The 57,671-nt window shown below is 35.7% G+C and carries 61 protein-coding genes (2 of these 61 running past the window's edge); 19 read left to right on the top strand and 42 right to left on the bottom strand.

Going from position 1 to position 57,671, the window contains the following annotated elements; translation table 11 throughout:
• From hutU to hutP, 3 genes are all read right to left on the bottom strand, one after another.
• Nucleotides 1-777, bottom strand: partial view of a urocanate hydratase gene (gene hutU / locus AB1279_RS09380; RefSeq protein ID WP_429758512.1) — the 5' portion only. The gene continues 882 nt to the left of window position 1, outside the view; 777 of the gene's 1,659 nt are visible here — the first part of the coding sequence; the start codon lies at nucleotides 775-777; its stop codon lies off the left edge, out of view.
• A 16-nt stretch (nucleotides 778-793) separates the two neighbouring features.
• Entirely contained in the window at nucleotides 794-2,311 is a 1,518-nt protein-coding gene (gene hutH / locus AB1279_RS09375) for a histidine ammonia-lyase (protein ID WP_429748693.1), read from the bottom strand.
• 107 nt (nucleotides 2,312-2,418) lie between these two features.
• Nucleotides 2,419-2,859, bottom strand: a complete 441-nt coding sequence (hutP, locus tag AB1279_RS09370; RefSeq protein WP_429748692.1) for a hut operon transcriptional regulator HutP — start codon at nucleotides 2,857-2,859, stop codon at nucleotides 2,419-2,421.
• A gap of 215 nt (nucleotides 2,860-3,074) precedes the next feature.
• On the opposite strand from hutP, the gene AB1279_RS09365 reads away from it, so the two are divergent.
• Complete coding sequence (locus tag AB1279_RS09365) at nucleotides 3,075-4,022, top strand: class I SAM-dependent methyltransferase (RefSeq protein WP_429758511.1); 948 nt, start codon at nucleotides 3,075-3,077, stop codon at nucleotides 4,020-4,022.
• Between the two features lie 77 nt (nucleotides 4,023-4,099).
• Here AB1279_RS09365 and AB1279_RS09360 read toward each other — a convergent pair whose 3' ends face one another.
• The 3 genes from AB1279_RS09360 to AB1279_RS09350 form a co-directional block, all read right to left on the bottom strand.
• Nucleotides 4,100-4,669, bottom strand: coding sequence for a DJ-1/PfpI family protein (locus AB1279_RS09360; RefSeq protein WP_429758510.1), 570 nt, complete (start codon nucleotides 4,667-4,669; stop codon nucleotides 4,100-4,102).
• Complete coding sequence (locus AB1279_RS09355) at nucleotides 4,666-5,253, bottom strand: AAA family ATPase (RefSeq protein WP_429758509.1); 588 nt, start codon at nucleotides 5,251-5,253, stop codon at nucleotides 4,666-4,668. The genes AB1279_RS09360 and AB1279_RS09355 overlap by 4 nt, the downstream gene beginning before the upstream one ends.
• A 76-nt stretch (nucleotides 5,254-5,329) precedes the next feature.
• Nucleotides 5,330-6,022, bottom strand: a complete 693-nt coding sequence (locus AB1279_RS09350) for an aspartate/glutamate racemase family protein (RefSeq protein WP_429758508.1) — start codon at nucleotides 6,020-6,022, stop codon at nucleotides 5,330-5,332.
• 256 nt (nucleotides 6,023-6,278) lie between these two features.
• Here AB1279_RS09350 and AB1279_RS09345 point away from each other — a divergent pair, with 256 nt between their 5' ends.
• Both AB1279_RS09345 and AB1279_RS09340 read left to right on the top strand, forming a co-directional pair.
• Entirely contained in the window at nucleotides 6,279-6,578 is a 300-nt protein-coding gene (locus tag AB1279_RS09345) for a hypothetical protein (protein WP_429748688.1), read from the top strand.
• 101 nt (nucleotides 6,579-6,679) lie between these two features.
• Nucleotides 6,680-7,111 (top strand): DUF2621 domain-containing protein, encoded by a 432-nt coding sequence (locus tag AB1279_RS09340; RefSeq protein WP_429748687.1) that lies wholly within the window; start codon nucleotides 6,680-6,682, stop codon nucleotides 7,109-7,111.
• An 84-nt stretch (nucleotides 7,112-7,195) separates the two neighbouring features.
• Here AB1279_RS09340 and AB1279_RS09335 read toward each other — a convergent pair whose 3' ends face one another.
• A complete protein-coding gene (locus AB1279_RS09335; RefSeq protein ID WP_429748685.1) occupies nucleotides 7,196-7,702 on the bottom strand; it encodes a CcdC family protein in 507 nt (168 codons plus the stop codon).
• A 79-nt stretch (nucleotides 7,703-7,781) separates the two neighbouring features.
• Complete coding sequence (locus AB1279_RS09330) at nucleotides 7,782-8,489, bottom strand: cytochrome c biogenesis CcdA family protein (RefSeq protein ID WP_429758507.1); 708 nt, start codon at nucleotides 8,487-8,489, stop codon at nucleotides 7,782-7,784.
• A gap of 543 nt (nucleotides 8,490-9,032) precedes the next feature.
• Between AB1279_RS09330 and AB1279_RS09325 the strand changes: the two genes are divergently transcribed.
• Nucleotides 9,033-9,941, top strand: coding sequence for an EamA family transporter (locus AB1279_RS09325; protein WP_429748682.1), 909 nt, complete (start codon nucleotides 9,033-9,035; stop codon nucleotides 9,939-9,941).
• 70 nt (nucleotides 9,942-10,011) lie between these two features.
• Here AB1279_RS09325 and AB1279_RS09320 read toward each other — a convergent pair whose 3' ends face one another.
• The 4 genes from AB1279_RS09320 to AB1279_RS09305 form a co-directional block, all read right to left on the bottom strand.
• Nucleotides 10,012-10,587 (bottom strand): FtsX-like permease family protein, encoded by a 576-nt coding sequence (locus AB1279_RS09320; protein ID WP_429758506.1) that lies wholly within the window; start codon nucleotides 10,585-10,587, stop codon nucleotides 10,012-10,014.
• A gap of 168 nt (nucleotides 10,588-10,755) precedes the next feature.
• A complete protein-coding gene (locus tag AB1279_RS09315) occupies nucleotides 10,756-12,654 on the bottom strand; it encodes an FtsX-like permease family protein (RefSeq protein WP_429758505.1) in 1,899 nt (632 codons plus the stop codon).
• A gap of 276 nt (nucleotides 12,655-12,930) precedes the next feature.
• Nucleotides 12,931-13,836 carry an acetoin biosynthesis transcriptional regulator AlsR gene (gene alsR / locus AB1279_RS09310; RefSeq protein ID WP_429758504.1) on the bottom strand — a complete coding sequence of 302 codons (906 nt, stop codon included), beginning with the start codon at nucleotides 13,834-13,836 and terminating at the stop codon, nucleotides 12,931-12,933.
• Nucleotides 13,837-14,077: 241 nt separating this feature from the next.
• Entirely contained in the window at nucleotides 14,078-14,479 is a 402-nt protein-coding gene (locus AB1279_RS09305; RefSeq protein ID WP_429758503.1) for an NUDIX hydrolase, read from the bottom strand.
• A 139-nt stretch (nucleotides 14,480-14,618) separates the two neighbouring features.
• Between AB1279_RS09305 and AB1279_RS09300 the strand changes: the two genes are divergently transcribed.
• On the top strand, nucleotides 14,619-14,825 hold the full coding sequence (locus AB1279_RS09300; protein WP_098309639.1) for a DUF3903 domain-containing protein: 207 nt from the start codon (nucleotides 14,619-14,621) through the stop codon (nucleotides 14,823-14,825).
• 322 nt (nucleotides 14,826-15,147) lie between these two features.
• Here the strand turns inward: AB1279_RS09300 and AB1279_RS09295 are convergent, their stop codons facing one another.
• From AB1279_RS09295 to AB1279_RS09245, 11 genes are all read right to left on the bottom strand, one after another.
• Nucleotides 15,148-15,726: a DUF2238 domain-containing protein gene (locus AB1279_RS09295; protein WP_429761331.1), complete on the bottom strand. Its 579-nt coding sequence runs from the start codon at nucleotides 15,724-15,726 to the stop codon at nucleotides 15,148-15,150.
• A 254-nt stretch (nucleotides 15,727-15,980) separates the two neighbouring features.
• Nucleotides 15,981-17,744: an ABC transporter ATP-binding protein gene (locus AB1279_RS09290; RefSeq protein ID WP_429758502.1), complete on the bottom strand. Its 1,764-nt coding sequence runs from the start codon at nucleotides 17,742-17,744 to the stop codon at nucleotides 15,981-15,983.
• A complete protein-coding gene (locus AB1279_RS09285) occupies nucleotides 17,744-19,495 on the bottom strand; it encodes an ABC transporter transmembrane domain-containing protein (protein ID WP_429758501.1) in 1,752 nt (583 codons plus the stop codon). The genes AB1279_RS09290 and AB1279_RS09285 overlap by 1 nt, the downstream gene beginning before the upstream one ends.
• 126 nt (nucleotides 19,496-19,621) lie before the next feature.
• Complete coding sequence (locus tag AB1279_RS09280; RefSeq protein WP_098309636.1) at nucleotides 19,622-19,843, bottom strand: YneF family protein; 222 nt, start codon at nucleotides 19,841-19,843, stop codon at nucleotides 19,622-19,624.
• Nucleotides 19,844-19,921: 78 nt separating this feature from the next.
• Complete coding sequence (sirA, locus tag AB1279_RS09275) at nucleotides 19,922-20,362, bottom strand: sporulation inhibitor of replication protein SirA (RefSeq protein WP_429748673.1); 441 nt, start codon at nucleotides 20,360-20,362, stop codon at nucleotides 19,922-19,924.
• Nucleotides 20,363-20,610: 248 nt separating this feature from the next.
• Nucleotides 20,611-22,611 carry a transketolase gene (gene tkt / locus AB1279_RS09270; RefSeq protein ID WP_429758500.1) on the bottom strand — a complete coding sequence of 667 codons (2,001 nt, stop codon included), beginning with the start codon at nucleotides 22,609-22,611 and terminating at the stop codon, nucleotides 20,611-20,613.
• Between the two features lie 435 nt (nucleotides 22,612-23,046).
• On the bottom strand, nucleotides 23,047-23,781 hold the full coding sequence (locus AB1279_RS09265) for a MerR family transcriptional regulator (RefSeq protein WP_429758499.1): 735 nt from the start codon (nucleotides 23,779-23,781) through the stop codon (nucleotides 23,047-23,049).
• 160 nt (nucleotides 23,782-23,941) lie between these two features.
• A complete protein-coding gene (gene phnE, locus AB1279_RS09260; protein WP_429758498.1) occupies nucleotides 23,942-24,745 on the bottom strand; it encodes a phosphonate ABC transporter, permease protein PhnE in 804 nt (267 codons plus the stop codon).
• Entirely contained in the window at nucleotides 24,742-25,539 is a 798-nt protein-coding gene (gene phnE, locus AB1279_RS09255) for a phosphonate ABC transporter, permease protein PhnE (RefSeq protein WP_429758497.1), read from the bottom strand. Before phnE (AB1279_RS09255) ends, phnE (AB1279_RS09260) begins: the two co-directional genes overlap by 4 nt.
• Entirely contained in the window at nucleotides 25,536-26,309 is a 774-nt protein-coding gene (gene phnC / locus AB1279_RS09250; RefSeq protein ID WP_429758496.1) for a phosphonate ABC transporter ATP-binding protein, read from the bottom strand. The genes phnE (AB1279_RS09255) and phnC overlap by 4 nt, the downstream gene beginning before the upstream one ends.
• Nucleotides 26,310-26,431: 122 nt before the next feature.
• Nucleotides 26,432-27,370, bottom strand: a complete 939-nt coding sequence (locus AB1279_RS09245; RefSeq protein WP_429758495.1) for a phosphate/phosphite/phosphonate ABC transporter substrate-binding protein — start codon at nucleotides 27,368-27,370, stop codon at nucleotides 26,432-26,434.
• 183 nt (nucleotides 27,371-27,553) lie between these two features.
• Here AB1279_RS09245 and AB1279_RS09240 point away from each other — a divergent pair, with 183 nt between their 5' ends.
• Entirely contained in the window at nucleotides 27,554-29,137 is a 1,584-nt protein-coding gene (locus tag AB1279_RS09240; protein ID WP_429758494.1) for a bifunctional metallophosphatase/5'-nucleotidase, read from the top strand.
• A 44-nt stretch (nucleotides 29,138-29,181) separates the two neighbouring features.
• Here AB1279_RS09240 and AB1279_RS09235 read toward each other — a convergent pair whose 3' ends face one another.
• Together AB1279_RS09235 and AB1279_RS09230 are read right to left on the bottom strand one after the other, a co-directional pair.
• Nucleotides 29,182-29,421 carry a DUF896 domain-containing protein gene (locus AB1279_RS09235; RefSeq protein ID WP_377884109.1) on the bottom strand — a complete coding sequence of 80 codons (240 nt, stop codon included), beginning with the start codon at nucleotides 29,419-29,421 and terminating at the stop codon, nucleotides 29,182-29,184.
• A 45-nt stretch (nucleotides 29,422-29,466) separates the two neighbouring features.
• Complete coding sequence (locus tag AB1279_RS09230; protein ID WP_429748657.1) at nucleotides 29,467-30,123, bottom strand: YneB family resolvase-like protein; 657 nt, start codon at nucleotides 30,121-30,123, stop codon at nucleotides 29,467-29,469.
• 141 nt (nucleotides 30,124-30,264) lie between these two features.
• Between AB1279_RS09230 and lexA the strand changes: the two genes are divergently transcribed.
• Together lexA and AB1279_RS09220 are read left to right on the top strand one after the other, a co-directional pair.
• Entirely contained in the window at nucleotides 30,265-30,885 is a 621-nt protein-coding gene (gene lexA, locus AB1279_RS09225) for a transcriptional repressor LexA (RefSeq protein ID WP_429758493.1), read from the top strand.
• 70 nt (nucleotides 30,886-30,955) lie between these two features.
• Nucleotides 30,956-32,304, top strand: a protein-coding gene (locus tag AB1279_RS09220; RefSeq protein ID WP_429758492.1) for an IS3 family transposase whose coding sequence is annotated in 2 segments (ribosomal slippage) — nucleotides 30,956-31,412 and nucleotides 31,412-32,304 — 1,350 coding nt in all. Because the reading frame shifts where the segments join, the coding sequence is not laid out codon by codon here.
• 47 nt (nucleotides 32,305-32,351) lie between these two features.
• Here AB1279_RS09220 and AB1279_RS09215 read toward each other — a convergent pair.
• From AB1279_RS09215 to AB1279_RS09205, 3 genes are read right to left on the bottom strand one after another with little or no spacing between them, the layout of a single operon-like run.
• On the bottom strand, nucleotides 32,352-33,170 hold the full coding sequence (locus tag AB1279_RS09215; protein ID WP_429758491.1) for a DUF4097 family beta strand repeat-containing protein: 819 nt from the start codon (nucleotides 33,168-33,170) through the stop codon (nucleotides 32,352-32,354).
• A gap of 5 nt (nucleotides 33,171-33,175) precedes the next feature.
• Nucleotides 33,176-33,721 carry an HAAS signaling domain-containing protein gene (locus tag AB1279_RS09210; protein WP_429758490.1) on the bottom strand — a complete coding sequence of 182 codons (546 nt, stop codon included), beginning with the start codon at nucleotides 33,719-33,721 and terminating at the stop codon, nucleotides 33,176-33,178.
• A 3-nt stretch (nucleotides 33,722-33,724) separates the two neighbouring features.
• Nucleotides 33,725-34,036, bottom strand: a complete 312-nt coding sequence (locus tag AB1279_RS09205; RefSeq protein ID WP_429748651.1) for a PadR family transcriptional regulator — start codon at nucleotides 34,034-34,036, stop codon at nucleotides 33,725-33,727.
• Nucleotides 34,037-34,321: 285 nt separating this feature from the next.
• Between AB1279_RS09205 and AB1279_RS09200 the strand changes: the two genes are divergently transcribed.
• Both AB1279_RS09200 and AB1279_RS09195 read left to right on the top strand, forming a co-directional pair.
• Nucleotides 34,322-35,167: a peptidoglycan-N-acetylglucosamine deacetylase gene (locus AB1279_RS09200; RefSeq protein ID WP_429758489.1), complete on the top strand. Its 846-nt coding sequence runs from the start codon at nucleotides 34,322-34,324 to the stop codon at nucleotides 35,165-35,167.
• A gap of 160 nt (nucleotides 35,168-35,327) precedes the next feature.
• Nucleotides 35,328-35,465 (top strand): YjcZ family sporulation protein, encoded by a 138-nt coding sequence (locus tag AB1279_RS09195; RefSeq protein WP_429748647.1) that lies wholly within the window; start codon nucleotides 35,328-35,330, stop codon nucleotides 35,463-35,465.
• Between the two features lie 150 nt (nucleotides 35,466-35,615).
• On the opposite strand, the gene AB1279_RS09190 is transcribed toward AB1279_RS09195, so the two are convergent.
• Nucleotides 35,616-35,864: a hypothetical protein gene (locus AB1279_RS09190; RefSeq protein ID WP_429758488.1), complete on the bottom strand. Its 249-nt coding sequence runs from the start codon at nucleotides 35,862-35,864 to the stop codon at nucleotides 35,616-35,618.
• A 569-nt stretch (nucleotides 35,865-36,433) separates the two neighbouring features.
• Between AB1279_RS09190 and AB1279_RS09185 the strand changes: the two genes are divergently transcribed.
• Nucleotides 36,434-36,628 carry a hypothetical protein gene (locus AB1279_RS09185; protein WP_429758487.1) on the top strand — a complete coding sequence of 65 codons (195 nt, stop codon included), beginning with the start codon at nucleotides 36,434-36,436 and terminating at the stop codon, nucleotides 36,626-36,628.
• Between the two features lie 349 nt (nucleotides 36,629-36,977).
• Here AB1279_RS09185 and glnA read toward each other — a convergent pair whose 3' ends face one another.
• The 4 genes from glnA to hflX form a co-directional block, all read right to left on the bottom strand.
• Entirely contained in the window at nucleotides 36,978-38,312 is a 1,335-nt protein-coding gene (gene glnA / locus AB1279_RS09180; protein WP_429758486.1) for a type I glutamate--ammonia ligase, read from the bottom strand.
• Between the two features lie 48 nt (nucleotides 38,313-38,360).
• Complete coding sequence (locus AB1279_RS09175) at nucleotides 38,361-38,702, bottom strand: MerR family transcriptional regulator (RefSeq protein ID WP_098311113.1); 342 nt, start codon at nucleotides 38,700-38,702, stop codon at nucleotides 38,361-38,363.
• Nucleotides 38,703-38,926: 224 nt separating this feature from the next.
• Nucleotides 38,927-40,198, bottom strand: coding sequence for an aminotransferase class I/II-fold pyridoxal phosphate-dependent enzyme (locus AB1279_RS09170; protein WP_429748641.1), 1,272 nt, complete (start codon nucleotides 40,196-40,198; stop codon nucleotides 38,927-38,929).
• A complete protein-coding gene (hflX, locus tag AB1279_RS09165; RefSeq protein WP_429761329.1) occupies nucleotides 40,191-41,468 on the bottom strand; it encodes a GTPase HflX in 1,278 nt (425 codons plus the stop codon). The genes AB1279_RS09170 and hflX overlap by 8 nt, the downstream gene beginning before the upstream one ends.
• A 91-nt stretch (nucleotides 41,469-41,559) precedes the next feature.
• Between hflX and AB1279_RS09160 the strand changes: the two genes are divergently transcribed.
• From AB1279_RS09160 to AB1279_RS09150, 3 genes are all read left to right on the top strand, one after another.
• Complete coding sequence (locus AB1279_RS09160; RefSeq protein ID WP_377884058.1) at nucleotides 41,560-42,192, top strand: trimeric intracellular cation channel family protein; 633 nt, start codon at nucleotides 41,560-41,562, stop codon at nucleotides 42,190-42,192.
• A 228-nt stretch (nucleotides 42,193-42,420) separates the two neighbouring features.
• Complete coding sequence (locus AB1279_RS09155) at nucleotides 42,421-42,558, top strand: hypothetical protein (RefSeq protein ID WP_429758485.1); 138 nt, start codon at nucleotides 42,421-42,423, stop codon at nucleotides 42,556-42,558.
• A 12-nt stretch (nucleotides 42,559-42,570) separates the two neighbouring features.
• Nucleotides 42,571-42,705 carry a hypothetical protein gene (locus AB1279_RS09150; protein ID WP_255258187.1) on the top strand — a complete coding sequence of 45 codons (135 nt, stop codon included), beginning with the start codon at nucleotides 42,571-42,573 and terminating at the stop codon, nucleotides 42,703-42,705.
• A 126-nt stretch (nucleotides 42,706-42,831) separates the two neighbouring features.
• Here the strand turns inward: AB1279_RS09150 and spoVK are convergent, their stop codons facing one another.
• Nucleotides 42,832-43,788: a stage V sporulation protein K gene (gene spoVK / locus AB1279_RS09145; protein ID WP_429758484.1), complete on the bottom strand. Its 957-nt coding sequence runs from the start codon at nucleotides 43,786-43,788 to the stop codon at nucleotides 42,832-42,834.
• Between the two features lie 119 nt (nucleotides 43,789-43,907).
• Between spoVK and AB1279_RS09140 the strand changes: the two genes are divergently transcribed.
• Together AB1279_RS09140 and AB1279_RS09135 are read left to right on the top strand one after the other, a co-directional pair.
• Entirely contained in the window at nucleotides 43,908-44,870 is a 963-nt protein-coding gene (locus AB1279_RS09140) for a tyrosine-type recombinase/integrase (protein WP_429758483.1), read from the top strand.
• A 114-nt stretch (nucleotides 44,871-44,984) separates the two neighbouring features.
• A complete protein-coding gene (locus tag AB1279_RS09135; RefSeq protein ID WP_429758482.1) occupies nucleotides 44,985-46,754 on the top strand; it encodes a collagen-like repeat preface domain-containing protein in 1,770 nt (589 codons plus the stop codon).
• A gap of 286 nt (nucleotides 46,755-47,040) precedes the next feature.
• Here the strand turns inward: AB1279_RS09135 and hfq are convergent, their stop codons facing one another.
• Both hfq and miaA read right to left on the bottom strand, forming a co-directional pair.
• Nucleotides 47,041-47,265, bottom strand: coding sequence for an RNA chaperone Hfq (hfq, locus tag AB1279_RS09130; protein WP_000813896.1), 225 nt, complete (start codon nucleotides 47,263-47,265; stop codon nucleotides 47,041-47,043).
• A 25-nt stretch (nucleotides 47,266-47,290) separates the two neighbouring features.
• Entirely contained in the window at nucleotides 47,291-48,241 is a 951-nt protein-coding gene (miaA, locus tag AB1279_RS09125; protein WP_429758481.1) for a tRNA (adenosine(37)-N6)-dimethylallyltransferase MiaA, read from the bottom strand.
• A gap of 193 nt (nucleotides 48,242-48,434) precedes the next feature.
• Here miaA and AB1279_RS09120 point away from each other — a divergent pair, with 193 nt between their 5' ends.
• Nucleotides 48,435-48,677: a hypothetical protein gene (locus AB1279_RS09120; RefSeq protein WP_336481266.1), complete on the top strand. Its 243-nt coding sequence runs from the start codon at nucleotides 48,435-48,437 to the stop codon at nucleotides 48,675-48,677.
• Nucleotides 48,678-48,983: 306 nt separating this feature from the next.
• Here the strand turns inward: AB1279_RS09120 and AB1279_RS09115 are convergent, their stop codons facing one another.
• From AB1279_RS09115 to AB1279_RS09105, 3 genes are all read right to left on the bottom strand, one after another.
• Nucleotides 48,984-50,147 (bottom strand): iron-containing alcohol dehydrogenase, encoded by a 1,164-nt coding sequence (locus AB1279_RS09115; RefSeq protein ID WP_429758480.1) that lies wholly within the window; start codon nucleotides 50,145-50,147, stop codon nucleotides 48,984-48,986.
• A gap of 115 nt (nucleotides 50,148-50,262) precedes the next feature.
• On the bottom strand, nucleotides 50,263-50,802 hold the full coding sequence (locus AB1279_RS09110) for a DUF420 domain-containing protein (RefSeq protein ID WP_429754264.1): 540 nt from the start codon (nucleotides 50,800-50,802) through the stop codon (nucleotides 50,263-50,265).
• 375 nt (nucleotides 50,803-51,177) lie between these two features.
• Nucleotides 51,178-51,483, bottom strand: a complete 306-nt coding sequence (locus AB1279_RS09105; RefSeq protein ID WP_429748364.1) for a hypothetical protein — start codon at nucleotides 51,481-51,483, stop codon at nucleotides 51,178-51,180.
• Nucleotides 51,484-51,932: 449 nt separating this feature from the next.
• Here AB1279_RS09105 and AB1279_RS09100 point away from each other — a divergent pair, with 449 nt between their 5' ends.
• Nucleotides 51,933-52,322: a hypothetical protein gene (locus tag AB1279_RS09100; protein WP_429758479.1), complete on the top strand. Its 390-nt coding sequence runs from the start codon at nucleotides 51,933-51,935 to the stop codon at nucleotides 52,320-52,322.
• Nucleotides 52,323-54,031: 1,709 nt separating this feature from the next.
• Here AB1279_RS09100 and AB1279_RS09095 read toward each other — a convergent pair.
• From AB1279_RS09095 to AB1279_RS09085, 3 genes are all read right to left on the bottom strand, one after another.
• Nucleotides 54,032-54,409 (bottom strand): MmcQ/YjbR family DNA-binding protein, encoded by a 378-nt coding sequence (locus tag AB1279_RS09095; protein WP_429758478.1) that lies wholly within the window; start codon nucleotides 54,407-54,409, stop codon nucleotides 54,032-54,034.
• Between the two features lie 428 nt (nucleotides 54,410-54,837).
• Nucleotides 54,838-56,034, bottom strand: a complete 1,197-nt coding sequence (locus tag AB1279_RS09090) for an MFS transporter (RefSeq protein ID WP_429758477.1) — start codon at nucleotides 56,032-56,034, stop codon at nucleotides 54,838-54,840.
• A gap of 114 nt (nucleotides 56,035-56,148) precedes the next feature.
• The gene (locus AB1279_RS09085) at nucleotides 56,149-56,436 is read right to left on the bottom strand and encodes an ArsR/SmtB family transcription factor (protein WP_098720189.1); all 288 of its coding nucleotides are present in this window, start codon (nucleotides 56,434-56,436) and stop codon (nucleotides 56,149-56,151) included.
• 187 nt (nucleotides 56,437-56,623) lie between these two features.
• Between AB1279_RS09085 and AB1279_RS09080 the strand changes: the two genes are divergently transcribed.
• Nucleotides 56,624-57,671, top strand: partial view of an IS4 family transposase gene (locus AB1279_RS09080; RefSeq protein ID WP_429758476.1) — the 5' portion only. The gene runs 383 nt beyond the window's last position; the window shows 1,048 of its 1,431 coding nt (coding positions 1-1,048); the start codon lies at nucleotides 56,624-56,626; the stop codon falls past the right edge of the window.

Below are 57,671 nucleotides of genomic sequence, written 5' to 3'. Positions count from 1 at the left end.
GTCTGTTACTAAGTCTGGTGTAATGCCGCGTTTTACAAGCTCTGGTAAAATTTCAGCTGCATTACCTAATAATCCAATCGAAATAGGCTCTTTCTTTTCTTTATATTCCTTCGCAACAGCTAATGCTTCTTCAAGAGATTCTGTATACATATCACAGTATCTCTTTTCAATACGGCGATCGATGCTGCGTTTATCAACGTCAATTGCAATCACAACACCGCCGTTCATCGTAACAGCAAGCGGCTGTGCACCACCCATACCGCCAAGACCAGCAGTAATTGTTAATGTCCCTTTTAATGAACCGCCAAAATGTTGACGTGCTGCTTCACCAAATGTTTCATACGTTCCTTGTAAAATCCCTTGTGTACCAATGTAAATCCAGCTACCAGCTGTCATTTGGCCATACATCATTAAGCCTTTTTTCTCAAGGTCACGGAAATGCTCCCATGTTGCCCATTTTGGTACTAAATTTGAGTTTGCTAGAAGAACGCGCGGTGCATCTTCATGAGATTTGAAAATTGCAACCGGTTTCCCAGATTGAACTAATAATGTTTCATCACTCTCTAAATTTTTAAGAGATTCTACAATTGCATGATAGCTATCCCAGTTACGAGCAGCACGGCCGATACCACCGTATACAACAAGCTCTTCCGGCTTTTCTGCTACTTCAGGATCAAGATTATTCATAAGCATACGAAGTGCTGCTTCTTGTACCCAACCTTTTGCATTTAACTCAGTACCTCTTGGTGCGCGAATTGTTTGTTTTACATTTTCCATTGTAATCTCTCCCTTATTATAGTGTTGTATTTGCATTAATGCGGTCCATTGTCCAATTTGTTGTTCTTAACCAATGAGCCGTGTTTTCAATATCTGTTGAAAAAATACGATCATTTTTAATAGATGGAACGATTTGGCGAACTTGGTGATAAAACGCTTTCGTTTGCGTGCTCATTTGTTCAATACCGCGGTACTCAGCTGCTTGCATCGCACAAATTGTTTCAATTGCTAGTACGCGGCGTACATTTTGAATAATTTGATGTGCATGACGCGACGCAATTGTTCCCATACTTACGTGATCTTCTTGATTTGCTGATGATGGAATAGAATCTACACTCGCTGGATGAGCTAACGTTTTATTTTCTGAAACAAGTGCTGCTGCAGCATATTGCATAATCATCGCACCGGATTGAAGACCTGGTTCTGGACTTAAGAACGGTGGTAAATCGTTTAACTGCGGATTGACAAGTCTCTCAATACGACGTTCAGAAATATTTGCAAGCTCTGCCATTCCTACCTTTAAGAAATCCATTGCAAACGCAATTGGCTGTCCGTGGAAGTTTCCACCAGAAATTACTTTTTGACCGCCGTCAAAAATAAGCGGATTGTCAGTTGCGGCATTCATTTCAATTTCTAACTTTTCTTTCACATAATTCAACACTTGCCAAGATGCTCCGTGCACTTGTGGAATGCAGCGAAGTGAGTACGCATCTTGTACACGAAGTTCCCCTTGTTTCGTAACAAGTTTGCTATCATGAAGCACATTACGAATACGATTTGCAACTTCTACTTGCTCTTTATATCCACGTGCAAGATGAACATCTTCATCAAATGCATCGATAATGCCTTGTAATCCTTCAATCGTCATTGAAGCAATTAATTCTGCTTGATAAGCGATTGCTTCTGCTTCTAAATACGCTACAATCCCTTGTGCAGTCATTGCTTGTGTTCCGTTAATAAGCGCTAATCCTTCTTTTGCTTCTAATGTGATTGGTTCTAAACCTTCTTTTGTCAAAGCGATCATCGTGTGAACACGCTCGCCTTTATAAAACACTTCCCCTTCTCCTAGTAAAGCAAGAGCAAGATGAGAAAGCGGTGCTAGATCTCCGCTCGCTCCAAGTGAACCTTGCTGCGGAACAACGGGATGAATTTGACGATTCACAAGTTCAAGAAGCATATTTACAACAAGTGGTCTAACACCAGAAATACCCTTCAACATTGTATTTGCACGTAACACAAGCATAGCGCGTGATACTTCTTCAGAGAAAGGTTCCCCAACACCACATGCATGAGATTGGATTAAATTATGTTGAAGCGCTTTCACATCTTCTTTTTGAATTAGTACATCACTAAATTTTCCAAATCCTGTTGTAATGCCGTAAACTACTTTACCTTCTTCAACAATTTGTTCTACAGCTTGCCTACATTCTGTAACTTTTTGCATGCTATTTGGACAAGCAGTTACCTGCTCTCTTTCAAACAGTATTCGTTTCATTTCTTGTAATGTTAATGAATGTCCAGTTAACGTAATCATAATTTTCCTCCTTTTAAAAAAAGCAAAAGGGGACCTTATCTTTTTAAGACAGACTAATGTCCTAAAAAGTAAGGCCCCCTCTTAACTAATTAACTATGGGCAGTTTTTTATATGTGATTAATACCTAATCCAATCGCCTCATGCTCAGATCCTTTCACAGGCGCACCTATCGTACCATATAACGCCACAGCAACCCATTCGCCTTCTTTTTCACCGTCGTATGGTGTGCCGCGCACAATCGCAAATCGAAGCCCTACTGTACGAAGAACGTCTGCTAACTGAATCTGTCCTCTCGTTACTCCGTACAACGCTTCCATAATTGCATGGTAAAGCGCGTGTGTTTCTCTGTAAACGTCTGTTTGAATAACATGGTTACTACGTGCAGCTGTTTCCATTGCAGCAACAACTTTTTGCGAATTCATTGAACCAACTTTGCCCGTACAATATGTCCATCCTTTTGGAAGGGATAAAATCGGACTCTCGTGTTCCTCCGCAAGTGCAAGAAGCATCGCCATGCGACCAATTCGTTGTGTTCCATGAAGAAGCATGTGACTCTCTCTTTTCTTTTGAATTGTTTAAATATTTCTTAATTTAAGAATAAATGAAAACGTTTAAATCGTCAATGGTTTACTATAAAAATTTTAATAAAAAATATTTATCACACATTTTTTTACAAAAGTAACCTGCAATTGTGTACACAATTTGTTTACAGCAAAATTTGACGCATGCTATATTCTCTCTAACGGCTTAGAGGAGGAAGAAAATGGTCAAAAGAAAAGATATTCATTTTAGAATATGTAACGACTTGCTAGAAAGATTTGATTCAGCTTTGGCATATGAAGGGCTTAACAAAACAGAAGTGTTAACGCATGCCATTCGAAATTTTTGTGCGCAAGTGGAATCTCAAAAGATGAATGATGTAAAACGGCAATATACAGTGAATGACCATCTGCAAGTACGAATCGATACACATCTAAAATATGAAGAAAAACCAGTAGATTTAGATAAAATAGTAATTTCTCAATTGCAATTAACAGCACAAGAAAAAATATTAGATATTGGCTGTGCATCTGGAAAATTTCTTATAACATTACAAAAACTTGGTCACCAAGGTCAGCTTACAGGGTTAGATCAATCCCCCACTATGATTCAAGAAGCAAAAAATAACAGTAGCAATAAAAGAACTATTGAATGGGTAATTGGAAATGCGACGAAACTCCCTTTTCCCTATAATTTTTACGATTGGGTTATTGCACGTCACATGTTGTATCATGTAACCGATGTCGAAAAGACTATTCGAGGGTTTAAAAATATTATCGGTCCAGATGGTGGTTTTCTAGCTACAACAAATTCCTATGCGTCATTACCACGTATAGAAGAAATGTGTAATCGAATGTTACTCGCATTTGGGTTACCTGAAAAGTCACCTACGGCTAGTCCATTTTGTTTAGAAAACGGTAAAGAACTATTGAGCGCAGTTTTTCCTATTGTTGAGGAAACTGTTATTCACAACTCTCTTCTTTTCCATGAATCTGCACCTATTGTAAATTATATAGCAAGTATGTTTCCATCGCTAAATATTCCAGATGATTTTCACTTACATACAGAGATGAAAAAATGGTTACAAGTTGAAATAGAACGGATTTTATCTCACCACAACGGCATATGGCGCGATCCGAAGGCTGTTGCGGTTTATCGCTGTAGAAAATAACAAAAATTGTACATACACAAGGCTGTCTTTTTTGAAGACAGCTTTCTTTATGAAAAGATCCTTCTCTTATCAAACTATTATTCTTTCAACATGTTTTCCATCATTACGTTTCTTTGTCCATGATAAAAGTTACATTTATGTTCTGTATATACACCGCAATATTTAGCAATGGCAAGTCCGAAATCGACAAATGCATGTCCTTGTGCTGTAATAATATTTTGATGACATACTACCTCTTTATAGATAAAATGTTCCTTAGAAAAACAATCTAATTTTCTATAATCTAATGTAACAGTATATGAAATATGTTGTAGAATACCAGCAGTTGCTAATACAAACGGTCCTCCGCATATCGCAGCAACTAGCTTCTCTTTTTTATACATTTGACGTACAAGTTCAAATAATAGTTCCGAATCTTTTACGTGTACTAAATCACCACCAGGAATAATAATTCCTTCATAATCATCTATATATACCTCACTTAGTTCATAATGTGGTTTCACTTGTAATCCTGTTTCACTTACAACAATCTCTTTTGTTAATCCAACTGTTTCAACTACATAAGAATCTTTTAAAGCAGCAGTAGCAACTGTAATTTCAAATTCTGCAAAAGTAGGATAAATCAAAACTAATATTTTTTTCCTCATATACCAGTCTCCTCTAACCATTTTGTAAAACAGTATTCCACTTCCTCTACTGACTTTGCATCTACATTCAAATACGTGACTGGAAATTGTTCATACCATCTTTTCTCTATTTCTATTAATTTTATTTGTTCTTCAAATGTACTTCGTTGTCTTACATCATCAAATTCTTTTCTTTTTTGTAGTACTTCTTTTGAAGCAGCCAAATAAAAAATAGCCTGTGAACGACATTTCCGTAGTTCCCTTAATTCATTTGACATTTCTCTTTCAATGTCCCAATTTTCCCCTATTAGTTTTGGATAATGTAATGTAAAAAATTCAATATCTTCAGGTCCGCGATCAAAAATGGTAATATCATTAGGTAACTGCTGAAATTCTTCTATTTTCGCTTCAATAAAAAGTTTCTGATTTGCAATAAATCCTTCTTTTGTACCAATATCTAACTGCATTTCTTTCCTCTTTTGGACAATTGGATACGGATTTTCGTACACAATCCGTATTCCCTTTTGTTCTAATCTTTTTGCTAACGTTGTTTTTCCACTTGCCATAGACCCTTGTAATGATATAATATTTCTCATTTTCTTCATCCTTTTTATCCAAAAGTTGTTTATCATTCCTTAAACCTTTTATTCCAATGCCTTCTTTCATTAAAATCAGATTCCCTCAATCTTCTAAAGATTTATTAACAGCTTCAACAGCATGTATGAAAGCCGTATCAAATAATGGAACGCTAGAATCCTCTGGTTTTACTAATAACCCAATTTCTGTACAGCCCAATATAATTCCTTCAGCTCCGTTATAAACTAAACGTTTAATTACTTCTTTGTAGTAATCTCTTGATTTTTGATACACTTTTCCTAAGCATAATTCTTCATAAATCACTTTATTTACAATTTCTCTATCATTTTCATTTGGAACTATCACCTTTATACCGTTTGATTCTAATCTAGATTTATAAAATTCTTGCTCCATCGTATATTTTGTTCCAAGTAAACCTACCGTGCTAATTCCTTTCTTTTTCACTTGATTGGCTGTAGCATCGGCAATATGTAAAATAGGAATATTGATTTTTTCTTTTACGTCATCTACAATTTTGTGCATCGTATTTGTGCATATAATAATAAAACCAGCGCCACCTTTTTCTAATGAAAATGCAGCTTCCCCCAACACTTCACCTGCTTGTTTCCAGTTATCCTCTGATTGATAACGTTCAATTTCTTCAAAATCAACGCTATATAAAAGACACTTTGCTGAATGCAATCCTCCTAATTTGTTTTTTATTTCTTCGTTAATAATCCGATAATACTCTACAGTTGATTCCCAGCTCATTCCACCAATAAGCCCAATCGTTTTCATAATTTTCCTCCCTGCAAAAATCTTCTCTATTAATTATATGGAATTTTCAAAATTATAAGCAAGATACTTCTTACCTTGTTTCCTTTTTCCATCTGTCTTATAATAAAAAACAGAGATTAAATTGAACGTATTTTTCCGTTATGTAAGCTTGAAAAACCAAGCTTACATTATTTTTTGCTTTTCCTTTTCTTTTAAAAGGAGTATACTATATAGGAACATATGTTCTTTTTACTACATACAGTAAGGAGCTTGAACAATGGTATACGACACAAAGGTACGATCATGGAACGAAACATTGAAACAATTACAAAAGCGTTATACTGGAGAAGCAGTTGAAAATCGCAAGCAGTTTGAAGACATTGAACTTATGACTTTCTTTCAAAACAACGAATATATTGCCCTTCCTACACATATTAGCGGCTTATCAATAGCACGCTTTACTTCTTATTCTATTTTCACTACCGAGGATAAAAATCGCAAAGTTGGCACGCTAATCATCGAATATTTCGAAGATGATACAGAAACATTCCGAATTGAACAATTATACTTTGTATAAGAAAGCTTGGCCAATAGGTCAAGCTTTCTTGCTTTCTATGAATCTCACTGCTTATAATAAAAAAAAGAATCGGTTTCTAATAACATAAAGGGGGAATTATGTTGCTTGAAGGATGGTTCAGTTGGTTTATTGTCATATGGACAGTTATTTTACTAGGACTCATGTCCATTGGTGGATACTTTATGTTCCGAAAATTCTTAAAACGATTACCAAAAGAAGATGGTATGTCCATTTTAGATTGGGAACAACATTATATCGATGAAACGAGGCATTTATGGAAAGCTGAGCAAAAGGCTTTATTAGAAGAACTTGTCAGCCCTGTTCCAGAGCTATTTCGCGACGTCGCTCGGTCTAAAATTGCTGGTAAAATTGGAGAACTCGCCTTAGAAGAACAAGCATCACAAATAACGGAAGATTTAATCATTAAAGGATATATTCTAGCAACTCCAAAACGGGATCATAAATTTTTAATTAAAAAATTAAAAGAAAAGCAAATTGACTACTCACGTTATCAATCGTTGCTAGCCAATTGAGCTTCCCCGCACCTTATGCTTCGCGCTTGAGGTGCGGGGATGAATCACCATGTATGATAAAAACCTCAAGAATTCTTGAGGTTTTTACGTTAATTTCATATCGTTTTTATTATAAAAATCATCTTGTTTTTTCATTTCTTTTTGCAACTTCGTAAACGAACGATACATTGCAACGCGCCAAGATATAATCATAGCAAATGCAAGTAAGAAAAACATTCCACTTAATTGTCCTACATCAAGTGACTGACTTAAATATGATTTAAACGCAATGCGAACAACAAGTAGACCGATTAAAATAAAGACAAACGCTTTAGAACGTTTTAAATAAATCTCTTGTCCACGTATTTCAAATTTTGATGTTTTAATAAGAAAAATAGAAAAGATTAACCCTACAATAATTGCTTCTAATATTTCTTGTCCTGTTAGACGAAATTCAGGGAGAAGATACATAATTGCACCCGTACTCATAAAGATTGGTGGAAGTACAATTTTCTTCAAAGTAGCTGGTTTCTTTGCTGCTTTCAAACGAATAAACATGACTCCGACAGCCATACAAACCGCCATAATACTTGATAAAAGAGCTAAATTCATTCGTACTCACCCTTTATTTTGGAAATATAGTCTCATTATATGCTTTTCTTTTAGTATTGCCAGTTTTCTATAAAAAAAACTAAAATCCTTTAAATCCACCAAATAAATTCGAAAAGAATATAGTGATTTTTGTAAGACCATTAAAATAAAGTAATACACCCATTGCAATCATAATATAACCGCCAATTTTAACGAACGATGCACTATGCTTTTTAATCCAAGTCATTTTTGTAATAAAGAACGACAAAATAAAGAATGGAATTGCAAAACCAAGTATGTAAGCAATCATATATAACATCGCTGATTGTGGATTTGTCGCAGCAAGTGCAATAACTGACACTAAAATCGGTCCTGTACAAGGTGTCCATCCCGCAGCAAATGCGATTCCAATTAAAGTAGAACCAAAGTAACCACTCGGTCTACTTTTAAATGTAATTTTTTTATCTTGCATTAAGAATGTTGGTTTAAACACTCCTACTATAATGAGACCGAAAGCAACAATAAAAATAGCTCCTAATTGGCGAATTAGATTTTGATAATCTACAAAAAATGTCCCTACAAAGCTTGTTCCAAAACCGATTGCAATAAAAATAATCGAAAACCCAATTAAGAAAAATGCTGTATGCAACATACTCCGTTTACGAAGCATGGCATTCTCCTCTTTTAAATCAGAAATAGACATCCCTGTTATGTACGATAAAAATGCTGGGTAGAGCGGTAAACAACATGGAGAAATAAATGATAAAAAACCTGCCCCAAACGCTAAAAAGATATTAATGTCTTGCATATTCCGCCTCCTCTCTTCTCATTTATTGTAGCAAAATTCACAGCGAATACCATGAAAAATTCATGAACTTACTATTATCACTATGAATATCGTAAAATTCTATTCGTAATATTGATATTTACTTTTTTATATAAAGTGAAACTTCCATCAGTCGGGAGTCTTTGTGCCCGCGAATAGCGGGATAAATCCATTTTGATTTTTCAACATATAAGTCGCTGCTATGCATTAGATGCTCTTGCCCACCTAAAAAGAAAAAAGGTTTTATATTGTTTTTTAATTTGGACTTATATATTTCACTTTATTTATTATTATAAAATATTTTTTTGTAATGAAAGTTATATTCATATTCCTGTTATATTCTTCAGCAATATATCCCTCTTTTTTCATCATTATGCATAAATATCATACTTTTATTATTATTCTATAAAATGTCACACTTTTCTTTCAGTTGACCCTACATTTTTAATTTTGTATACTTCCATCTAGCTATATTTGTTCGTTTTGGAACATAGTTACTAATAAAATAGATTGGAGGAATATAGGGTGCTTCGTTATTCATTACTCGTTTTATTAGGAGCATGCAGTTACGGTATTTTAGCAATCTTTGTTAAATTTGCGTACAGTGAAGGATTTACACTAGGAGAAGTAATCGGAAGTCAATATTTGTTCGGATGGCTCATTTTACTTGCGATTACATTAGTAATCTCTAGGCATCGTGTACCATTAAAGCAAATGATTATTTTATTTATCGCAGGCACATCAGCCAGCTTAACAGGTATTTTTTATTACGGTTCCTTACAGACTGTACCAGCTTCTATCGCTATTGTTTTATTATTCCAATTTGTTTGGATCGGGATTATTATTGAAGCAGTTGCAACAAAGACATTTCCTTCTAGAGAGAAAATGATTTCTGTACTTTTCTTACTAGCTGGAACGTTTCTTTCAAGCGGATTACTCGAACAATCGGCAGGAAGTTTTGATATGAAAGGTATCTTCTTCGGATTATTATCAGCAATTGCATTTGCTTTTTATATTTTCGTGAGCGGAAGAGTGGCAGTAGAAGTCCCATCATTACCTCGCGGCGTATTGCTTATGGCAGGCGCGTTAACATTAGTAATGATTACTTTCCCACCAACGTTTATATACAATGGTGCACTTACAAATGGATTATGGAAATATGGGCTAGCATTAGGAACATTTAGTATTGTGATTCCCACCATTACATTTACAATCGGAATTCCCAAAATCGGTTCTGGTTTAGCAACAATTTTAGGTGCTGCTGAATTACCTGTTACAACAATCATGTCGGTAGTTCTTTTAAAAGAAGCTGTACTTACTTCACAATGGCTTGGTGTTGCGCTTATCCTTGTCGGCATTACAATTCCTCAAATTGCATATAAAATGCGCGGCCGATACACAAGACAGCATACACATAAAAAAGTGGCAGCATAAAATGAAAACCGGACTTCTCTAAGAAGCCCGGTTTTCATTTTATATTATGTTTAACATATACATCAAACATTCATAATTTGCCAGTCACTTCATTTGAATCTACACTACTCAATTGATACACACATCGATAACATTGTCCCGCCGTCAATAAAATAATCATAATAAATGAAATAACTGTATACAAAAGGCCATATATCGTAATCGGTGCACTGCTTATTCCGTGACAACCCGTTACTCTCAAAATAACAATAGTAAATAACTTTAAAAATAACATACCATGAAGAAGCCCTACTATAAGCCCTCCTCCCCCTATCATAAGTTGCTCATAGCATAAAATAAGCCCTATTTGCTTTCTTTTCAGGCCAGTTAATCGATACGATTGTAATTCTTTTTGTCGCTTTTTCATAAAACAAGCATGTACATACAGTATGAAAAGACATGAAAAACCAAGGGCTATTGTTGATCCATAATATAAAGAATTCATTAGTAACGATCTATGATTTATTGCCCCTACAACAGCTTTATTATATTGAATGGATACGAAAAGAAAATATACAATCACACTACAAGAAATAACAACAAAATGTTGTATACGTTCTACTGCATGCTCTTGTATATTTTTTCGTGCTAATTGAAATAACGACATAACAACTCCTCCGTACAACTTCCTATACTACAAATTAGTATATAAAATGATATGTGCCTTCGCATCGAACTCCAATAGGAATTATATCTAAGTCTTTAGACTTAGATTGAAAAATACATATTGTATTGACGATAAAAACAGCGACGTTACAAAGTAACATCGCTGTTTTTATCGCATAATTTGCTTTTTCAGTTGTAAAAAGTATCGTTTTTTTAATAGTAAAAAGTAACATGTATGAACGAATAAAAATACCCCCATAACAATAAGTGATGAACGAAGAATCTCTGTTATGAATAATTTTTGCAACGTCATTAAAGCTACACTCGTATGTAAAACAGCTATGAGAATCGGAACAAAGAATAATGCTCCCATTTGTACAGTCATAATTCGTTTCATTTCGTCTTCGCCCATACCTAGTTTCATAAGCGATTGATAGTATTGTTTATCCGTTTCTAAATCAGTAAATAAACGAAAATATAAAAAGCTGACAGCAGATAAATAAAATATCACTCCAACAAACAAACCGATAAATAAAATAATGCTTGTCATTTGTTTAATCTCATTATAAGTTGTAATGCGTGATGAAAATTCATATTGCCCTTTTTGGTTTATTTGTTTCTCTAATTGCTCTGCTACTTGCGTCGTTTCTTCCCAGTTCTTCACTTCATACGCTGTATAACTTACTGTTTTTTGTCCCTCTGTAATCAATTGTTTCATTTCATTAGAAACAACGAAAATTTGCCCCGGAAATACAGCGCCGGAAAAAATATTATGTTGCAACACACGAGAAACATGAAATTGTGTTTCGCTTTCTTGTAACGTTACATCTGTTTCTTTAGAAGTATCAATAACATTACTTTGTCCAAAAGAAGGGACACGAGCTATTTCTTTCCCTGTTAATGCCACCGTTTCATAACCAAGCTGCTTTGCAAATATATTATAATCAGCCTGACTCATAATAACCGCTGGTTGCGTCTGATTAGAAATTGCTTGAAAACTCAACTTTGCACTGACCTTTTTATAGATAATTTTTTCCTTTTGAAAAGTAGCTTCAATTTCTTTTTCGTATTGTTCTTTCTGTGCTTGATGTTCATTATAAGTCATCAAACTAAAAGCAAATGGTATGTTATTCATCGTTTCATTCTTTTGTGCTTCTAAAAAAGCAGCAAACGTTCCAATGGCACAAAAAGAAACAGTCGACACAATCGTTACCATAAAGAACATACGTGCATTATCTTTCATGCGGTAGGCTAACATAGAAAAGGATAATAAATTTGTTTTCTTCCAATATATATGTTTCCATTGTTTTAAAAACCTTATGATAAATACACTAAGTTGTGAATATAAAAAGTAAGTACCAATAATTACAATTGTTGTAACAGGTAACAATAAAAACATGATAGTACCAGGTGTTGCTGCCATAGATAAAATATATCCAATTGCAATCAGACCTGCTGCAACTATAGATAATAAAATAGAAGCTTTCGGTTCAGGCTTGGGCTTCTTATTCCCTTTTAATAGCGCAATCACTTTTTTGCTTTGCACAAATAAACTTGTCATAAAAGCAACAATGAAAAACAATACCAAAAACACAACCGCTGTTAATTTCATAGCTTGCCATGGCATATAAAACGGCAAACTTTTTAAGTTCATCACTGTACTTGCTAACATGAAAAATAACTTTCCAAATAAACAACCGAAAGCAATACCGCTTATAAGAGCACTTATACCGACAATCATATTTTCAAAGAATATCATCCGAATCGATTGCCGCTTTGTAATACCATGAATAACAAAAATACCAAACTCTTTATTCCTAACCTTTAAAAATGAACTAACAGAGTAAAAAATAAAGAAAAAAGAAAAGAAATAAATAATGTATTCTGCAACAAGCATTCCTTGCCGCACAGCACCTGGAAATTCCTTACTTCCATAAATATCAGGATGAAAAATAAATAAAGCATATAAAAAGAAAATCATAACTGAAAATGCACTGCTTAAAAAATACGCGGCATATGCACGTATATTTCGACTAACATTTTTAAACGCAAGTTGAGAAAACGTCATCTCTTTTCCCCTCCCACGCTTTTTTTATTTTTATCAAAATATGTATCTTCATGAGCATGACATCTCCTTATTCTTTCTTCTCTTTCACTATAATAAAAAAAGAATGAGGAAAACATCGAACTTCCTTACATGCTTCAGTACAGTCTTACAGTTTTGTCATTTTTCTCGTCATTTTATAATATAAAGTGAAGCTTCCATCAGAGTGCCTTTTCTCCGATGGTTAGTTAAACCAATCGGGCTCTTACGGGCAGTTTTCCTTCCCGTTCTTCTCCAGCCTTACTGCCCGTTAGTGCGGGATAGATTCATTCTCCTTGCTTTCGCTATTTTCAAAAACTCTTGTAATTCTGGATTTATATTTACTTTTCGATACGCAACCGCTAGTTCCGCCACAAAATTAGAATCACATATTTCTTTATATACAACTTCTGATTGATATAATTTATTTGCAGACACTGGTATTACCGTTATCCCAATTCCAGCGGCAACAAGTCCTACTACTGTTTGATACTCTGTTGCCTCTTGTACAATTTGCGGACTAAATCCTGCATCTCGGCATAAAGAGAGAATATTATCATATAATGTTGGCCAAACATTTCGAGAAATAAAAACAAAGGATTCTTTTTGCAAGTCTTCAATATATATTGCTTGTTTACTCGCGAGAGGATGCGCCTTTGGTAAACAAAGTGTACAAGGAAGATGTTGAACTGTTTCCAATTGTAATAACTGACTTGTAATAGGCGGACGCAGCATCCCGACATCAATTCGATTATCATGAAGTGCATCTACTTGTTCTGGTGTAGATAATTCATGCAGTACAACGGATACATTCGGAAATTTATTTCGATATTCTCGAACGATTGGCGGCAAAATATCATACATTGCTGAACCAACAAAACCAATAGACAGCGATCCTATCTCTCCTCTTTGTGCTCTCTGAGCAACTTCGACCGCTTTCTCAATTTGCGTAAAAGCTTTTTTCACTTCCTTTAAAAACAATTCTCCTGCTTCTGTTAACTCTACTCTTCGTTTCGTTCTTGAAAATAGTGTAACTCCCATTTCTTGTTCTAATTGTTGAATTTGTTGACTAAGCGGTGGCTGCGTCATCTGTAAGCGAGCTGCCGCTCTTCCAAAGTGAAGCTCTTCTGCTACAACAATAAAGTATTGTAAATGCCGTAATTCCATATAGAACACCCTTTTTCATTGATATATATAATATATTAATAACATAAGAATTATATATTAGACAAATATTTTTAAAAAACCCTCACTGTTGGAAAGCTCTCACCAATCGGGCTTTTGCGGGATTAAAAAAAAAAAAAAAAAAAACGTATACAAGGGAGTCCTAATATACGTTTTCTTTTTCCCCTTCAATATTTAATTATCTTTCCATATCCATTTTCGTATTTCTCGCCTCAATCATTTCCTAGTATATACACAACTGACACAATAACTCATAATCTTCTGGAAATGAAAGATGTATATTTTTAAGTTCTTGAAGCGGCTTCCACTCAATCCTATAAATCAATCCATCCGGATCTTGAATTTTTCTTTCTCCCCCTACTATTTTCACAACATAATAGTGAACTTGTACAGGAATATTGAATGTAACACCTATTTTTTCGTGCACTTTTTCAATAACTTCAACACGATACCCTGTTTCTTCCCATACTTCACGTATGCAACACTCTTCTAACGTTTCTCCTTTTTCTAGGCCACCTGAAGGTACAGACCAACGTTTTTCTTCTTCTGGCTTTCCTTGTAAGACCATTAATACTTCATTATTATCATTCATACAAATTGCTGCTGCTCCAATCCAACGCTTCATCCTCTATCCCTCCCATACATATTATTCTGTCTTTCACCTAATTTTTCCTCGAAAAAAGAGGAAGAAGCTTGTAATTTATCGAATACTTTTAGCAACTTCAAAGACAGCGCATTCCTAAAAAACAGAAAGGAAGGATTCTGTGAAAGTTTCTAAGTATGTTGTGGATTGTGTGTTTTGTGAGGAAAATCGAGGAACACGACAAACATTAGTAACTGTTGCTGCTTCTTCTAACACATTGGCAGTTCAAAAAATAACTGAAGAATGTCAGCGCCGTTTTGGAAAAGCATTATTATTGAAAACAGAGATTATAAAAGAGGACATCATTGCAGGAAAAAAAGAAAGCTGACCAAAATGGCCAGCTTTCTTTTTTCCGATTGTAAACGGAAGAAACATTTATGTTTTCTCCGTACACATTATCACATGAAGATTAGGGGCATCCTCTAGGAAATCGGGATTTTTTCCATTATGTACGTTCCATAATGGATATCGAACAATATTTTCCGTACAGGAAAAGAAATCAATCGAGTTCGCATTTTTAAAAAAGGGATAGGGATATTACCGGTAATACATCAAACATTCAAATGTTACATTTATTATAGTATAGTAATATTCTTTATATGTGAAATATGTATTACATATATAATTAATATGTAATACATATTAATCTCTTATTTCATCTTTCTATCTTGTACATTTCTAAACAATAATAGAGCTAAAATTGCACCTATTAGCGCTAAAGTCATATCCCACTGTGTATCCCACGGATCTCCTTGCATACCTAAAAAGGCACTTGCTGCCGTTCCTGTCAATTTGGCAACTAAAAATTCAAGCAATTCATATAGTGCACTAAATGCTAGACACACAGCAATTACAAGGATTGATAACCATCCTCTTTTTTGAATTTCTACCACTCTAATGAGAACCTCACGTGTTAAAAGAGCAGGAACGAAGCCTTGCGCAAAATGACCTACGCGGTCATAATAATTTCTTTCTAAATGAAACGTATCGCGTAACCAGTTAAAGAGAGGTACTTCTGCATATGTATAATGTCCGCCAATAAGTAATATAAGCATATGAAGCCAAATCCAAACATACGTAAACGTCGTAAATCGAAAACGATGATATGTCGCCGCTAAAATCAATACAAGAATAATAGCCGGTAATACTTCTAGCCACCATGTAAACAAATCTTTCGGCTGTATTCCTAAAATAAATAAAGCGATCCAAAAACTAATAAATAATAACATATGTGAACGATGTATCGTCAAGTTCTCCTCCTCCTATAATTAAGCTATTTATACCATATTTCAACCCATCCAAAGAATATTCGTTCGATTAAAATATAAATTACACCATTTCATACAATCCTTATTGTTAAGTAATGAATGAACAAAAAACAAATATTTAAATCTTATTAAACATAATATAAAAACTTTCTAGAAATCCAGCATTAAATTTAATATGCTCATTTTAAAAAAATAAAGCCCTCAAAACCTTGTTCTTACAAGGCTTTCTGAAGGCTTCCTTTATTCTGCAACAAATACATATTGTAATATAACCCCTGTTGCGTCAACAACTCTTGATGTGTTCCTCTCTCAACAATTTGACCATCATGCATCACGAAGATTTGGTCAGCATCTTGAATTGTCGATAAACGATGCGCAATTGCAATAGTTGTTCTCCCTTTTCGCATACGCTGCAATGCCGTTTGAATTGCTTCTTCTGTTTCTGTATCGATGTTCGCTGTTGCCTCATCCAGCACTAATACTTTCGGATTTGTAGCAACAGTTCTCGCAAATGCTACAAGCTGTCTTTGACCACTCGAAAACGCCGCTCCTCTTTCAACTACCTCTGTATCATATTGATCTGATAACTGTTCGATAAATGTATTAGCTTGCACAAATTTTGCAGCTTCTTCCACTTCTTCATCCGTAATACTTTCATCATACATGCGAATGTTTTGTTTAACTGTTCCAGCAAATAAGAAAGCATCTTGTAATACAAGACCGATACGTTTTCGTATTTCCATCTCTTGAAAGTTCTCTAATCGAACTCCATCAATTACAATTTCTCCTTGATTAACATGATAAAAACGCATCAATAAGTTCATAATTGTACTTTTCCCACTACCTGTATGCCCGACAAAAGCAACAGTTTGCCCCGGTTTTACATGAAAAGATACATTTTTTAGTACGTCACGTTTTCCATCATAAGAGAACGTAACATTTTTAAACTCAATTTCTCCTTCCGTCATGAAAGGAGTTCCATTCCCTTGTTGTACTGGTGCTAAATCTTTTTCATCCATTAAATGAAACACACGAGATGATGACACAACTGCTTGCTGGAAGAAAGATAATTTCATCATCATTTCGTTTACTGGATCAAAGAAACGATGAATGTAGTTAACAAAAGCATATAATACACCAACTTCAACAGGACTATGCATTGCATCAATTCCAAACAGCGTCAACACCAATACAATTGCCAAAATATGAACAAGATCAGTCGCCGGACGTAAAAGAAGTGCATCTAATTTCAAATTGCGACGTCCTGCTCCGTAGTGTTTTTCATTTACTTCTTCAAATTCTTTACGCATCCGTTTTTCTTGGCGGAATACTTGAATAATGTTCATACCTTGAATAGATTCATTCAATTTTGCATTTAATATGCTTAATTGATTGCGAAGTTCTAAATAAAAGACTGAACTCTTGCGACGATAAAAAGCCATAATCGTAATCATAGTTGGAATAAGAAGTAATGAAAACAAGGCAAGCTTCACATCTAGTAGAAACATAGATATTAAAATACCGATTAAAAACACAATATTTTTTACAAAAGTAGATAATACACTTACAAAAAAATCTTTAATCGCCTCCGTATCGTTCGTTATCCGAGAAACGAGCGTTCCAATTGGTGTACGATCAAAGAAGCTAAGCGATAAACTTTGTACATGTTCATATACCTCTACACGCATATCTTGCACAATTTTGAAGGCAATGTTTTGGAAATATAATAAATTCAAATACGTAAAGAACACTTTTAATAAATGAAAGACTATATACACAACAAATAACGTCACTAATACATTTTGTTCAAAACTCTTCGGAACTAAATGCTCATCAATAAATTTCTTAATTAAAAAAGGGCCCATCATTTCCGCTATAGTTGCACCAACTAAAAATAAAAACGCTAGCGTCAGCAGTTTCTTATATGGCTTCATATAGGATAATAGACGCCATAGGTCACTTCGCTTTTTCTCGTTCATTATACCCCTCCTTTCTCAACTAGTGATTCTAATTGTTGACTTTCATACATGTCTTTATACCAGCCGTCTTGTTGCATCAAACTGTCATGCGTTCCACGCTGTACAATCTTTCCATCGTCAATAACGAGAATTAAATTTGCATGCTGAATAGCACTTAACCGATGTGCTGTAATAATAGTTGTTTTATTTTCACGTTCACGCTTTAATGCCGCTAAAATCGTTTCTTCTGTTTTTGCATCTACTGCTGATAAACAGTCATCTAAAATTAAAATTTCAGCATTTGTTAATAATGCACGCGCAATCGAAATACGCTGTTTTTGGCCACCTGATAAAGAAACGCCGCGTTCACCAACCACTGTTTCATACCCTTCTGGGAATTTCGTAATGTCCTCATGAATACATGCAATCGTAGCTGCGTGTACAATATCTTTATATGTAGCATCTGGTTTTCCAAATGCGATATTTTCTCCTATATTTGCAGAAAATAAGAAATGATCTTGTGGTACATACGAAATAGCGGAACGAATGGCATGTAACGTCATATCTCGAATATCGGTTTCTCCAACACGTACCGCTCCATCAAAATGATCATATTCTCGAATTAAACACTTTAATAATGTTGTTTTTCCTGCACCGGTACGCCCTACAATTCCTAAAGTTTCCCCTTTTTGTAAAGAAAAATGAATATCTTGTAGATTTATCACTTCATTTTTCTTGTACGAGAATGTATCAATATCAAACTTGATATTACCACTTGCTACTTCTTTACTTGCCCCTTCTCTATCCACAACATCCGATACTTGCATGAATAATTTTTGAATACGATCATAAGAAGCACGCCCACGCTCCATAATATTAAATAGCCAACCAAACGCTAACATCGGCCATACGAGCGTCCCTAAATAAGAAGTAAACGTAATAAGTTCTCCTATCGTAAGCTCACCACGAACAACCAATACAGAACCATAACACACTGCAATTAGGAAAGAAAAACCTACAATTAAAGAAATTGTTGGGTCAAATAATGAATCAATGCGAGCAACAAGAATATTTTTCTGTACTACATCTTCCGATTTATCACGAAATGCTTGTGAATCTTCTTTTTCTTGACCAAGTGAACGAATTACCTTCATTCCACTCATACTTTCCTGAACTTTATCATTGATTTCTGAAAAAGCCTGCTGCGCTTTATGAAAACGACGATGTAACAACGTTCCATAATAGTTTGTCGCAACCGCTACGATTGGCATTGGAATTAAACTGATTAATGTTAACTTCCAACTAATCGTAAACCCCATCGCAACAAGAACACATCCGCCCACCGCTAATGAGTCTACAAGCGTTAACACCCCAGAACCAGCTGTTTGCTGAACTGCTTGAATATCATTTGTCGCGTGTGCCATTAAATCACCAGTACGATGCTGTTGGTAGAATGATGGACTCATATTTGTAAAGTGCTTATACAATTTTTGACGTAATTGACGGGCTAACTTTAAAGAAGAGCCGAAAATCATTATGCGCCACACATAACGCAAAATATACATCGTCACCCCAGAACCAACTAAAATCCCTGCCCATTGTAATAGCTTCTCAGCTGTTAATGAATGATTGCTAATTTCATCAACAACAATGCCGATCACTTTTGGTGGCACAAGTTCAAGAAGAGCAACGCCAAACAATAAAAAAATACCAGCTATGTACGCTCGTTTCTCTTGTTTAAAAAACCATGCCAAATCTAAAAAAACTTTCATTTTATACCTCCTATCCCAAATGAGCGATGTTTTCAGTTTATCAAAATTACTGAATTTTTTAAAGTTTAAAACATTTTTAGAAAACAAAATAAAAAGGCACTCGAATAGGAGTGCCTTTTATAGCGCTTATTTCAGTTGTTGTTTATTCATTGCGCTCATCATTTGATTGATTTTCTTTTGGGATGGTTTTTGTCCCATTTGCATCATCATCATTTTTAACATTTGTTCATTAATTGGTGGATTTTTTTGTAAATAGTTCATCATATATTTGCGTGCGATGAAAAACCCTAACGCAACGCCTGCTACTAGTGCTAATACGCCCACTAGAACAACTACCCAAATTGACATATATTTTCCTCCTTCATGTTGTCTACCTTACAGTGTACTAAAACCTTTTCAATAAGACAAGATTGTATTCGACATTTTTTATATATAAGTACGCACTTGTTTGAGAGGATTTAACCATCCGTATTGTTTACTCTCATAATCCATCGCAAGAAATGTTAATTCACATTTTCTAAGTACTTCAAAAATGGCTGTTTCCATTTCAACATTTTTAGAAGTACGCATTCGAATATATTGTGGTTTAATACTCACTTCTCCATACACATTTTCATTGGATACAATATGCATATGCTCATTTCTTTCATGTTTCCCGTAAGTTCGTAGTACCTGTTCTATTTTATGATGTAATTTCATTACTTGTAAGGGCAACGTAATATACTTCATTTGTTTATACAACACTTTCTTTTCTGAAAGGGAACGAGACTGTGCAAAACTAGCAAACAAATCAAACAATAAAAACTCACGACCGAAATATAACTTCGTAACATCTTCTTGAATTAAGTACAGTTCATACGTTCTCATACTTTCCCTCCCGCATTGGACAACTTCATTTCTTTTCATTATATAGAAACAAATATGCAATGATTGTCTGACTGCGGAGAAAGAAAAAACTTTTTCTGTCGAATAAAGTGACACTTTCATCAATGGAGATTTCCCCCCTCCATTGATAGAAAATTCTCACCGATTAGATTCTTACTGCTCCTGAGCAACGGAATAAACTCTTTTATATAGAAAAATCTCTCCATGCCGGAGAGATTTTTCCAAAATCATTAAAGCATTTCTTTTACTTGGCGAACAACGTTTTCTACAGTGAATCCGTATTCTTCCATAATCTTTTCACCAGGAGCAGAAGCACCGAATGTATCGATACCTAGTACATCTCCTTCAAGACCAACGTAACGATGCCATCCGAAAGTAGCACCCATTTCAATTGCGAAACGTTTTGTTACTGCTTTTGGTAATACAGATTCTTTATATTCAGCAGATTGTGCTTCAAAGCGGTCCATAGACGGCATGCTGACAACAGCTGCGTCAACACCGTCTTGCGCTAATGCTGTTTGCGCTTCAATTGCTAAGCTTACTTCAGATCCAGTTGCAAGTAAGATTACATCAGCAGTTTCTTTTTTGCTTGCAGAAATTACGTATGCACCTTTTGCTACTTTTTCATACGTATCGTCTTTAGCACCTTCTAATGTTGGAAGATCTTGACGAGTTAAGATTAATGCTGTCGGTGTTTTTGTAGATTCTAACGCTAGCTTCCAAGCTGCAACAGATTCGTTACCATCAGCAGGACGAAGAACAGATACGTTTGGCATTGCACGAAGAGCTGCAAGCTGTTCGACTGGCTCATGCGTTGGTCCATCTTCTCCAACTGCGATACTATCATGTGTGAACACATATGTTACTGGCAGTTGCATTAACGCAGCAAGACGGATTGCTGGACGTAAATAGTCAGAGAATACGAAGAACGTACCACCGTAAGTTTTTAAACCGCCATGAAGTGCGATACCGTTCATTGCTGCACCCATTGCGAACTCACGTACACCGTACCAAATATTTTTACCGCTGTAGTCTTCTCTTGTGAAGTCTTTTTCTTTGTTCATGTATGTTTTGTTAGAACCAGCAAGGTCTGCAGATCCACCAAAGAATGATGGTACAGATTCAGCAATTGCATTAATAATTTGTCCTGAAGATGAACGAGTTGCTGTTTTTGAACCCATTTCGTATGTTGGTAAGTTCTTATCCCAACCTTCTGGAAGAAGACCTTTCATTGCTGTTTGTAGTTCAGCTGCTAATTCTGGATATGCTTTTGCGTATCCATCAAGCATTGCATTCCACTCAGTTTCTGCTGTTTGTCCAGCATCTTGTACTGTTTTACGGAAGTTTTCATACACTTCTTCTGGTACATAGAAATCTTGTTCAAATGCCCAAGTATATGCTTCTTTTGTTAATTTCGTTTCTTCTACACCTAGTGGAGAACCGTGTGAAGCTGATTTTCCAGATTTGTTTGGTGAACCGAATCCGATTGTTGTTCTTACTTCGATTAATGTTGGACGTTTTTCGTCAGCTTTTGCTTCTTCAAGCGCTTTCGCAATCGCTCCGATATCGTTCCCATCTTCAACACGAATTACTTGCCAGCCGTATGCTTTATAGCGATCCTCTACGCTTTCAGAGAAAGAACGATTTAAATCGCCATCTAATGAAATATCGTTAGAATCATATAATACAACAAGACGGCCTAATCCTAAATGAGCCGCTAATGAAGATGCTTCAGCAGAAACGCCTTCCATTAAGTCTCCATCACCGCAAATTGCGTATGTATTATGGTCAACAACGTTATACTCATCACGATTGTACTTCGCTGCTAAATGTCTTTCAGCCATTGCCATACCAACAGCTGTTGCGATACCTTGTCCAAGTGGACCTGTTGTTGCATCTACACCTGGTGTGTGCCCGAACTCAGGGTGACCTGGTGTTTTACTTCCCCATTGGCGGAAACTCTTTAAATCATCCATTGTTACGTCATAACCAGATAGATGAAGTAAGCTGTATAGTAACATTGAGCCATGCCCTGCAGATAATACGAAACGATCACGGTTAAACCATGTTGGATTATTTGGATTATGTTTCATAAATTGCGTCCATACTGTATATGCCATTGGCGCTGCACCCATCGGCATTCCTGGGTGACCAGAGTTTGCTTTTTCAATCGCATCAATGGATAATGTGCGAATCGTGTTGATAGAAAGTTGTTCGATTGAATGTGACATGCTATTCTTCCCTTCGTTTATAGTAGTAAACGTTTTCGTTTTACACATCTATATGATATCTTTCCTTGCAAGATTATACAACATGTACGGACAAATATGTTGATGTTTTTTCGGATTTGTTCAAAAAACGTACTAAAATTGATGATGTATATCAGCTATACTCTTATGTCCAAACCTTTCCTATACCCCTGAATTCTTTATTTCTTACACTAATCAATAATTACATATAATTCCTCATTATCTTTAAACATTGCATCCGAAATGATACACATATTTTTTTCGTATTTTTTTATGATTTAAACGATCGTATTTTAATTATAATTCATAACCACACTACATCTTCTAATGGAAAATCCAATTTTTTCTTATTTCACAAACAAAGGGTCCTATTCTCCCAGATGGAGAATAGGACCCTTAAAATTGTAAATATACATTTTACTTCTTATTACGATCTGCATACACTGCCATCGCATCACGCATAAACTCCGCCAAGCCTTCACCGAATTGATCAATATTTTTTGTAAAACGTTCATCATCGACATACATTTGCCCTAGACCTTTAAATGCATCCAATGAATAATGACCAAAGTTCTGCAAATAATCATACCATTCTTTAATTGCTTTTTGAGCCTGCTCTGATTCAGGTGAGTCGTTACGAAGTGCCGCAAGTTTCCTATAGATTGCATTATATTCTTCTTGTTTTTCTCTCGTCATGTTTGCTGCTGTTTCATTTGCTTTGTCAACAGCTTCATTTCCCCATCTTTCACGTGCCTCTTGCTCATATGGGTTTTGACTAAAATCAAACCCTTCAAATTTTTCTTTGTTCGTCATTTGAATTTCTCCTTTCGAATGTTGAATTGTCTTATCAATCGTCGCAATCACTTTATCTAGTCTAGAGCGCTTCTCAAGCAGCATTTTACGGTGCAAAACAAGTGCCTCTTCTCGATTAAATGAAGGATCATTGATAATTTCTTTAATTTCCTTTAAAGGAAAGCCTAGTTCTTTGAAAAACAGGATTTGTTGCAATGTCTCCAAATTATCGTTGGAATAAAGGCGATAACCAGATTCTGTAGTCTCCTCCGGGGTTAATAACCCAATTTCATCATAATGATGCAGTGTGCGCACACTAATACCAACTAAATCTGCTACTTCTTTCACTTTCATTGTCATCACTTTGCCCTCCCTCATTCCCTACAATAAAGTATAACGTAGCGTTAGGGTCAATAGAAAAATATAAAAAACACCTTCTATTCATTCACATGAAATAGAAGGTGTTTTCAATGGACTACCAATCTCCCACCATTTATGATCCTACTGATGAAGCTGAACTTTATACAATCCGCTTTCGAATTGAGCTAGAAATAAAATCAATGACAATTACCATTATAATAATTCCTAGCAAAATAATTCCTACACGAGACCAATTTCTAGAGCTCAATGCAAAAATTAATGGTGTCCCAATTCCGCCTGCACCAACCATACCTAAAATAGAGGCAGAGCGGACGTTAATTTCAAAGCGATATAGCGTATACGAGAAAAAGTCGGGTAATACTTGTGGTAATACAGCATACCAAAGCACCTGAAAACGATTTGCTCCAGTAGCAACTAATGCTTCTGTAGGCCCTTTATCGATATTCTCAATGCCTTCCGAATATAATTTCCCCAGCATTCCAATTGAATGTAATCCTAACGCTAACACTCCCGCAAAAGAACCTGGGCCAACCGCTTTTATAAAAAGAAGCGCCATGACCAATTCAGGGAATGTTCGAATAAAACTTAATACAAATTTTCCTGAGCCAGAAGTTACTTTTCCTGTACTCATATTCGTTGCTGCCCAAAAGGCAAACGGCACACAAAGGAAAGCAGATATGAATGTTCCTAACACAGCGATTGCTAACGTATCAACAAGCCCGTGCAGCAAATCCTCTCCGTCTGGCAAAGAGACATAATCCCAATCAGGATTGATTATCCCCGTCATGATTGCTTTTGTAATTTGACCAGCAGTTTCTTTTATCCCCTCCATTGGAACACCTGAAAATGCCCATATGTATATCATCGCTAATACACCTATGATGATCCAGCGATATAAACTTAGTTTCTTTGGCTTTGGAATTACGTGTATCGCCTTACTCATAATAATTTCTCCCGTAACACTGTACTTATATAGTCAATGATTAATACAACAATCAGTGTATAAATGATAATAGAAGCAGTTTGTTGATATTGTAAAAAACCGAGTGTTCGGTCGTAATATAAACCAATTCCTCCAGCACCAACTAAACCTAAAACAGCTGCTGCTCTTACGTTTACTTCAAATGTATACAACACGTAAGAAACGAAATGAGCTGCTACTTGCGGAATAACCGCATAAACAATCCATTGTACTTTATTCGCCCCCACTGCCGTCATTGCTTCTAGTGGGCCTTGATCAATCGATTCAATCGATTCATACAACAATTTCGCGACAATTCCAACAGAAAAAAAAGTAAGAGCCAAAATACCTGGAAGCGGTCCAATACCAAAAATCGCAACAAAAATTGCCGCGAGTAGCAAATCGGGTATCGTACGAATCAAATTTAAAAGAAACCGAGCTGGTCCATATAAAAAAACAGATGAAAATACATTACTCGCTGCCAGTAAAGCAAGCGGAACGGCAAGAATCGCACCTAAAGTTGTTCCGATAATCGCCATTCGAATCGTATCTAACATAGCAGGTGTAATCGTGCTGAAGTAACTCCAGTCTGGTGGTACCATTTCTTTCAGTAAATCCATCATATTCGGAAAACCGGTGACAAGCTTCGAAAAAGACGCCTCAACTTGCACACTACTTCCCCAGAACAATAGCATCAAAAGAACAAAGGTCAACATATGTTTCAATTTACTTGGGGGCTTTGGGATTGTTTGGGCTTTTATTGTCACATCATTCATTTTGCTGCCACTCCTAAAAACTCTTCTTCTTGCAAAGAACGACCATAAATCTCTGCAAATTTCTCATCCGTTGCTTCTTCTACCGGACCATCAAAAACGATCTCACCTGCATGTAATCCAATAATACGAGTTGCATAATCTCTTGCTAAATCGATAGAATGTAAGTTTACAATCGTTGTAATCCCGAACTCTTGATTAATGTTCTTTAAGTCGTCCATCACCTGTTTCGTTGTGAGTGGATCCAAAGAAGCAACCGGTTCATCAGCTAAAATAATTTTGGCTTCTTGCGCTAATGCCCGAGCAATAGAAACACGCTGCTGTTGTCCACCTGATAGCTCATCAGCTCGTGAATATGCTTTTTCTAAAATATTGACACGGTCTAATGCACGGAATGCTAGCTCCACATCTTCTTTTGGAAAACGTCCAAATATTGTCCGAAGTGTCGAGTGATATCCAACACGTCCAGCTAATACATTTTTTAACACAGTAGACCGCTTCACAAGATTAAAACTTTGGAAAATCATCCCGATGTCCCGGCGAAGATGGCGCAACTCTTTTCCTTTCGCTGCTGTAATAGACTGTCCATCAATTAAAATTTCTCCATCTGTAATTTCGTGAAGACGATTAATAGAGCGAAGTAACGTCGACTTCCCTGCACCAGATAACCCAACAGTAACAACAAATTCCCCTCTGTGTATCTTAATATTGATATTTTTTAATCCTTTTGTGCCATTGGAATATACTTTAGAAACATTGTGAAACTCTATCACAAACCTTACCTACTTTCTCAATGTTATAGAAGAAAAAACTGAAAAACGGCTAACTAGCAGAAAGTGAAAATCATTTCAGCCAGCTCGCCACCTTCAGCCATCATTTCAAAACGACCGGTCGATTACTGCGTTTTTACTTTCTTTCCGTAATCACGAACAATATCAAATTTGCTATCATCAGACTTTACATACCCTTCATGTGAGTATACTTCTTTGATAATTTTATGACCTTCTTCACTCTTTCCAATTTCAATAAACGCATCTTGTAGCTTTTTCACCCAATCAGCATCCATATCAGATCGTACAGAAATTGTATCGTTTGGAATTTTCTCTGTGAACTTTACAACTTTCGTTTGATCAAATACATTTGGATAATCTTTTTTCACAACATTACGAGCATCTTGGAACACAACTGCCGCATCCACATCGCCATTAAGAAGAGCGATAATAGATTGGTCATGACCCTTTAATGTTACAGGTTTCACATCTTTTAATGGATCAATTCCCTCTTTCATTAAAAGCGCTGCAGGCCATACATATCCAGCAGACGATGTCACATCTTGATAACCAATCTTTTTATCTTTTAAATCTTTAATACTATTAATATTCGAATCTTTCTTTACAACAAACTCAGACTTATAATAATCTACCAAGTCCTTTGTTGGCTGTCCTGTTGCATCATCGACCCCAAATCGTTGTGCTTGCAGTATCACATTTGCTGCTTTCTTTTCATGAGCCAGCACATATGCAGTTGGAGGTAAAAAGCCTACATCCACTTGCTTAGATGCCATCGCTTCTACAATTGTGTTGTAATTCGTTGAAACACTAACTTTCACAGGAATATTGAGTTTATCGCTTAATAATTTTTCTAACGGTTTTGCTTTTGCTTCTAACGTATCAGCATTTTGTGAAGGAACAAATTGAACATTTAATGTTTTAGGAACATACCCTTTTTTCGTATCTTCACTTTTACTTGCACTCGATTCCTTTGTCCCACAACCACTTAATAGACCAACTGCTAATACAACTGTTGCACCCATTGCGAAAAATTTCTTAAACATGTCAAATCCTCCAATTTTCTAAATTATAAACAATTTTTGTAAACATTTAGAAATATAGCACATTATTTCTTACATTGACTTTAATTTACAGAAACTTTACACTTTTAAAACATTCGGAAAATATTTTATTAAGATTATTTGTTATGATTTATCATAAGATAATAATAAAGAAGGTTGATACTATTGAATCCAAATAATGTCGTAAATATAAATATTTTGCTAACAAGTGATGTACATGGTACGGTTTATCCTATTCACTATGGAAATAACGAAAAAGCAGACTTCGGGCTTGCAAAACTCGCAACACGGATTGCACAAGAGCGCACCCAAAATGATCATGTCATCGTAATTGATAACGGAGATTTTATACAAGGTACTCCGTTCACTTACTACTACAGCAAATATATGCAACAAGAAAAGAACCCAATGGCCATCATCGCAAATCATATCGGTTATGACGCAGCAATTATCGGCAATCACGAATTTAACTACGGAATGGATGTATTAAATAAAGCTGTTGAAAATGCACATATGCCCTATTTAGCTGCCAATATTTTGAATCGGCGCACAATGAATCCTTATTTTGGAAAGCCATATATCATCCAACATATCCATCCCAATCTAAAAATTGCTATTCTAGGCGTAACAACGCATTACATCCCAAACTGGGAACAACCACATCATATTGAAGATTTAATATTTGAAGACGCAATGGAAACAACGAAGCAATGGGTTACCTATATTCGTGAACAGGAACAACCACATCTACTGATCGTATCCTATCACGGCGGTTTTGAACGTGATTTACAAACGGGAGAACCAACGGAAATGTTAACAGGGGAAAATCAAGGATATGCCATGTGTCAGGAAATTGAAGGAATCGATATATTATTAACCGGGCATCAACATCGCTATATTGCTCATACGAAAATAAATGGAGTAACTGTTTTACAAACTGGATCTAATGGACAATCATTAGGAAAAGTCCATGTCACCTTACAGCAAAAACAAAATCAATGGATTGTAAAAGAGTGTAATTCAGAATTGTTGTCCGCTGCAGGCATTCCCGCAGATGAAACAGTACTTTCACTCGTATCTACCTATGAAAAACAAACGCAACAATGGTTAGACAGGCCAATCGGTACCATTACCGGGGATATGCTAGTTCACGATGCGATGCAAACGCGTTTACAAGATTCTGCCTTTATCGAATTTATCAATAAAGTACAAATGGACGTAGCTGGAGTTACAATTTCTTGTACAAGCCTGTTTCATAATGAATCTTCCGGCTTTCCAAACCACATTACAATGAGAGATATTGTTTCGAATTATATTTATCCCAATACGTTAAAGGTCGTTCGTGTTACAGGAAAAGATATAAAAGAGGCCCTTGAACTATCTGCTGAATATTTCTCATTAGATACAGATGGAAATATCATTGTAAACCCTGCATATATCGAACCAAAACCACAGCATTATAATTACGATATGTGGGAAGGAATTTCATACATACTAAACATTTCAAAACCAGTTGGGGAAAGGGTTGTTTCCTTACAATATGAGGGATCTCCGATTCAATTTCATCAAGAATACGATGTGGTCATGAATAATTATCGTGCAAGTGGTGGCGGAAATTATTTCATGTATCAAAATAAGCCTATTATAAAAGATATACCAATTGATATGTCTGAGCTCATTGCGAATTACATATTAGAACGAAAAACGATCGAAGCGACGACTAATTATAATTGGAAAGTGATCAAATAACAATTTTTTATCAAACTCAAAAAAGATGGGCGACGCCCATCTTTTTAATTTAACTTTGCACGATCTTGCTTTTTTAATTCTTTTAATTTCTTCGGTGTTACATCTTTGCCCTCTTCGTTAACGACTTTGATTGCTTTCAATTCGTTTAACATATTTTGGCGAAACCCTTTTAAATATTGTTCACGGAGCGATTGACGCTCACGTTGCTCTTCTTCAGTTAAACCTTCTGTTTTTGCTTTTTTCGCTAAGAAATTAATGCGTTCAATGAGTTCGTGACTTAGCATCTCGAATCCCCTTTCTACTAAAAACTGATTATTATCATACAATAGTTACTCTTGTTTATCAAGCAATTGCTTCGTGTACTCTACATACCGGCGATGTACAGTCGCTTTTGATACTTCATGACCAAAACCACGGAGCGTTGCCGCAATTTCTTCAAATGTCAATTCATTGCGGCGCAGACGAACAATCTCTTCAATAGGCACTTCTTTTTTCTCCCGACCGGTACTTAAATGACGATTCTTTAAATTTTTCTCTGGACGAAATCCATTCTCTACGGCTCGCTTCATTCCACGTTTAATCTTTAAATTATGAATCTTTCTCTGGTATTCTTCTACGATACCAATAATATCAAGTACCATTGAATCTGAGTCAGAAAGCTGTAATTCACCATTATGCGCATGGGTATATACTTTTACTCCTTCTTTATGTAAACAATGCATTAAGGCAATTTTCGCATTCCCTCTCCCAAGACGTGTTTCATCTTGAATGAGAAGCACATCAACATATTCATCGCGAATAGTATCTAACACTTCTAAAATACCATCTCGTTCTATACTATACCCACTTGCTTTCTCTTCTACTACTCTTACAATATTCATTTGATACTGTTTAGCTAAATGCAATAATTCATCCTTTTGGCGTGCTAATGATGTTTCCTGCGCTTCTTTCGTCGTGCTCACACGTGCATAAATAATCGCATTCATTTCATACCCTCTTCTCTATCTCACTTTTCACATCATAGTGTATCACAAACTAAGCATTTGTTCGAACTTATGTTTGTAGAATATTTTTTCGCATGTTATAATACAAGTAAGAAAATTTAAAGAAAACGAGGTGTGAAAAACATGGAGAAGTTAACGAAACGACAGCAAGACATTCTCGACTTCATTAAACAAAAAGTACAAGAAAAAGGTTATCCGCCTTCCGTACGTGAAATCGGTCAAGCAGTCGGTCTTGCTTCTAGCTCTACTGTGCACGGACATTTATCTCGCTTAGAGGAAAAAGGATACATTCGCCGCGATCCAACAAAACCGAGAGCTATTGAAATTTTAGGAGACGCTAGCATCGAAACGGATACACAACCAGTCGTTCATGTACCGATTGTCGGAAAAGTTACAGCTGGTTCACCAATTACAGCAGTTGAAAGTGTAGAAGAACATTTCCCACTTCCGGCAAACCTCGTTTCAGGCTCAGATCAAGTATTTATGTTACGCATTTCTGGAGACAGTATGATTGAAGCTGGTATTTTTGATGGAGACTTAGTTGTTGTTCGCCAACAGCAATCTGCTTACAATGGTGAGATCGTTGTCGCTTTAACAGAAGATAACGAAGCTACGGTAAAACGTTTTTACAAAGAAAAGGATCACTTCCGTTTGCAGCCAGAAAACTCTTCTTTAGAGCCTATTATTTTAGATAACGTTTCTGTTATTGGAAAAGTAATTGGTGTCTATCGTCATTTACATTAAAAACAGACCAGCTTAGTGAACTGCACCCCAATTGTTAGACACAACTAACAATTGGAGGTGCAGTTTTTCTATGACTAAATATTCTTTTGAATTAAAATTACAGGCCGTTCTAGCATATTTAGAGGGATCAGAATCTCTTCAAACCGTCGTGAATCGGTTTCATGTAAGTCTTAGCCCACTCAAGAGTTGGGTTGCACACTACCGAAAACATGGTACAGAGGGATTGCTTTCAACCTATACAAACTATGATATTCATTTTAAAATGGACGTAATCAAGTATATGAACGATACGGGAGCGTCCTATTTAGAAGCAGCTACGACATTTGGTGTTCCTTCTGCTCGAACAGTCTGGCAGTGGAAATATCTCGTGGATACACAAGGGATTGACGCTCTACAACTAAAGGCAAAGGGGCGTCCAACCATGAATAAAAAGCCACAGAAGACTCAACCAGTACAAGGATCAGAAGAAGCGTTACGAGTGGAAAATGAGCGTTTACGTATGGAGAATGCGTATTTAAAAAAGTTACATGCCTTAATTCAAGAAAAGGAAAAGTTACAGAACAAGACAAAGCGCAAGTGATTTATGAGTTAAGGCATGAATGGAAAGTCATTGACTTGGTAAAGATCGCTGGCATTCCACGTAGTACGTATTACTACTGGATAAAACAAATGAGGCGACATGATAAGTACAGTCAGGTGAAAGAAGTGATTCAACGGATTTTCGAGGAGCACCAAGGTCGTTATGGCTATCGACGCATCACCTTGGAATTACGCAATCAAGGATATGCATATAACCATAAGACAGTTCGTCGCCTTATGAACGAGATGGGCTTACGCTGTCTTGTCCGTATGAAGAAATACCGCTCATATCGAGGGAATGTGGGCAGGATCGCACCTAACCTGTTAGAGCGTGATTTCCATGCGACAAAGCCGAATGAGAAGTGGGTTACAGATGTAACAGAATTCCATTTACACGGTGAAAAGCTATATTTGTCACTAATTCTCGACCTCTACAACGGCGAGATTATTGCGTATAACTTGGAAGCACGTCCTGTGTACCCCCTTGTATCAAAGATGTTGGATCGTGCTCTTGAACAGTTACAAGATGGAGATTCTCCTATTCTTCACTCCGATCAGGGCTGGCATTACCAGATGAAATCATACCAGCACGTGTTAAAGGAACAAGGTATTGTACAAAGTATGTCTCGTAAGGGCAATTGTCTAGATAATACAGTCATGGAGAATTTCTTCGGCTTATTAAAGAGTGAGTTACTATATCTCAAAGAGTTTGAAAGTATGGGGCATTTTAGGAAAGAATTAGAGGACTATATTGATTATTACAACCACAAACGGATTAAGGTAAAATTAAAAGGCATGAGTCCGGTTCAATACCGGACTCATGCCCAGAGAGCTGCCTAACACCCGTGTCTAACTTTTTGGGTTCAGTTCACTTAGCTGGTCTGTTTTTAATCCGCCTCGATTTTTACAGATCCTGCTGCTGTTTCCCCGCTAATCTGTACATTTCCGTTCCCTAAAGTAACTTCTTTATTTTCTTTCCCGAAAATCTTTACATTTCCTGCATGAGAAGAACCTTTTACAACGGCATCTTTCGGTACTTCCAGAAGTTGAATATCGACATCTCCTGCTGCTGACTCCGCATCAATACTATATTGCGGGTTGTGCTGCGTTACTTCTATTCTTCCTGCTGCCGTCTCTGCACGCACTTTCCCCTCTACTTTATGAAGAACAATCTTTCCCGCACTAGATGAAGCTTTTATCTTCTGCGCTTTCATTTGCTCCATTTCCACATTCCCTGCTGCTGTATGTGCAGATATATCTTCACTTTGAATATCTTGTACTTGGATCTTTCCTGCTCCTGTCTCTAATTCAATTTTATTGTATACGCGTTCAGGTACGATAACTGTTAAGCTTTCATTTTTAAAACTAAATGGTGAAAAAGAAAAGTCAAATATATGTTTCGTTTTTGTTTTCACTTCTACTTGCAGCGTTTCGCCGTTCTCATTTATGTCTAACTTTCGTTTTTCCTGATCACCGCTATACCGAACTTCAAATGAATCAGTTTTTCCTTTTTCAATCACAACATCTCCTACATCTCTGTCAACATGGATGTTTTTAATTTGCTCATTTTTAAATTGTTTCTGTTCCAATTCCTTTGCTTCTGCTGACCCAGTCACAGATTTCATAAAAAAGGCTGATCCTGTAAAAAATAACCCGATTCCTCCAATCGCAATACAAACAAATGCTATGAATACAATTTTCCTCATCTCATCTACTCCCCTTTAATTACTTTCAAATTCCAATTGGCGTATTTGACAAAAAGCGTTTTAAACCAAATTGTACAATAATACGCACCAATCCCTAAAAGTAAACCAATACCGAAGAGTATAATAGAAGCAAATACATCAGATAAAATAAAAATTTGAGCAAAAATAATTTTTGTTAGCAAAAGTAAAGGTGATAAAACAAATACAGTACTAACCATCCAAAGTGCGAAAATAAGACTTCCAATCGTTAATAACGGAGCTAACATAATAACCAAGTTTAGAAAGCTAAGTCCAATGATTGCTACAATCGCTCTTGTTACATTCGAAAAAGTTGGATTATGCTTCACCTGCTCTAAACGATGGGACGCTAACGTCTCCTTAGCGATTGTTTTAGGTGAACCAAGTGCTTTTATAATTTCCGTTTCTGTTTTCCCTTCTTCTATTCCAAATTGAAAATGTTCCTCGTAATCATATAAAATATCGTTTCGTTCTTCTTCTGGCAGCCTTCTAAGGTGTTCTGATAATTCATGAAGAAATTGTTCTTTAGTCATTTGCTACACCTCTTCAATAATTTCTTGTACTCCCCTTGCAAAATCACGCCATTCTGTCATAAGCGCATAGAGTTGCTCTGCACCTTGATTTGTTAACTGATAATATTTCCGCGGAGGTCCTTCCGATGATTCCTTTAAATATGTCTGAAAGTACCCTTCATTCGTTAACCGACGTAACAATGGGTACACTGATCCTTCTGATATTAAAAACTTATTTGAAATTTGCTGAACTAATTCATAGCCATAGCAATCTCGTTTCCTTACAAGCGCAAGAACACAAAGCTCCAATACACCTTTTTTAAATTGAACATTCAAAGGCAATCCTCCTTCCCATTCAGTACTATTTAATGCAAGGTACTTTATTAACCATAATATACCATTCAGTACTGAATATTACAAGGTACCATTGCCATTTTTATAAACAAAATGAAAATTATGTAATTTTTATCTCTCCCGCCTGATTGAAATATAGATCTTATCACCCATTAATACGGGTGATAAACAAACTACTCACACTTGTTCCTCCATAACCAAACTGTAATCGTTGGCATATAAAAATTTTAAAGGGATTTCTATCTTTCCTAAGGAGGTATCTCAATCATGTATTCTTTTCATCCACCCAAAGTCGTATTTCCCAATCAAAGCAATCCCTACCCTTGCTTTCTTCCTTCAATGGTTTCATATTCATCAATTCAGAATCCATTTTATCCTTTAGATTATATGAAATCAGTTCCTGTTTCATCACAAGCCCCGTTTCCTTTTCAGATTCAATCCAAGGAAGAAGCAACGAGAGGATCATGGACTCCTTTTCCTTGGGTTGAAAAATACGCATACGCTTTTGCAGGACCTTATAATAAAGCCGAAGTCGCTCTCACATTTGATGACGGTCCCGATCTCATATATACTCCACAAGTATTAGATAAGTTAAAAAAACATGATGTAAAAGCTACATTTTTTTTGCTAGGTGAAAATGCCGAAAGATATCCTGAAGTTGTAAAACGAATTGTTAATGAGGGACACATTGTGGGGAATCATACTTATAATCATCCTAATTTAATAAAAATAAGTGATGCGCAATATCATGAACAGATTTTAAAAACAGAAAAAATACTACAAAAGCTAACCGGCTACTCCCCTAAATTCATCCGTCCGCCTTATGGCATTATAAATGAAAATCAAGTTAAGTGGGCTACTGAACAAAACTTTATGATCATTCAATGGAGTGTGGATACGTTAGATTGGAAAGGCTTAAACACCGTGGAAGTTACTAACAAAGTATTAGGAAATACTTTCCCTGGAAGTATTGTCTTGCAACACGCTGCACCAGGTGGGAAACTGCAAGGTTCTGTAAACGCCCTTGATCAATTTATTCCTGACCTTACATCTAAAGGTGCACGCTTTGTGACTCTTCCAAAAATGTTTAATACTTCAAAACAGAGGAAATAACATTTCTATAAAAGGAGTATTTTGTTTAAAAAGCCGATTTTTTATTGACAACATACACGCACTTTTTAACTTCACACCACATAATGTAATGTAAATTCGCCGTGAAATTTACAACTTTTGCTCTCATTGTTTGTTTCCTCATCAAAAGGAGGAATATAATATGGGTTTTGATGGTGGTCGTGGAGGCTTCCGTGGCGGATTCGCCTTAATAATTGTGTTATTTATCTTATTAATCATAATCGGTTGCGCTTGTTGGGGCGGCGGATATGGTGGTGGATACGGCTACGGATGCTGCTAAGAGAAGGCACTCAATTTGAGTGTCTTTTCTTAGTGAATCAATACTTCCCTGTACATACTACAAACAGGCTACCTCCATGAAATCACATCTTGTAGCCATCTTTCCTCTTCAAGGATAAGCAGTTAGCTTTTGCTAGCTGCTCTTTTGTTTTTATTGGGTTACTACATAAACTTCTTCTGCGTATGAAGTGTATTTTAAATAATGCCTAATTGAAAAAAAGTCGTTTCTACGCTTATTCAATATCAACTCATTCAATCTGTTAATTTCACAAACATTGTGATGAGTAATTTCACCTAATTCCTTAAATTGCTTTACTCCTTCTCTCCATTTGACAATTACAACATCTCCCTTTTGTAACTGTTCAAATTGCTCTTGTGTTTCATGTTTCGTAAATTTCATATCCATCCCCTTTCCAATTGGACACATTTACCAATATTTTTTCTATAAAATTCATGTTATGGTAATTTAGTCTAGTACGTCGTTACTTGACAAAATACCTTTAGAAGCCCCGTTGATAAGCGGGGTTTCCTTTGCTAAAAAATGAAATTTTTGTTCACGATATCGTAAAATTTAACATACACAGTTGTATTAATGTATATGTTAAAATCATTACATAAACCAATTAATAATCCTTGTTCAAAAACCCCGCAAGCCCTGACGCCCCCTCATCCAGTCAGGGCTTGTTTTATATTAGAATAAAGTTTTTATTAACCAACTTTGTACGCTTTACAAACCCATTCTTCCGGAAAACTATCATAAAAATGTTCAATTGCTGCACCTAAATCACACCGATCATTATCATAGCTTCTTTCATGTACTAACAATCTGTTTATTCCTCCTTACTACTAAAATAGCGTTTTTGTTTATTTTTATAACTGCTAATCCTTTGCTCCCATTTACATTTCAAAAGTATAATATAGTAAAATGTATTTAACAGTTAAAATACATTGAAAATAGGAGGTTGACGTATGAATAAAAGACTTAAGATATTAATGAAATTTACACCTTTCCTAAGTTTGATTTTCATCTTAACAGGATTAGTTATGGCAATATTAGGTGCACTAGATCATAACCTCAAATTATTTACTGGTTCACTATTCCTAATTGCACAAACTGTCCTTGGAATAACATATTGGATGAGGTTTAAAAAAATTGGCTTCTAAACCCTATAACGCTTAGTACTAGCTGAAATGTTAAAGTATATCTACTGAACATTTCAGCTGTCACCTTCTATTCAAATAAGGATTTTGTTATAAATCACTCGTATTCATACGCTTGTCCAAATTCTTTTGTATTTCAAACAGTTCGCTAATATCAAATGTCTATTCCCATATTAGCGATAACATTGATAGAAGATCTATCACTGAATTTGAAGCATACATAAATGACATTTGGGAATGAAGTTTATTTTTGTGGGTGAATTGTGGGTAGATGAGCTTTATCATATTAAAAGGTGTTTAATACACAAAAAGAAAAAGACCCCGATACCAGTAGTATCAAGGCCTCTCACTCTTAGTAAAGAGTCATATATTGATCGCGTTCCCATTGGTGAACTTGTGTGCGGAACATATCCCACTCAATTTCTTTTGCTTCGATGAAATGCTCAAGTAAATGTTCACCTAATGCACCGCAAATGATTTCATTTGATTTTAATTCATTTAATGCTTGTGCTAATGTAGCTGGTAAGTCAATGATACCTGCTTGTTCACGTTCTTCTGGTGTCATTACATAAATATTGCGATCTACTGCAGGTGGTACCGCTAGTTTATTTTTAATTCCGTCAAGACCTGCTGCTAATAATACAGCCATTGCTAAGTATGGGTTTGCAGCTGGGTCAACGCTACGTACTTCTACACGTGTACTTACACCGCGAGATGCAGGGATACGGATTAATGGACTACGGTTTTGCGCAGACCATGCTACGTAACAAGGTGCTTCATATCCAGGTACTAAACGTTTATAAGAGTTTACAGTTGGGTTTGTTACCGCTGTAAAGCTTGATGCGTGTTTCAAAATACCTGCGATGAAGTGGCGAGCATCGTCGCTTAATTGTAAATCACCGTTTTGATCATAGAATACGTTCTCACTACCTTTGAATAGTGATAAGTTACAGTGCATACCAGAGCCGTTTACACCAAATAGTGGTTTTGGCATGAATGTTGCGTGCAGACCGTGTTTACGCGCAATTGTTTTTACAACAAGTTTAAATGTTTGGATGTCGTCACACGCTTTAATTGCACTTGCATATTTGAAGTCAATTTCGTGTTGTCCTGGTGCAACTTCATGGTGAGATGCTTCGATTTCAAAGCCCATTTCTTCAAGTTCAAGAACGATATCACGACGGCAGTTTTCTCCTAAATCCATCGGAGCAAGGTCAAAGTATCCACCGTTATCATTTAATTCTAATGTTGGATTTCCTTTTTCATCAACTTTGAATAAGAAGAATTCTGGTTCTGGTCCAAGATTGAAATCACTAAATCCTAATTCTTCCATTTCTTTTAACATACGTTTTAAGTTGTTACGTGGATCACCATCAAACGGCGTGCCGTCTGCATTGTAAATGTCACAAATTAGTCGCGCTACTTTTCCTTTTTCAGCAGTCCACGGGAATACTACCCATGTATCTAGGTCTGGATATAAGTACATGTCAGATTCTTCAATACGAACAAATCCTTCAATAGAAGATCCGTCAAACATCATTTTGTTATCTAGAGCTTTTGTTAACTGACTAACTGGAATTTCTACGTTTTTAATACTTCCTAAAAGATCCGTAAATTGTAGACGGATATACTTTACATTCTCTTCTTTCGCCAAGCGGAAAATATCTTCTTTTGTGTACTTTGCCATTTTAAATTCCTCCTTAGTCCCTCTAAACATGTTCAAAATTATCAATCATTAATGAAAAAACCTTGAAATATCACCTTGTCGTAAAGACGTTCGATTAAATCTGCCTGTATGTTGCAGTTCATCTCGAAGAATTTTACGAAGCTCAGATTTCGAAATTTCTTTCACTTCTTCTCTTACTTGTATTACTTCTGATTGATTTTCCTTCATTTGTAGTACTTGCTTAATACCAGCCATGTTTAAACCTTGATCTAACAAATCTTTAATTTCTAACAATTTATCTACGTCGTTAAATGAAAATAATCTACGATTTCCTTTTGTACGGGTTGGGGAAATCAATTTATGTTCTTCATAGTAACGAATTTGACGCGCAGATAACTGTGTTAAATCCATAACTATACTTATCGGAAACAGCGGGGCAGAACGTCGATCTTGTTGTGTCACTTCAGTTCCTCCTTCGCCTTAACTTGATTCTCATTTTATATCATGTTATGTATTGTGTCAACAGATGTTAGCTTTTCTTACATGATTTTTTAAAAATTTTTTTCACTCTTAATTAAAATATCTCAATTACCTACTTATATACAAAAAAAGCTACCAAAATTGGCAGCTTTCATTTAAGAAATTACTAATAGATTTTTTTCAATAAGCGCATCAATAGCAGAACAAATCGCAATCTTCACATGCGAATATGTTAAGCCACCCTGCACATACGCAACATAAGGCGGACGAATCGGTCCATCTGCTGATAATTCAATACTCGCACCTTGAATAAATGTACCTGCAGCCATAATCACATCATCCTCATATCCTGGCATATAATTCGGATACGGCGTAAAATGCGAATTAATTGGTGATGCATATTGAATCGCTTGGCAAAATGCAATCATGCGTTCTTTATCATCAAATTGAACAGATTGTATTAAATCTGTTCGCGGTGCATTCCAAGTTGGCGATGTATTCATACCAAGCTTTTCTAAAAAGGCTGCTGTAAAGATTGCACCTTTTAACGCTTGACCAGCAACATGAGGCGCTAAGAAAAACCCTTGATACATCTCTTGCAAACTATATAAAGATGCACCAGCTTCTGCTCCGATACCTGGAGATGTTAAACGATATGCACACGCTTCTACATATTGCTCTTTCCCAACAATGTAACCGCCAGTTTTCACGATGCCGCCACCTGGATTTTTTATAAGTGAACCCGCCATCAAATCTGCACCGACATGACATGGTTCAAGCTCTTCTACAAATTCTCCGTAACAGTTGTCTACGAACACAACAACATCATGCTTAATTTCTTTTACAAATGCAATCATTTCTTTAATTTCAGCAATTGTAAATGATGGACGAGTTGCGTATCCCTTCGAACGTTGAATACCAATCATTTTTGTATTTTCATGAATCGCCGCTTGCACTGCAGTAAAATCGACACGTCCCTCTTCCGTTAAAGCAACCGCCTGGTAACCGATGTTATACTCTTTAAATGAGCCAACACCTTTCCCGCGAACACCAACGATTTCTTCTAACGTATCATACGGCTTCCCGGTTATATATAACAATTCGTCACCAGGGCGTAAAATTCCAAATAACGCTGTAGAAATTGCATGAGTTCCAGAAATAATCTGCGGCCGTACAAGACCTGCTTCTGCTCCAAACACATCAGCATACACTTTTTCTAACGTATCACGACCGATATCATCATAGCCGTATCCTGTTGTCGGAATAAAGTGTGAATCACTAATTTTATGACTACGAAAACTTTCTAACACACGAAATTGATTACTTTCAATTACTTCATCAATACGTTTATGTATGTTTGTAATTTGCATTTCAACTTCTTTTACAATTGGAGCAATCTTTTCCCCATTCTTCAATCGATTAAACATCTTCTTTCTCTTCTCCTTTTCTTGCTGAATATCTATTGATTTGTCCGTTTAGCGGAGAATGAGCAAAAATATACCCTGTACATTCGTATGCTTGCTTCTCTTCCTGAAACGCCATTTCTGTTAATACTGTTTCTGTTCTTAAAAGCGTCAACAATCTACCTTCGCTTACCGGAATCATTAATTCATATGAATCCATCCGCTTCATCATTTCTATTTCTACAACTTTTTTTAATTTCTCTAAATCCGCCGCATCAAAAGCACTCGTCATAATAAAATCATTGTTTGGGAATGGGATGAAGTTCGGATGTAACTTATCTTTTTTATTGTACACTGTAATCATCGGAATTTGGTCAAACTCAAGATCTTGCAGTAATTTTTTCACTGTCTCCTCATGCCCAATGTAATTTGGATCAGCTGAATCGATAACATGCAAAATAACATCCGCTTCGTTTACTTCTTCTAACGTGGAACGAAACGCCGCGACTAACGATGTCGGTAAATCTTGAATAAATCCAACTGTATCTGTTAATAACACTGTATACCCACACGGCAACTGCATTTTACGCGTCGTCGGATCAAGTGTGGCGAACAGTAAATCTTCCTCAAATGTATCAGCAGCCGTTAACCTGTTAAATAACGTAGATTTCCCAGCATTTGTGTATCCAACTAAAGAAACTTGAAAAACCTGATTTTCTTTACGACGTTCACGATATCTCTTACGGTGCTCTACCACACCAGAAAGCTGCCTTTTAATCTCATCGATACGAGAGCGAATATGACGACGATCTGTTTCTAACTTCGTTTCCCCTGGACCTCTTGTACCAATCCCACCGCCAAGGCGAGATAAAGCTTGTCCTTGTCCCACAAGACGAGGCAACGCATATTGGAGCTGCGCAAGTTCCACCTGTAATTTACCTTCTCTTGACTTCGCGCGCTGAGCAAAAATATCTAATATAAGCTGTGTACGATCAATGACTCTCGCGTCTAACTGTGCTGATAAATTTCGAATTTGACTTGGTGTTAATTCATTATTAAAAATGATAACATCTGGTTCTAGTTCTTCTGCAAGTAGAGAAAGTTCTTCTAACTTTCCCTTCCCAACATACGTTGCCGGATGAAACTTAGAACGCTTTTGCATCGTTGAAACCAACACTTCTGCTTGTGCTGTTTTCGCTAATGATGCTAATTCTTCCATCGATTGTTCGAAACGTTCATTATCATCTTGCGGCAATTGACAGCCAACTAGTATCACTTTTTCTTTTTCTTCTATCAAATATACTCACTCATCCTTTTCGAAAATTAAACCTTCTAATATAATAGCAGAGTAAGAACATTTCATCTAGTTAGTGAGGGAGAATTTCATGGCATGGGATTTATTTAGCATCATTGGTACAATTGCATTCGCTTTAAGCGGAGCAATCATCGCAATGGAAGAAGAATACGATATTTTCGGGGTTTATATTTTAGGAATGGCAACCGCATTCGGGGGAGGAGCACTGCGTAATTTATTGATCGGCTATCCAATTGATGCGTTTTGGAAACAAGATATGTTATTTGAAATCGCAATCTTATCAATGACTATTATATTTTTATTCCCAAACAAACTCATCAAACATTGGAAACGCTGGGAAAATATTACCGATGCAATCGGTTTATCTGCTTTTGCAATTCAAGGTGCATTATATGCGAAAAAACTAAATCTACCAATTAGCGCAACCATTGTCGCAGCTGTACTAACAGGAATTGGCGGCGGTATTATTCGTGATTTATTGGCACGTCGTAAACCACTCGTACTACGAGCTGAAGTTTATGCATTTTGGACGATTTTAGCTGGATTTTTAATTGGAGCTAAAATTGTTACAAGCGACTGGGCATTCTATGTTTTATTCGTTCTTATCGTATGTTTCCGTATGATTTCTATTCATTACAAATGGCATCTACCACATCGTAGTGCAGAAAAGATAGAACATTTCAGTGATAAAGCGAAACTTTAATCAGCGAAGTAGTCTTACTATCAACGAATAACGGCATAAATAACAGATCAATCCTTTACTTCTGTAAAGGGTTTTTCTATTTTACTCCGTCCTAACCATATGTGAAATCTTAATTAATAGCGCTGACCATCCATAAAGACAAAAAAATACCACTAATAGAAGTTGTACTTTATTGCATGTTTTTTGTACTTATCCGTAAATACTATTTCTTAAAGAGAGGTGAGATAAGTGACAAAACATGTAAATAAAGGTGCACAAAGAAGCTCCGTAGATCAATTTGGACATGATTTAAATTCCGCTCACGAAAAAAGTAAAAAAATGGGGAAATATCATAGAGCGTACCAACGAAAAGTCAAAGAAGATTAGGAGTGATATTGGATGGCAAAAGGAAACAACAAAAGCAATCGAGGACAACACAGTAGCGTTAATCCACAAGGAATCGCATCAGATGTAGCAGATCAAAGTCCAAAAAGTAAATTAGAACAACGCGCAAAAACAAAGAATACAAAATAAAGCACAAAGCGTAACGCTTCGGGCTTTATTTTAAACAATTTATCCCGCATTAACGGGCAGTAAAAGCCCGATTGGTGAGAGCTTTCCATCAGCGGGGATAAAGCCCCCACCGATGGAAGCTTCACTTTATAAACCATGCACTTCTTCTTCAAGCGTTAAATCACTACTTGAAATTGTAAGTAAATCGTATTTATCATACGCTTCTTCCTGAAGTAATCTCATCGCTTGTGTACGAATGGATTTTTCCACAATATTACGAACATAACGTCCGTTACTAAAAGAAGTAATCTGCGATGAATATTTTACCGCATTTAAATGCTCACGAAGATTCCACTCCGCCTCTTTTGATAATTGATACTCCCGTTCATCATACATACGTTTTCCGATTTCTAATAATTGATTGACCGTGTAATCAGAAAACTCAATAATGAAAGGAAAGCGAGATTGTAGCCCTGGATTTAGTGACAGAAAATGGTTCATCTCACGTGAGTACCCTGCTAAAATAAGCACAAAAGCGTGCTGCTTATCTTCCATATGTTTAACAAGCGTATCAATCGCTTCTTTTCCAAAATCTTTTTCGCCGCCGCGCGCAAGCGAATAGGCTTCATCAATAAACAAAATCCCCCCCATTGCTTTCCGAATAAGATCACGTGTTTTCTGTGCAGTATGCCCAATATATTCGCCAACTAAGTCCGCTCGTTCCGCTTCAACTAAATGCCCTTTCGATAGAACATTCATTTCAAACAATAATTTCCCAATCATTCTAGCAACAGTTGTTTTCCCTGTTCCTGGGTTACCTTTAAACAACATATGGAGGACTTGCTTCTCTGATTTTAACCCCATTTCTTGCCGTTTTTTATTTACATAAATCCATGCATAAATTTCCTTTATAATTTTTTTAATTTCCTGCATCCCAACAAGCTTGCTCATTTCTTCTTCAATCCGTTGCAACATTTCATGTTTTGTAACAGTTTCACTTGAAAGATTTGGCTTTTGTTCTGGCGAAGAAGCAGAAATTTTCTTTCGGTGATTTAGCACAATGTTAATTTGATTATTATTCTTCTTTCGCATCGACTGTTCCATACAATCACCTCACCTTTATCATTCCATTGACGATTATTGTCAAAATTTGCGCTTTCCCAAGAAATAAACCTTTTCTGAAAATTTTTGGTATAATGTAAGAAAACTAGGGTGGTGGGATTATGACAACAAAAGAACTTGATGATACAGTACAAGCTTTCTCTGCGTATTTAATCAACAAGGGACGGAAGCCTTCAACTATTAAGCGATACGTCTATGACATTGAAGATTTTGTTCATTGGTTACAAAAGAACAAAAAAATTTCTTCTAATAATATATGGCGGACTCTTTGTACAAAAGACTATGAAGATTATTTTTCAGACTTAAAAATGAAGCGTCATTACTCCGAAAAAACAATGCACCGTGTTTTTATTGTGTTAAATCGACTATATTATTTTTTAAACCTACCTAGCCCACTAAAAGATATGGAACTTGTTATACAGCCAGATCGAGCATTGCGAGATGAAGACTTCATTTCAACACGAGAGGAACAGCGTTTAAAACACATTTTAACTTCTTTAGAAGGACTTTCAGACAAACAACGTCCTGTACGTCCGTTACTCATGGATCGAAACGTATGCATTATTATGATTTTGCTTGATTACGGTTTATCGTTACAAGAGCTCGTTTCACTAAATATGCACCACGTTCATTTTGAAAATAATACATTATCTATTCCCGCTGTATCTGGAATAGAACGAATTATTACATTAACAGAAGAAGATAAAAAAAAGCTATATCATTACTACAAGAAAATTCCCGAACCCGTACGTCCAAGATACCATAGCACAGATCCATTATTTATTGCTTTTGATTTTAACCGAAATACATTTCGCTGGGTATACGAAAATGACGCCCCAAAAGCATTAACGGAAATCGCTGTACAAAAAATGATTCGGCTTGAAGTTGCACGCGCCGGGCTGCGAAAAGGAATTTCTGGTCAACATTTAAGAAATACATTTATTTTACGCCTCATCCAAAACCATGTTCCAGAACAAGAAATTATAAAACGAATTGGTTTTAAATCAAAGATTTCATTAAAAAGATATTATAACTATGCAAAACAAAAAGAAAACGCCTCATAATAGGCGTTTTTGTTATTTTTCATAGAAACGGCTCGTTCTTCCATCCCATTTTATATACTACTTGCATCTACTATGATAGGTTTTTAACTATCCCTTTCAGGAAGGAGACTTTCAATGTCTAATTTTAAAGATAACCAGAAAAAAATCTCAAAACCTTATTTTCCAAAACAACCTCGCCGACTTCCAGCTGTTCATTATACCCCTAATCGAGAATCGTACGGCACCCTTTTTTCAAAAGCATTAAGTGACTTAACTGATATAATTCCATCTGCATTTTCAAACCCATCACAATATAACACGAAAAAACTTATAAACACCTTAAAAACAATAAAGGGGGGTCTGAAACGTTTAAGCTTAACACTTTCACAGCAAGAAACTGGCATTGCGATTGTCGAAAATTTAATTACTATTTTGAACGAGAAACCTTTTGCAGCAAATACAGTATATATTGAATTACAAAATTTACTCAACTTTTCACTGCATATTACAAAATTATCCATGATGAATCATCATGAATTCGAAAATATCATTGAACAAACAGAGGAATTACAAGTAACTTTATTACAAATTACGCCAATCGGAATGAATGGCCAATTTCAAAGTAAACAGGTTCTTCTAGATCAACTGGAACCTCTCGTTCAATCAGATATCCTCGAACAACCAGAGCTTCTCGTTCAATCAGATACTCTCGAGCCACAGGAACTTCTTGTTCAATCAGATATTCTCGAACAACCGGAGCTTCTCGTTCAATCAGATACTCTCGAGCCACAGGAACTTCTCGTTCAATCAGATATTCTCGAACAACCGGAATTTCTCGTTCAACCTGAGCTTCTCGAGCAAACAGAGTTTCTTGTTCAACAGGATATTCTTGAGCAACCTGAACCTCTTGTTCAATTAGATATGCTCGAACTACTAGAGCTTTTTGTTCAATCAGATATCCTCGAACTACTAGAGCTTTTTGTTCAATCAGATATCCTCGAACAGCCCGAGCTTCTAAATCAACCAGATACTCTCGAACAGCCCGAGCTTCTCGTTCAATCAAATATTTCTGAACAATCTGAACTTCCCGTTCAATCAGATACCCTCGAACAGCCCGAGCTTCTCGTTCAATCAAATATTTCTGAACAATCTGAACTTCTCGTTCAATCAGATACCCTCGAACAGCCCGAGCTTCTTGTTCAATCAGATATTTCTGAGCAACCTGAACTTCTACATCAACCAGATATTTTCGAACAACCCGAGCTTCTTGTCCAACAGGATATCCACGAACAACCAGATATTCTCGAGCAACCGGAGCTTCTTGTTCAATCAGATATCCTCGAACAGCCTGAGCTTCTAAATCAACCAGATACTCTCGAACAGCCTGAACTTCTCGTTCAATCAGATACTCTCGAACAACCCGAGCTTCTCGTTCAATCAGATATTTCTGAACAAACTGAACTTCTCGTTCAATCAGATATTTCTGAACAAACTGAACTTCTCGTTCAATCAGATATTTCTGAACAAACTGAACTTCTCGTTCAATCAGATATTTCTGAGCAACCTGAACTTCTACATCAACCAGATATTTTCGAACAACCGGAGCTTCTTGTTCAACAGGATATCCACGAACAACCTGAACCTCTAAATCAATCAGATACTCTCGAGCAACCGAAACTTCTAAATCAACCAGATATTCTCGAGCAACCGGAGCTTCTTGTTCAATCAGATATCCTCGAACAACCTGAACTTCTCGAGCAACAGGCTCTTCTTGATCCATCAGAACCTCTTGTTCAACAAGCTCTTCACGAACTACTAGGATTTCTGGTTCAATCAGATATTTCCGAACAACCTGAACCTCTTGTTCAATCAGATATTCTCGAACAGCCCGAGCTTCTAAATTAACCGGATATTCTCGAACTACTAGAACTTCTTGTTCAACCAGATGTTCTTGAACAACCGGAGCTTCTCGAGCAAACAGAACCTCTTGCTCAATCAGATATTCTTGAACAACCGGAGCTTGCAGTTCAACAAGATATTCTCGAACAGCCAGATATAGCTCCTCACCATCAAACGGTGTAATCTTTTTAGCTTATATATTCATTAAAAGATTTCAAATTAAGATTCCTATATATTTTGAACACAAAAAAAGAGCGAATGATTCGCTCTTTTTGCTATGCACAATTCTGTACTATTCTAATTCAATTGAAACATTCTTTTGTGGAACAAATGTAGAAATAGCATGTTTATAAATAAGCTGTTGCTTACCTTCCGTTTCCAACAGTACAGTAAAATTATCGAAGCCTTTAATCAGACCACGAAGTTGGAAACCATTTAATAAGTACAGCGTGACAAACGTATTCTCTTTACGGAGTTGGTTTAAAAATTGATCTTGAATATTGATTGATTGCTTCATGTCGAATCCTCCTCTTTTTCTCTACTTACTTATTATTCGACTTAAGTTGTAGCTTTCCTTCTATATACTCTAAAATTTCTATGGTTTTTTCACCACTTGTAACGTCAAACCAATTAACATCCATTTTATTACGGAACCAAGTTAACTGCCGTTTGGCGTAGCGGCGTGAATTTGTTTTCAAAGCCGTCACGGCTTCTTCTAACGAAGTTTTCCCTTTAAAATGCTCATACAATTCTTTGTAACCAATGGCTTGAATAGATTGACAATCACGAACTCCATCTTCATACAAATGTTCAACTTCAGCTAATAAACCTTGCTCCATCATAATATCTACACGTAAATTAATACGACTATATAATAAACCTCGATCCATCGTTAAACCAATTAAAGCAACATCATAAAGCAACTCATTTTCCTGTTGTTCTAATTGATCGCTCATCGTCTGTCCCGTTGCATGAAAAATTTCTAAAGCACGAATGACACGTCTTACATTGTTTGGATGAATTCGCTTTGCACTTATCGAATCAACCTCTTCTAACTTCCTATGTACATACTCTACACCATATTCCTCCGCCTGTTGTTCTAACTGTTTACGATATACAGGATCTCCCGGCTCGTCAGAAAATTGGTAATCATATAATACCGATTGTATATATAAGCCTGTTCCACCAACAATAATAGGAAGTTTACCACGTTTTGTAATATCTGCTATATGACCACGCACAAGTTCTTGAAACTCAGCAACGGAAAATGAGTCTTCTGGATTTTTTATATCAATCATATAATGCGGGATTCCATCCATTTCTTCTTCTGTAACTTTCGCCGTACCTATATCCATATTGCGATAGATTTGCATTGAATCGCCACTAATAATTTCTCCATTTAACGCTTTTGCCAGTTCAATACTAAGCTTTGTCTTTCCAACTGCTGTTGGTCCAATAATAACAATAACTTTGTCCCGTTTTTCTTCTCCCATATACTTCAACTCTCTTTATGTAAAGTTATCCATCTGCTTATTATATCCAATCTTACCAATTTTAATAGTCAAAATGCAAGTTATCTTATTACGGTAATTGAAATTACATATATTCGTTAAAAATATAATCTATTTTGCATGTTTTGTCCAACCACTTCATATACATGTTAAAAATGAAAACGGAGATGATACTATGAAAGTTGGACAAGCTACTATTGATTTTTGCTCATTACTAGAGGATTTAATTTTAGCAACAGCAACAAAAGAAAAAAATTGCTCCCAGGAAGAATTATACTTCGCACTAAATTGTTTACTGCGCTCGTTTCATACGATGCTTGTAAGTGATGAGACAGATGCTAAAACAACCGAATATACACAAACACAATTTTGCTCTGCATATAACATCGTGACAGGTCGAACGATATATCCATTCTAAATCAAATCTCTGCTTTAAATTGTTTAACCAGTTCAGCTATGACTGTTTTTTAGAGATTTCAGGTTCATCCTCCCCTCCTGCTGCTTTATAAATATAATTTATAATAATATTGACTTCTCTTCTCTAATTTCCGTTTTATCCATCAGTCTTTCATTTTATAATGAATTTTCATTCATATTAGCGGGGGAATCATCATTCCATCGAATACTTCTCTTACCGTTACCCTCACTGCTTCTGCAAATATTATGTTGGTGAGAAAATTAACAAATAAAAAAACACTTCAATAAAGAAGTGTTTTTTATTCGTTTATAATGATGCTTGATAAATCTCTAAAACATCTTGTTTATTTAGCTTTTTAAATTGCCCAAATTCACCATAAACCATTGCCTTTTCAGCCATAATATCAATTTGATCTTCACCTATCTCGTAATCAGCTAAGCGAGATGGCGCTCCAATAGATGTCCAAAATTGACGCAATGCTTCAATTCCTTCCAATGCTATATCAACATCAGTTTTACCTTCTGTTTGAACATGAAATACTCGAATTGCAAATTGTTTAAAACGATCTACGTTTTCATGTAAAACATGTTTCATCCAATTTGGGAATAAAATTGCTAAGCCGCCGCCATGCGGAATATCATACACCGCTGAAACAGCATGTTCAATATTATGCGTTGCCCAGTCTCCACGTACGCCCATAGCCAAAATACCATTTAACGCCATTGTACCGCAATATAAAATCGTTTCACGGTGCTCATAACTTTCTAAATTATGCAGCAGCTTCGGAGCTGTCTCAATAACCGTTTGTAAAATAGATTCACAGTATCGATCTTGCAGCATTGTATTCGTACCTTGATGGAAATATTGTTCGAGTACGTGCGACATAATGTCAACGATTCCATAAATTGTTTGGTTGCGCGGTACAGATACTGTGTGATTCGGATCTAAAATAGAAAATTGCGGGAACGTCACTGGACTACCCCAGCCATACTTTTCGTTTGTTTCCCAATTTGTAATAACAGAACCTGCATTCATTTCAGAACCTGTTGCCGCAAGAGTTAACACTGTTCCAAAAGGCAATGCTTCTTTTGCAATAACTTTTTTCGTAACAAGATCCCACGCATCTCCATCGTATTTGCTGCCGGCCGCAATAGCTTTTGTGCAGTCTATTACACTGCCACCACCTACAGCTAATATAAACTCGATATCATTTTCTTTACAAATTTGAACTCCTTTGTTTACTGTTGATAAACGCGGATTAGGTTCGACACCACTTAACTCAAAAATTTCTGCATTCATTTCTTTTAGTATAGATATCACGTTATCATAAATTCCATTTTGCTTAATACTTCCGCCACCATATACGAGTAAAACTTTTTTCCCATACTGTGGCACCTCTGTTTTTAATTGCTCTAATTGACCTTTTCCAAAAATAAGCTTTGTTGGATTACGAAACACAAAGTTTTGCATACTTCTCATCCTTCCTTAATAAAAGTAGCTATACTTTTATATATCATATATTTAGCTTTTCACAAAAATATTTGCTTACACAAAAAAAGAATCTCAGCTAAAACTGAGACTCTTTTTAATAATAAGGTGAAATCATTAAGTATACGATAACACCTGAAAGACTTACATATAACCAAATTGGCATTGTCCAACGTACAATTTTACGATGACGTGTCAGTTGGTTTGTAAATCCGAATACTAAAGAAAATAATGCAAGCGGTACAATAATAGCAGCAAGGAAAATATGCGTAATTAAAATAAAGAAATATACATATTTAATGATTCCTTCTCCGCCAAAGTGCGTTGCTGGTGCTAAATAATGATACGTTAAATACGAAACACAAAATAACAATGTAGTTGTAAATGCTGCAAGAATAAATCCCCTATGTAGATTCACATTCTTTTTAATAATTGAAAACAATGCTGCGATTAAAAACACAAATGTAAAACTATTAAAAATCGCATTTAACATCGGCAAAATTTTTACATCAAAATGTACTTGTCCTTTGTAACCAACCGGTCCAAAAAATAAGAACAAAATAATTGCATTGACGACCACAGAAAGCGTTATTACAACAGGAGCATAGCTCTTCTGTTTAACAGAACGATCAGTCAAATTGTTCACTCCCTCATTCTTCTTAAAGTATATAGTAGCTTCATTATTTTAACATATTATCAACAGTGTAAATGTGACAAATGTTTGAAATAATTATATAAAGTGAAACTTTCATCAGTGGGGGTCTTACTGCCCACGAATAGCAGGATAAAAATAGAAAATCCTCCTTAAGTTTTTTACCACTTAAGAAGGATTGTACCGTTTCACATTAAACATTTCAAATTGTAACGTCTATTTTAGTTTTTATTTAAAAACATATCAGTATACGCTTGAAAAATCTCAGTTAATTGAAAAGTTATAAGAGACATTGCTGTTAATGAAAAGAATCCAATTAATAAGAAACGAATCCACATACGAATCTCCTCCTTGTATCATTTATTTAAAATCTAAATGACAAATCGGATTACAGTGGTCGTCTCCTTCTTTTTTCTTTACAACAGCAGTAATATAACGAATAAAGAAAATAACGATTAAAGGGAAATATACATGTTTTATATTTGTTTGCTTTAACGATATTTTCCCTTGTACGTCGGATGGGGACGTTAAAGAGAAGTCAGCGCCATTCATTTGTGCATATAAAAAGACGAATTGGAGACATAATAAAATATTTACAATTGAAATGATATCTTCCCAGTCAGTTGTACTCAAAAAATTATATACATCTAGCACATATTCCTCCAACGTTACCCCTCCCTTCCTTTTTCACTATTTTCCTCGTGTTGGTATAAAAAGTCAAGAAAAATATTTTATATTCACTATGACAATAGGGATTACATATAATAGCATTCCCCTTATCGCTTGATCTCCACTCAGCCAATATAGAAATTCATTTCCTTCATTTCCTTTACTTCCCTTATTACACATAGTATATTTCAGCCTCTCATCAAATAAGAGTGATTATTATTAATTACATATATGCCTAGAATACAATCATTTTAATAAAAAGGAAAAATCCCTATCACTCATACATCTTTTTTGAATAATAATTTATAAATTTTTATATTATGGCATAATTTCGAGGAGTTGACGGCTAATCATCTATGTTCCACGCTAACGGGTTGGGAATAACAATTTATTCCCCTGCTGACGACTGACGAAGTCGAAAATTTTTTTGGGGTTGGGGTGATCTTATGAAAAAGATAATTGGATTAAGTTTTATTCTATTTTCCAGCATCACATTATCCGGATGTTCAACTATAGCAGAAAATTCTTTGAAAAAAACGGGAAACGGAAGTATTAAATTATTAACACCAACGATTACAACAAAAGATAATCAATTAGAATTTATGACTGAGGGAATTGATGAAAATAAAGTGACCTTTATTTTTGTTGCCAATAAAAAAGTATTTGAACAAAAAATAAAAGATGATGAATCCTACAAACTTAACATTAAAGGTATCAAAGATGCTCATAGGACGGACTACAAGCCAAAAGTTCAACTTTTGCAAACTAAAGATGATACTGAAAATGGAGACATGGTAAACTTTAAACAAGTTAGATATACAGTTGAAAAAGATTAGTTTTATAGTTATTTAAATTCAACTTGATGAACAAAAACACCAATTCACTTGTTAATTTCTATTTTTTCCTTTTGACGTACCGCCCCATCGCTATCAAGTAAGAAATACGTTCTTCTCCAAAACGAAAAAAATGAACTAAATTTCTATGGACAACTATGAAAGGATGAAATTTCCGTTTTGGAGATACTTCAAAATCTTAGATTGATGGGCATGGAGTCTCGCCCACATTTTAACGAAAACATACGCTAAGACAGTTTCTAAAAGTGAAATTTCATCTTTGCTACTGTAAAAAAACAACTAGCCCCCACACGAGGTACTAATTGACGTAAAATTCGAAAGGGGAATCGACATTCTGGAAATTTTCTTGCTATCACGTTAAGTGATATCAAAAACCTCTTATGCTCTTCTTCGATCTTTTTTGAAAAATGACATCTAAAATAAAAACGAAATCTTATTAGATCTCGTTGGCTTCTCAATATAATTTAAATACTCGATTTTATGTATCAAATTTTAGAACAACACGAGCACGTAACGATCTACCTTGCACTAATATAAATAGTTTATTACCCACCTATAATCTTTCGACTATAAACAAGCAGTTCGCTACTCATACTAATGGTTCGTTCGACCGTACAAAATACCTGTACAACCATATATAACCTTTCGGCTATATATGACCGTTAGCCTTATAAGAGCTAAATTGCTCTCTAAAGCCTGCGGCACTCAGCACGATCTTAGCTCGACCCTATCCGATAAGTTGGAACCTTACTGTAATCATAGCAGCTAGCGTACGACTACAATAAACCTTTTCCCCACCGAATAGAATCTTCTCTCCGACTGCATACAAACCACATAGTTTATATGAACTAATGACCTGTATACAATCTTTGACCGACCTATATACACCTCTGTTATGAACCATATATAGATCTGGGCTCAACCGTTACGTACCCGATACCTATATCATGAGCAAATTCATTTCAATGTATGTACACTATAATCATATGGTAATAATTTACAATTACTGTTAAATTCCAGTATATTTTTAATTTTTAGAAAATTTATAATTTTTAGTATTTACAAAATTAGACCCTTGATATATGATAAGTACAAGCAAAACATACATATCAAAAAAGAAGGTGAATCCAGTGGGATAGAGCAAGGCGAATGTACAAATGATGTACAGGGTATAACACCAAAATCTGTTGAAAAAGAGGGTGGTACCACCAGAGTAGTGGGAGGCGAAAGCGTATCTAGTATACGCTGGGTAGTAAAAATTTGCAATGAACAGAAAGGATTACGAATACCATGAATGAAGAAATAGTGTAAGCGACCTTGTGATTCCTAAGAGGATGATCGAGGTCGCTTACTGTTGTTTTATGAGCTTTTTTAACCAAAATCTAAAATTATCGGAATTTAATGTATTTAAGAGACTATTAAAAGTCCCCCAGTTAAATGTAACTTTAAAATAAAACTTGATTAAAAGCATCTTATAAACACGTATTTTAAAGCAAAAGAAAAAGATTCATTTTGAATAAAGTTTAATCAAAATGAATCCTTTTCTTTTCAAATGAACTTTCAGTTTTATAAAAAAGCTTGATTAAAACTCATTTAGAATTCTTTGATTAAAGAGATAAAGCATCGCAACTTTATTTCAAATTCACAACTAATAATTTAGGCCCTTTCTATATTTCTTTAATCTCATGCATTTACTTTTTTACGTTCTTTACCATATTATCTATTTCTTTTTGAATCTTTTTAGGTAACTTTTGAAAAACTAACTCATAAGAATGAATAATCAACTTCTCCCATAACTCTTTAGGAATATCAGCATCTAAATAAATGGAATTCCAGTGCACTTTATTCATGTAATATCCAGGGATAATACCTTCGTATGTTTCCCTTAAATATTCAGCACGCTCAGGATCACACTTCAATGATAGTATAGGCTTGCCTACTGAATCCTCACCAAACATAGCAAACATTTTACTTCCTACTTGATAACGATCTGCTTGCCATTCTATTTTATAATCATGAATTGCTCCAGGCTGATTTCGACAATAATCTTCTAACATATGTTTCTCCATAACTAGACTCCTTATGTAAAAATTTATCACCACTTTAATTGAAAAGATAAATCACCGCATCTTTTTTATAAACGTCGCAACTTTATTCAAAACTTCGCGTCTTTCTTATAAACATCGTGACTTTATTTCATATACATAACAATTACTCCTATCTGGGGTCCCGCCACATGCCCATCAACCTAATGTTTTAATATCCCCCCTAAATGAAAATTTTCTTTCTCTACAGGTAGTTACTCTGAGAAGTTAGCTCATTTTTCGTTTTGGGGGCATTTATTTTTCTTAAGTTGATGGATATGTATGGTGACCCCTAATAGCTGAGAATTAATTTTGTTATTGTCTCAAGTTTTTTGTAATCTGTATGCGAAAGCCCCCAACTTTGTGAACTAAGTCCGGGGGCTTTCGGGTTTTTATAAGTAATATGTATCTAATTATGCATTACTCTTTACGGTTTTTACATTTTGTGGTTTCTCATTTGAATTACTTAAAATTCCACTCACTTTGAAAGTGAAGGCAGACAGAAGAAACATAATGGTTGTAAATATGCTAATAGCCTGGAACCCATTATAATATGCGTATAAAAATCCTCCAAGAGATGCTCCTATAGTGGTACCGGCATACATGGCTGTATTAGTTAGTGCTGCTATTGTTCCTCTAGCAGTAGTAGATAGTGATTGTAACAGGCTCATAATTAATGGGAAAATTAAGCCTCCTAAGAAGAACATCAAAAAGAAATTTATTTGAACTATGGTAATGCTTGTAGAATATGGTAAAAAGACATAGAAAGCAGCTAATAGAATAATTCCATAAAATAAAGAACGTGATTGCCCAAGCTTTTTAATAATAATATTCCCCCAGAAACTACCGATAGTGTTTCCTAATCCTAAGATTAGCATAGCAACACCAAGTTGTGTCACATTTAACTGAAAGTCGTCAGATAACCATGTACCAAAGAATGAGAAGGCCGCAAAGTTACCTGTCTGAAATAAGAAATAAGCAAAAAATACTTTTGCCGCTTTAGGTTCTGAAAATAATGATTTATAACGATTCAAAATAGATTGTTGATTAGTTGTGCTAGCGTTTGGTTGAATACTAGGCAAGGTGAATCCAATAGCAAAGATAAGAATTAAAGCACATCCTGAAATTGTAAAAAATGGAATAAACCAGTTATATGATGCCAAATATCCACCTATTGGCAATCCTAACATTTGTGAAACTGATAAGCCTGCTGTAGCAACTCCCATACTTTTAATAATTTTTTGTGGTGGCACTAACATAGGAATAGACGCCCATACTTGAGGCGTAACAAATGCTGCACTGATTCCAGCAATAAAGCGAAATATTACCATAGACCAAAAATTAGGAGCTAATCCACACAAAAAGGTGGATGCGGAAAAAGCAATCATCCCATAAATCATTACTTTTTTTCGATTTAATCCATCAGATATTGGTCCTGCTATAAGTGCGAAAATAGCATAGCCCAAAGCATAGGAACTTACCATCCAACCTGAAATATCTGTTGAAACATGATATTGTTCTCTAAGCGTAGGAAGTAAAGGAGAAATTATAAAAGTATCAGTTCCAATAACAAACATGATAGAAAAAAATAAAGTTAACACTTTTTTCATAATAAAGAAACACCTTCCTCTTATAGTTTTACAACTTTAGAACTATCAAACAAAAGAGCATAGTTTTATAACTTTTGAACTATCGAATATAAATTGAAATTTAGAGACTCTTCTTTAAAGAGTCTCTAAAAAACCTGGAAGATAAGTTTTAAAAACTTCTAAGTTAAGCTTGACATACTTTGTTCGAGCGTCTTTTCTCACAAGCGTTAATCCTGCTTCACGTAAAGTCTTAAAATGATATGAAGCAGTAGTTTTATTTATATCGCACCTTTCACCTACCTCTCCACAACTTAGTTCCTGATGGCTATGATAAAGCGCACGAACAATTTTAATCCTAGATTCATCAGCGAGTGCTTTAAAAATTTGACTTCTAATTTCATCATCTTTTAGTTTGATAATCATGAAACTATCGTACAATTTTCAAATTAAGAAAGCAAGAATTTTTTGGAAAAAGTTAATTCTTGTAAAAATAATACAAAATTTATAATAGGTGTCCTGCCGCATGCCCATCAAGCCAATCGAATGATGGGCCCCTAATCCATAAATACGCTATCCTTTTAGTAAGATTATTGAGAAGGGTGGCGTTTTTATGGATATTTCACTAACAGAAGAGTTTCAACTCTTCGCTCAGGAATTACACTACCATTTATCCCCTCAAATTCTTCAGAGACTCGCAAAAGATGTAGGATTTGTCCGTCGGACAAGTAAATATAACGGGAAAAGTCTTGTGTCGCTATGTGTATGGTTGAGTGACAAAGTGGCAAGCAAACCTCTAAATCAACTATGCAGTGCATTAGAGGCTGGAACAGGTGTACTCATCAGTCCACAAGGATTGAATGAGCGGTTTAACCTTGCTGCTGTTCAACTCTTACATGACATTCTCACCGAGCTAATGCAAAAAAAGATTGCCACAGAGCCTGCTATTTCTAGTATTCATACAGAGCATTTCCGTCGGATTCGTGTGTTAGATTCTACAGTGTTTCAACTACCCGATGCGTTTGCAGATAAATATGGAGGAGCTGGTGGAAGTGCTCATACTGCGGGTGTGAAAATTCAATTTGAATGTGATCTGTTAAGCGGAGATGTACTTCATCTACATGTGGGAGAAGGAAAAGAAAATGACCAAGTATACGGTTCAAAGTGTATCGATTCTTTAGAAAAAGGTGATGTCCGTATAGGGGACCTTGGTTATTTTTCAATAGAGGATTTTCGGAAGATTGATGAAAAGAAAGCATACTTTCTTTCTAGATTAAAGCTTAACACACGAGTTTATTATAAAAACCCAAACCCAGAGACGTTTCGGAACGGGGCAATTAAAAAACAATCAGAGTACATCCAGATAGATGTAGAGCAGTTTCTGGACACATTACAACCAGGGGAAACAAGAGAATTATCAGAAGTCTATATCGGTATGTGCGAGAAACTGCCTGTTCGGGTCATTCTGTATCGACTGACGGAACAACAACTGCGTAACCGTGAGAAAGATATGGCGAAGAAAGAGAAGAAAAAAGGCATTACTTATAAAGAAAGAAGTAAACGCTTAAGTGCTATTAATCTATACTGTACAAATATTCCAGCGGAATATTTAGCAACAGAAATGATTCACGATTTTTATTCCCTCCGCTGGCAAATAGAAA

This window comes from Bacillus sp. S14(2024), assembly GCF_050473785.1.
Classification (GTDB): Bacteria; Bacillota; Bacilli; order Bacillales; family Bacillaceae_G; genus Bacillus_A; species Bacillus_A yunxiaonensis.
The sequence above is the reverse complement of the archived record's forward strand: the minus strand, read 5'-3'. Positions and strand labels throughout refer to the sequence as shown.

Coding starts and splice junctions, on each gene's coding strand:
- hutH (WP_429748693.1), bottom strand. CDS start 2,311: ATGATTACGTTAACTGGACATTCATTAACATTACAAGAAATGAAACGA.
- hutP (WP_429748692.1), bottom strand. CDS start 2,859: ATGCTTCTTCATGGAACACAACGAATTGGTCGCATGGCGATGCTTCTT.
- AB1279_RS09365 (WP_429758511.1), top strand. CDS start 3,075: ATGGTCAAAAGAAAAGATATTCATTTTAGAATATGTAACGACTTGCTA.
- AB1279_RS09360 (WP_429758510.1), bottom strand. CDS start 4,669: ATGAGGAAAAAAATATTAGTTTTGATTTATCCTACTTTTGCAGAATTT.
- AB1279_RS09355 (WP_429758509.1), bottom strand. CDS start 5,253: ATGAAGAAAATGAGAAATATTATATCATTACAAGGGTCTATGGCAAGT.
- AB1279_RS09350 (WP_429758508.1), bottom strand. CDS start 6,022: ATGAAAACGATTGGGCTTATTGGTGGAATGAGCTGGGAATCAACTGTA.
- AB1279_RS09345 (WP_429748688.1), top strand. CDS start 6,279: ATGGTATACGACACAAAGGTACGATCATGGAACGAAACATTGAAACAA.
- AB1279_RS09335 (WP_429748685.1), bottom strand. CDS start 7,702: ATGAATTTAGCTCTTTTATCAAGTATTATGGCGGTTTGTATGGCTGTC.
- AB1279_RS09330 (WP_429758507.1), bottom strand. CDS start 8,489: ATGCAAGACATTAATATCTTTTTAGCGTTTGGGGCAGGTTTTTTATCA.
- AB1279_RS09320 (WP_429758506.1), bottom strand. CDS start 10,587: ATGTCGTTATTTCAATTAGCACGAAAAAATATACAAGAGCATGCAGTA.
- AB1279_RS09315 (WP_429758505.1), bottom strand. CDS start 12,654: ATGACGTTTTCTCAACTTGCGTTTAAAAATGTTAGTCGAAATATACGT.
- alsR (WP_429758504.1), bottom strand. CDS start 13,836: ATGGAATTACGGCATTTACAATACTTTATTGTTGTAGCAGAAGAGCTT.
- AB1279_RS09305 (WP_429758503.1), bottom strand. CDS start 14,479: ATGAAGCGTTGGATTGGAGCAGCAGCAATTTGTATGAATGATAATAAT.
- AB1279_RS09295 (WP_429761331.1), bottom strand. CDS start 15,726: ATGTTATTATTTATTAGTTTTTGGATCGCTTTATTTATTTTAGGAATA.
- AB1279_RS09290 (WP_429758502.1), bottom strand. CDS start 17,744: ATGAACGAGAAAAAGCGAAGTGACCTATGGCGTCTATTATCCTATATG.
- AB1279_RS09285 (WP_429758501.1), bottom strand. CDS start 19,495: ATGAAAGTTTTTTTAGATTTGGCATGGTTTTTTAAACAAGAGAAACGA.
- AB1279_RS09280 (WP_098309636.1), bottom strand. CDS start 19,843: ATGTCAATTTGGGTAGTTGTTCTAGTGGGCGTATTAGCACTAGTAGCA.
- sirA (WP_429748673.1), bottom strand. CDS start 20,362: ATGAGAACGTATGAACTGTACTTAATTCAAGAAGATGTTACGAAGTTA.
- tkt (WP_429758500.1), bottom strand. CDS start 22,611: ATGTCACATTCAATCGAACAACTTTCTATCAACACGATTCGCACATTA.
- AB1279_RS09265 (WP_429758499.1), bottom strand. CDS start 23,781: ATGACAATGAAAGTGAAAGAAGTAGCAGATTTAGTTGGTATTAGTGTG.
- phnE (WP_429758498.1), bottom strand. CDS start 24,745: ATGAGTAAGGCGATACACGTAATTCCAAAGCCAAAGAAACTAAGTTTA.
- phnE (WP_429758497.1), bottom strand. CDS start 25,539: ATGAATGATGTGACAATAAAAGCCCAAACAATCCCAAAGCCCCCAAGT.
- AB1279_RS09245 (WP_429758495.1), bottom strand. CDS start 27,370: ATGTTTAAGAAATTTTTCGCAATGGGTGCAACAGTTGTATTAGCAGTT.
- AB1279_RS09235 (WP_377884109.1), bottom strand. CDS start 29,421: ATGCTAAGTCACGAACTCATTGAACGCATTAATTTCTTAGCGAAAAAA.
- AB1279_RS09230 (WP_429748657.1), bottom strand. CDS start 30,123: ATGAATGCGATTATTTATGCACGTGTGAGCACGACGAAAGAAGCGCAG.
- lexA (WP_429758493.1), top strand. CDS start 30,265: ATGGAGAAGTTAACGAAACGACAGCAAGACATTCTCGACTTCATTAAA.
- AB1279_RS09215 (WP_429758491.1), bottom strand. CDS start 33,170: ATGAGGAAAATTGTATTCATAGCATTTGTTTGTATTGCGATTGGAGGA.
- AB1279_RS09210 (WP_429758490.1), bottom strand. CDS start 33,721: ATGACTAAAGAACAATTTCTTCATGAATTATCAGAACACCTTAGAAGG.
- AB1279_RS09200 (WP_429758489.1), top strand. CDS start 34,322: ATGTATTCTTTTCATCCACCCAAAGTCGTATTTCCCAATCAAAGCAAT.
- AB1279_RS09195 (WP_429748647.1), top strand. CDS start 35,328: ATGGGTTTTGATGGTGGTCGTGGAGGCTTCCGTGGCGGATTCGCCTTA.
- AB1279_RS09190 (WP_429758488.1), bottom strand. CDS start 35,864: ATGAAATTTACGAAACATGAAACACAAGAGCAATTTGAACAGTTACAA.
- AB1279_RS09185 (WP_429758487.1), top strand. CDS start 36,434: ATGAATAAAAGACTTAAGATATTAATGAAATTTACACCTTTCCTAAGT.
- glnA (WP_429758486.1), bottom strand. CDS start 38,312: ATGGCAAAGTACACAAAAGAAGATATTTTCCGCTTGGCGAAAGAAGAG.
- AB1279_RS09175 (WP_098311113.1), bottom strand. CDS start 38,702: ATGGATTTAACACAGTTATCTGCGCGTCAAATTCGTTACTATGAAGAA.
- AB1279_RS09170 (WP_429748641.1), bottom strand. CDS start 40,198: ATGTTTAATCGATTGAAGAATGGGGAAAAGATTGCTCCAATTGTAAAA.
- AB1279_RS09160 (WP_377884058.1), top strand. CDS start 41,560: ATGGCATGGGATTTATTTAGCATCATTGGTACAATTGCATTCGCTTTA.
- AB1279_RS09150 (WP_255258187.1), top strand. CDS start 42,571: ATGGCAAAAGGAAACAACAAAAGCAATCGAGGACAACACAGTAGCGTT.
- spoVK (WP_429758484.1), bottom strand. CDS start 43,788: ATGGAACAGTCGATGCGAAAGAAGAATAATAATCAAATTAACATTGTG.
- AB1279_RS09140 (WP_429758483.1), top strand. CDS start 43,908: ATGACAACAAAAGAACTTGATGATACAGTACAAGCTTTCTCTGCGTAT.
- AB1279_RS09135 (WP_429758482.1), top strand. CDS start 44,985: ATGTCTAATTTTAAAGATAACCAGAAAAAAATCTCAAAACCTTATTTT.
- hfq (WP_000813896.1), bottom strand. CDS start 47,265: ATGAAGCAATCAATCAATATTCAAGATCAATTTTTAAACCAACTCCGT.
- miaA (WP_429758481.1), bottom strand. CDS start 48,241: ATGGGAGAAGAAAAACGGGACAAAGTTATTGTTATTATTGGACCAACA.
- AB1279_RS09120 (WP_336481266.1), top strand. CDS start 48,435: ATGAAAGTTGGACAAGCTACTATTGATTTTTGCTCATTACTAGAGGAT.
- AB1279_RS09115 (WP_429758480.1), bottom strand. CDS start 50,147: ATGCAAAACTTTGTGTTTCGTAATCCAACAAAGCTTATTTTTGGAAAA.
- AB1279_RS09100 (WP_429758479.1), top strand. CDS start 51,933: ATGAAAAAGATAATTGGATTAAGTTTTATTCTATTTTCCAGCATCACA.
- AB1279_RS09095 (WP_429758478.1), bottom strand. CDS start 54,409: ATGGAGAAACATATGTTAGAAGATTATTGTCGAAATCAGCCTGGAGCA.
- AB1279_RS09090 (WP_429758477.1), bottom strand. CDS start 56,034: ATGAAAAAAGTGTTAACTTTATTTTTTTCTATCATGTTTGTTATTGGA.
- AB1279_RS09085 (WP_098720189.1), bottom strand. CDS start 56,436: ATGATTATCAAACTAAAAGATGATGAAATTAGAAGTCAAATTTTTAAA.